Below are 56,346 nucleotides of genomic sequence, written 5' to 3'. Positions count from 1 at the left end.
GGGCCTCGCTCGCCGGGACGGTGATGATGCCGATGCTGATCTCCTTCTCGCGAACCGTCTGTTCGAGCTCGTCCATCGGCTGAACGATCAGCCGGTTCATCGTCGTGCCGATCTTCGACGGATCGGAGTCGAATACCGCGACGATCTTGACGTTCTCCTTCATGTTGTAATTGCAGAGCGCCCTGCCCAGGTTGCCCGTTCCGACCAGAGCGACATGGCGAGGCTCGTCGAGCTGCAGAATCTGGCGGATCTTCTCGATCAGATAGATGACGTTGTAGCCGACGCCCTTGCGGCCGAAGTCGCCGAAGTAGGCCAGATCCTTGCGAATCTGGGCCGGGTTGAGGTCCAGCTTCCTGCCGAGCTCCTGCGAGGATACCGTCAGGATGTCCGTGCTGCTTAGTTCGTTCAAATATCGGAGATATACGGGCAGTCTGCGGACTACCGCTTCGGAGATTTTATCCGGCTTCATGTCGCTTCGCCCTCCTGAGGCTGAACGGGACCCGCAGGCACTGCCTCGGCCATGTCCAGCCATTCCTTCACTCTTCCCGCCAGCCCCGCATTCGGCAGATGCTCCATCTTCGGACCGGGCAGCGAGTATAGAAAATATTTGCCATAGTTCGTGTCGATCACCCGGGTGTCGTAGACGATAACGATTCCTCGGTCGGTCGCGGTGCGGACGAGCCGCCCGAACCCTTGCTTGAAGCGGATAACCGCTTGCGGCAGCGACAGCTTCATGAACGGGTTCTTCTTCTCCGCGGTCAGCCGCTCGGCCTTCGCTTCGTTCACCGGATGGTTCGGCGGCTGGAACGGCAGCCGAACGATCGCGAGGCAGGTGAGCGCATCCCCCGGCAGATCGACGCCTTCCCAGAAGCTGCTCGTTCCAAGCAGGACGGAACTCTTCTGTTCCTGGAACTGCCGGGTCAGCCGGCTGCGGCTGCTGCCGTCGATGCCTTGCCCGAGCACTTCGATCCGCTGCTCCGCGAGCCGTTCCTTCAGCGGCGTGTAGACCGCCTTCAGCATCCGATGCGACGTGAACAGCACAAGCATCCGGCCGCCCGTCACCACGGCGACGCTGGCGATGGATTCGGTCAAGGCCGTGAGGAATTGCGGATCGCCGTCCTTCCCGCGAATGTTCGGGAAGTCCCGCGGAATAAGCACAAGCGCCTGCTCGCGGTACTTGAACGAAGACGGCACCTGAGCGGTCTTCAGGCGCCCCTGCTTCTCGGCATCATCGAGGCCAAGCTGCTCCTTCACGTAATTGAACGTCTTGTCGACGGTCAATGTCGCGGAAGTCAGAACGACACTGGCCTTGCGGTCGAACATGCCTTCCTTGAGCAATGCGCTGACATCGGCCGGAACGCCGTACATGACGACGGACCGCCCGCGATACTGCGTGTTGCCTTCGAGCCAATAGACGAAGTCCTTGTTGCCGAGCGAGACGAACGCCTGCAGATCGGCCCGGATCTGGGCAAGCTCCTTTACGCTTCCCCCGAGGTCGGTCATAAGCGCCTGCACCGTCAGCTCGTCCGTCCTCTCCCGGATGTCGACAATCAGCTTCTCGAGCGGACGAATGACGTCGCTGAGCAGTTGAACGACATTGTTGCCGTCGACCTGCAGGGCATCCCATCCTTCCGGAAGCTCGGCCGTTCGGAACCGATAGGTGAGGCTGCCGCTCTCTTCGACGGAGGAGTGCGCGTACAGCAAGCCGTACAGCCGATCCATCCAGATCTCCCACGCCTCGCGAATCGCGATCAGCTTGGAGCCGGCTTCCTCCAGCTTCTCGGTCCAGGCCGAAGCGTATTCGTCGCCGGAGCTGGCGAGCAGGCTCATCAGATGGACGACCTGGCCGCTGCGCGCGTCCTTCCATAGCCGGAGGAGCGGATTCAGCAGCGTCTGGTAGCCCGTTCGCTGGCCGAGATGATGGCTCGCCACTTCCTCAAGATGATGCGCCTCGTCCACGATCAGCCGATCGTAAGACGGCAGCAGCCGATTCTCGGCTCGCATATCGGTGAAGACAAGCGCATGGTTCGTAATGATCAGATCGGCGCGGTTCGCCTCCTGGCGCGCCCGATGGTAGAAGCACTTGCGGAACCACGGACACTGGCGGTTGAGGCAGGAATCCGCGTCGCTGGCGACCGCGTTCCATTCGTCCTTGGAGCGACCGCCGAGATTCAGCTCCTCCGCTTCCCCGCGCTCCGTCTCGCCGAGCCATACGGTCATCTGACCGCGGGTGACGAGGTCATCCTTGCCGAGCGCAACCTCGGGTACTTGCATCTGCTGCTCGAACTTGCGCAGGCACAGGTAGTTGGAACGTCCCTTGAAGACGGAAGCCTTGAACGGCACCGGCAGCACCTGCTGCAGAAGCGGCAGATCGCGTTGCCGGAGCTGCTCCTGAAGCTGGATCGTATGGGTGCTGACGATGATTTTTTTGTTCTCCTTCAATCCATAATACAGAGAAGGGAGCAAGTAGCCGAGGGACTTGCCGGTTCCCGTGCCGGCCTCGACCATCAAGTGGGAATCTTCATTAAGCGCGCCGAAAACTTCATCGAACATCAGGTCCTGCCCTTGCCTCGACTCGTAGGACGGGAACAGCTCCTTCAGCCGCGTTCGAACGTCCGCCATGAACGCCGGGAACTCCGTTGCGGACAACTGTTCGCTCGTCTCCAGCTCCTGCCGGGCGGCCGCTTCCTTGGCTTCCTCGTCTTCGGTCCAGTCCGTTACGTTAAGCGCGAATTGGCGATAAAACTCATGGCCGCCGTCTCCCAGATGAGGATTCATCTCCCGCCAGACGAGCGTATCATGAACAAGCCATCCGATGTCGTGGCGGTCCGGATCGAACAAGGAAGCCAGCCGCTGCAACGTAAGCAGCGGAAGCGAGCGCAGGCGCTCCACCGCCCTCAGGAACAGCTCCGCGGTCGAGAGGGCGTCGCTGTCCGCCTGATGCGGCCGATCGTGGCCGATGCCGAGGCTCTGCGTCAAGGCCCCGAGACGGTAAGACGGCATCGAGGGGAACATCAGCCGCGACAATGCGACCGTGTCGAGCACTCTTCCGCCGAACGGCAAATAGCCGCTCTTATCCAGGGCGGCCTGCAAGAACGAGACGTCGAAGTCCGCATTATGCGCGACGATGACAGCATCCTGTAGCAGCGGCACGAGAGCGCTCAGCATCTCGTCGACAGCCGGCGCTTCCTTCACCGTCTCGTCGTCGATCCCGGTCAGCTTCGTGATCCATTCCGGGATCGGCTTCGACGGCTTTACATAAGAAGCGAACGGTTCCCCGATCATTCCGGTATCATCGATAAGGGCCAAACCTACTTGTATAATTTCATCTTGCTCGGGAGAAGTTCCCGTCGTCTCAAAATCAAGAACGGCGTATATCATGCCTGCCTTCCTTTCCTGGCGGGGTGTCCGCGCGGCGGATCGGCGCAGGGGGCGTTCGCTTGGGCAGGCGTGTCGATCAAGCTGGCATCGTGCGCCATAGAGGCGATCAGGCGATCAGGTCCTCATGCCTTCACGAGCGTCTGCATCTCCAAGCTTCCGAATTGCAATTGCAATTGGCCGGAACGATTCCTGCACGATTCCAGGTTGCGGCGCGGGTCCTCGAAGCTTGGATCGGCTTCCGCCGCCCTCTGGAAATAACTTTGGGCTTGCACCAGATTGGCGTATACCGCCTGGACGCAGCCGAGGGCATTCCACGCGATCGCCTGCAGCTTCGGCTGCTCCGACACCGCCGCGATCCACTGGAAGTGGCGCTGAGCGTCCTCGAATTCGCCGAGATGCATCCGGCACATCGCAAGGAACAGCCGGGCGGCGTGGAATTCGGGCTCCAGCTTCAGCGTCTCCTCGAATTGGCAAGCCCCTTCGCGGAACATATGCAACTGGAAGTACCCTTGTCCCTTCGAGTAAGGGACCCACATCGGATGATCGGGGTCTGTGCACGCGGCCGGCGCCGCCTTGCCCGCATGAGCCGACGGAGCGGTCTGAGTCGATTGAGCGGCCGACGGAGCCGGCGGGGACGGATGCGGATGCCTCATGTCCCGGTAGATCGCCATCTTGTCCTCGAACTGAAGCCATGATTCAATAATATCATCACTTAAGGCCTTTAACACGTCCCATTGCTGTTCGAGCTCGTTTTTTTGTTCGGGCGAGGCTTCCGGATAACGTCGAATGAGATCGTCCAGGGTGTCGTTTAATGCGGCGAACCATTGCTGGATCATTCGTTAACTCCCCCAATCGCTTCGGCTACTGCTCATTCTGCGTTCCGGGCGGGGGTTTCATACGCTTTTACAAGACGGTCGAATGAGGCTCTTCCGCCAGCAATCTGGCCAACTGGTTACCTTCGTCCATAATCGCGATCTTCGGACGGTGATTCCTTGCCTCTTCTTCCGTAACAAGCGCGTACGCGATAATAATGACGACATCGCCGGGCTGCACCAGCCGGGCTGCGGCGCCGTTCAGGCAGATGACGCCGGACCCTCTGGGCCCCGGAATGACATAAGTCTCCAGGCGGGCGCCATTGTTATTGTTGACAATCTGTACCTTCTCGTCCGGAAGAATATCGACCGCTTCCATCAGATTCTGGTCGATGGTGATGCTGCCTACATAATGCAAATTCGCTTCCGTGACGGTCGCGCGGTGAATCTTGGACTTCATCATCGTGCGGAACATGGTTGCATTCCCCTCTCAAGCCTGAGGCAGCAAAATATTGTCGATGAGCCGGGTCTTGCCGAACCGGACAGCCACCGCAACAAGAACCCGCCCTGCCTTGGCCGCTTCCTTCTCGTCCTCGAGCGGTGCCAAGGACGGATATTCCACCGCTTCCACGTAATCGATGTCGGCGAGAGGCTGCTCCTCGATCGCTTGCCGGACTCGCTCCTTCAGCTCCTTGGCGTTCGCGCCTGCGGCCGCCCACTCCGGCACCCGCTTCAGCGTCCGCGACAGGACAAGCGCCTGGCTCTTCTCTTCCGGCGACAAATATACGTTCCGGGAGCTCATCGCCAGCCCCGACTCCTCGCGCACGATCGGACAGGGCACGATCTCGACCGGAACGTTCAGATCCTCGGCCATCTGCGTGATGACGGCGAGCTGCTGCGCGTCCTTCAGTCCGAAGTAGGCGCGATCCGGACGAACGAGGTTGAACAGCTTCGTGACAACGATGGCGACACCGTCGAAGTGGCCCGGACGCGAAGCGCCGCACAGGCCCTCCGTCACGCCCGTCAGGGAGATCGTCGTGAGCGGGCGCTTCGGGTACATCTCGCTTACGCTCGGCATAAAGATAAGATCCGCTCCCGCTTCCGCCGCGACGGCGCGGTCCCGCTCCTCGTCTCTCGGGTACCGGTCCAGATCTTCGGTCGGCCCGAATTGCAGAGGATTGACGAACACGCTGAGCACCGTGAAGCCGTTCTCGCTTGCGCTTCGGCGCAGCAGGCTGGCGTGCCCCTCGTGCAGGTAGCCCATCGTCGGCACGAGCCCGATCGTTCCTGCCGCAGCGGCGGCGCGGTATTCGTCAAGGCGGGCATGAAGCTCCGCAATAGTGCGCACGACGGTCGGCACGGATAAAGTCGCTCTCATTGAACGCCACCTCCATACAGCTTGCCTTCGAGCAACCGGGCGGAATCTCCGTCGAGAGGGAAGCCGTGCTTCTCCTCGGGGAAGGCGCCGGTCTTGACGTCCTGAACGTATTCGCCGATTGCGGTGCGAATCGCGGCGCCCACATCGGCATAAGTCTTCACGAATCGCTTGTCGCGTATATTTGAACCGTAGCGGATTAAATCATGATAGACGATAACTTGGCCGTCGCAGCCGCGACCGGCTCCGATCCCGATCGTCGGAATGCCGACTGCGCGCGTGATAGCCTCCGCGATCGGCTCCGTCACAAGCTCGAGCACGATGCCGAACGCTCCCGCTGCTTCGAGCGCCTTGGCGTCCGACAGCAGCTTCTCGATCTCCTTCTCGGCCTTGCCCTGTATCTTGTAGCCGCCGATCTGCAGCACCGATTGCGGCGTGAGGCCGAGGTGCCCGAGCACCGGAATGCCGGCTTCCGTCAGCCGCTTGATCTCATCGGACAGCTCGGCGCCGCCTTCCATCTTCACCGCGTGAGCTCCGCCCTCCTGCATAATGCGGGCCGCGTTGCGAAGCGTCTCCTGCGGAGTGAGCCGATAGGTGGCGAACGGCATGTCCGTAACGATCATCGTGCTCGCTGCGCCGCGCATGACGGCTCTCGTGTGGTAGATCATATCGTTTAACGTAACCGGAACGGTCGTGTCGTACCCCAGAACGACGTTGCCGAGCGAATCGCCGACAAGAATGACGTCGACTTCCGCTTCTTCCGACAGCTGCGCCGACGGGTAATCGTACGCCGTCATCATCGCGATTCGGGCCCCTTGCTGCTTCATCGTCTTCAGACGAGGCGGAGTAAGCGCGTGCTTGGTCATGTGAGTATCCTCCTTAGAAAACAGAAAAAACCTTGTTATTCGCCCATGAGCAAACAAAGGTTTCCATTCAGCAGGAGCGCTTCACGTCCTTCTGTCTCGGTCCCTTCGGCTCAGAGCAGAATCCGCCGCGAATCATCACGGTATTCACTTGGATAATCGGATAATCGCTTGAATCGTGATCGTATCATGTCCGCAAGTGCGATTCGTTAACCGATACCGCCTTGCGTTCCTGATTATAGCAGATTATGCCGGACGCGTCCATGGTCTGGCGCTGCCCTTCCCAGAGCGCCGAACTCGGTCAGGTTAACTAACATGAATGTTGTCATTTTCCGCAAATTGTTGTGTTATTCCATCCCTCGCTCTCTGCTCACGCGATTATTCGTTGACTGAAAGAGAACATTCAGTTAGCATGAGGTCATGTTATCTGACGCGAGAGATAGCCCTTTCCAGCTTCCAGCTATGACTTCATGAAGATCGGTGATTCCATGCAGCAACGAACAAGAATCCTGTGGTCTATCCGAACCAAGCTGATCTCCTTGATCCTGTTCTTCGTGTTCATACCCTTCGCCGTCACCGGACTCCTCTGGTACGAACGTTCGACCGAAGAGATCGAATCCAACGCGATCCAATCCAGCGACCGGTTGATCAAACAGATCAACGGGCAGCTCGATTATTATTTCACGACTCTCCAACGATCCACTTATCCGCTGTTGATTCACCCGCTCGTCCAGGACTTCCTTACCCTCGATCCCGCTGATTCCTATTCCCGTTATGAGCTGACGGGCAGGATTCAGAACGAATTGCTGTCGAATATAGCCTTCAGCCGTCCGGACATCTATAGCATCGCCATCGTCTCCTCCAAGAACATCGCCGTCTCCCAGAGCGGCGGGTACAGCATGATCGAATACTACGAGAATTATGTCGATAAGCTTAACGACGAGAATTACAAGATCGTCGGCGTATCCAAAGTCAATACGCTTCCCGTGTTGACTATCCTCAGGCGATTCGTCGACGCCAAATCCTATCGATCCGCCGGTATGCTCGTCTTGCAGCTTCGCATGAACGAGATTAACCAAATATGCGCGAACGTCAATCTGGGCAGCAGCGGCTTCGTCTGGCTCATGGACGAGAACGGAAGGATCGTTTATCATCCGGACCACGACAAGATCGGACAGCAAGCCGACCGCTCCTTGACGAGCAAGTTCAGCGAAGCCACGAACGGCTGGTTCTCGACCGCGGATCATAAGCTCATCATCTATCATCAATCCGATACGACGCGGTGGACGATGGTTTCCGAAGTTCCGCTGCGGGAGCTGACGGAGAATATCACTTGGGTGCGCAACTTCAATGTGTGGATCGGTATCGTCTTGCTCTCGTCCACAACGTTGCTGCTGGTCGGCTTCTCCTTCCAGCTTACCCGCTCCATCAAGCGGCTCCAGCGGCTTATGCGGCTAGCCGAAGAAGGCGATCTGAACGCGAGGGCTCCCGACCGTAACCGGGATGAGATCGGCGACCTGAACCGCAGCTTTAATCTGATGGTCTCCAAGATCAAGAATCTTATGGAAGAGGTCCACACCTCCCGATTGAAGGAGAACGAGTTGGAGATTCGCCGGCAGAACTCGGAGCTGGAGGCTCTTTACTCCCGTATCAACCCGCATTTCCTCTATAACACGCTGGAGATGATGAACTCCCATGCAATTCTGATCGGTTCCGCGATCATCAGCAAGATGTCGACGTCGCTCGCGGACCTATTCCGCTATAGTATCAGCAATCCCAAGGAGCGGGTGACGCTCGAGGACGAGATCCGCAACACCCGCCAATACCTCGATATCCAGAAACAGCGATTCCCGCATTTGATCGTCGAATACGGCTTCGACGAGAAAGGGCTGCAGCGGGTGTTGGCCATCCGGCTGATGGTTCAGCCCCTGATCGAGAATTCGTTCCTGCACGGCTACCAGACCCGCAAGCTCAAGTTGGGATATATCGGCCTATTCGGAAGAGTCGAAGACGAAGCCTACGTTCTCACGATCGTCGATCGGGGCAAGGGGATGGATCCCGCGATCATGGAGAAGTACAACGAAGCATTCTCCGGCACGGAAGACAACCTGCCCATTAGCAAGAAAGACCGAATCGGACTCTGGAACGTCCATCAGAGAATCCGGCTGACCTACGGTCCTCCGTTCGGCCTCGCGATCCGAGATTCGGGAACGAGCGGGACGGAGATCGAGATACTGCTGCCATTATTATCGACAGGAGGGGAATCCGATGCCTAAAGTGCTGATAGCGGACGATGAACATATGATCAAGTTAAGCCTGACCAAGCTGATCGACGATTCGAATAGCGGATTCAAGGTAGTCGGCCTCGCCGACGACGGACAGGAAGCTCTCGAGAGCATCGAGAGCTTGAACCCCGATCTCTTGATTACCGATATCAACATGCCGGTCATGGACGGCTTCGAGCTTATCGCCGAATTGGGGAGAACGCGAAGAGACCTGGACATCGTCGTAATCTCGGGCTATGACGAGTTCGAATATGTGCAAAGCGCGCTTCGGCACGGCGTCTCGGATTACTTGCTCAAGCCCGTTAAGTCCGATCAAGTGCTGCGAATGCTTAACAAGCTAAGCGAGAAACGATCGGCAGAACGCGAATCCCGCCAGCTTAGAAGCAGCAGCATCAAAGACAGCAAATCGCTCGCGGAACGATTGGCCGATTCCTTGTGGAGCGCGCACGAGCCCGAAGTCGCCCAGGCGATTGCAGACGTTCGCGAGCACTCGGCGAGCTTGGAGTCCAGCCAGTACCCTCCTTCTCCCTTCTTCCTTGACCTGCTGGTCTTCTTGAACGATGAGCTTATCCGGCTCAGCGGCGGCTCTATCAGTTCGAAGCAAGCTTTCGAAGAGGAATGGCGAGGAGCGGCCGCTCCGATGACGGATCAACTTGAGCGGCTGGCGAAGGAGCTTATCGAAGCGGTGCGTTCGACGAGGAATTGGGGCTATAAGAAGCAGATCGCCAAGTCGATCGACTTCCTGAACGAGCGCTGCGGCGACGAAGGATTAACGCTTCAGACGGTCGCCGAGCATGTCGGCATGTCTTCCGGCTACTTCAGCCGCATCTTTAAGGACATGATGGGCGAGAGCTTTATTCAATATTTGATCAACCTTCGCTTGGAGCGGGCGAAGGCGTTGCTCGCCGAATCCGACTGCTTGACCTATGAAGCCGCCTATAAGGTCGGCTACTCGGATTATCCTCACTTCGCCAAAGCTTTCAAAAGGAAGTTCTCCCTCTCTCCTTCGGAGTACCGCAAGAATATGAGCCAATAGATCCGATAGATCCGATAAAGAAGAATAGAAACGCAAACAAAGCGGCACCGCTAAGCCTCCCCGAATAACGCAGGGGAACGCTTTGCGGTGCCGTTTCTTCCACCAATCGCCCGATTAGGCTTCCTTAACCGATCTCCCGGCCTTAACGAAGAGCAGGATCAGAGTCCCGGCGAGCGCGCTGATCGCGCATACGAGATACATCAGGTCCGGACCGCCGACTTCGAGCAAATATCCGTTCAGCAGGTTGCCGACGATGCCGCCGAACCCGGAGAACACCATGTTGAACAAGCTTTGACCGGTCGCTTGCATCCCCTTGCCGGAAGAGCCGGCGACGAACTCGACTGCCGCCACATAGAAGAAGCCGAACGAGACCCCGTGCAAGACCTGGACGGCGACGATGACCTCCGGAATCGGGAACAGCCATTGAATGCCCCACCTAAGGACGTATGCGGCCGAAGCGAGCAGCAGCACGTTCTTGATTCCCCACTTCTTCTGCAAGGCGGAGCCGACCAGCATGGCAGGCACGTTCGTGAGCGAGGCGATCAACAGGGCGATGCCGGACAAGCCATAGCTGCCTCCCGCCATCTGAAAGGTCAGAACGAAGTAGGAATTGAACGCCGTTAAAGTCTGATTGATCATGAAGCATCCGATCAGGAAGAAGAGGAACGAGCGATTGCCGAGCAGTCTCCTTAACCCTTCTCCGAAGGCGACGGAACCCGCCTTCCTCTCGGTAGCCGCCGGCAGGGCGCCGATCGAGACAAGCCCGAGAAGACTCAACAGCAGGAACGGAACCCAAAGGGCCGTGATCGAGCAGAACATCAGATACATGCCGGCCAGATAACCTCCGATCGCATTGCCGAAGCTGCCGAAGCTGCGTATCTTGCCGTACGTCGTGTTCGCTTCCTTCGCCGCGCGGACCGCATACGAGTCGGAGATCGGCGCTTGCGTCGCCTGGAATACGGTCGTAACCATATAGACGACCAGAATGGCCGCGAACCACTGCAGATTATAGAAATAAGCCAGGACGGCGGGAATCGCCAGACTGAGCATCAACACGAGTCTAGTCTGCTGGTATCGGTCGACAAGCACGCCCCACAACGGCTGCACGACGATCGAAGCGATTTTGCCTGCCGACATGATGATGCCCACTTGGCTGCTGGCGATGCCCTGATGCACGAACAGATTGGTCAGATAGGGTCCCATCATCCCGCCGGACAACCCCATGATCAGGTACAAGCTTCTAAGATGGAACAGGGTGGACGTTTTACGTACGGCCGTTTGAGTTTGTTCCGCTATCACATGAACATCTCCACTCGGGTAGGAATCGGGACAGACGAACGGTATCCGCCGCAACCGGCAGATACCGTTCTATCCCCCATTAGTTTCAATGACTGGCGTTATACCAAGCCGTCGCTTCTTCGATCAACTTCTCTCCGCCGCGGCTCTTCCAGTCCGCAACGAACTTGTCGAAGTTGTCGATCGACTCCTTGCCCGTAATGACCTTCGCCGCGAATTCAAGCCATAGCCCCTTGAAGCCGAGCTCCGGACGGGATTGCAGCGTCGGCAAGGCCGGCATGCCCGCTCCGTCGTTGACGACGCCTTCTTTGGCCGAGATCTCGAGAGCCTGAACGACCAGTTCGTTGTTCGGCTTGTTCTTCATGAACTCCTCGTTGGTCAAGTAGTTCTGCCCCGTGAACTGGTACCACTCCTGACGAGCCATCTCCTCTTGGATCTCGTCCGCGGTAGACGGGCTCTTATACTCGATGCTGTCGCCGGACACCGTGTAGTTGTCTCCCTCGATGCCGTAAGTCGTGAACTTCTTCCCTTCTTCCGTAAAGAAGAAGTCGAGGAACTTGAGGATGGCTTCCGGGTTCTTGGCGGTCTTCGGAATGACCCATGCCTTGTCGGCGATCGTCGAGCGGATCAGTCCGCCGCTCTTGCCGTCCGGACCGACCGGCGCGGCGACGGGAACGACAACCGCCTCCGGCACGTTCTTCTTCGTCTCGCTCGCCCACAGCTCCGCCTCGGTCGCGGAATGCTGCCAGAAGCCGACCACGTTCTTGCCGCGAATCTTCGCATCCCAATCCTTGCCTTCCTGCACGAACGCTTCGGCGTCGAACAGCTTCTCGTCGTAGAGCATCTTATAGAAAGCCAAAGCATCCTTCATCTGCGGCAAAATCTGGTTCGGGGTCAGCTTGCCGTCCGCCAGCGTCCATCCATCCGGATTGACTCCGAAGGCGCCGAAGAAAATATCGCCGGACTTGAACTCCTTGCGAGCCGTATAGGGAATCTCGTCCGCCTTGCCGTTGCCGTTCGGGTCGTTGTCGCGGAACGCCCTGAGAGTAGTCACGTATTCGTCGAGAGTCTGCGGCACCGGCAAGCCCAACTTGTCCAGCCAATCCTTGCGAATGAAGGAGACGAATCCGTGCGGAGCGGCTTCCAGCGTCGGAATGCCGTAGATAACGCCGTCCTTGCTGATCGTTCCGAACTTCCATTCTTCCTCGGTGAGCGCCTTCTTCATGTTCGGAGCGTATCGATCGATCAGATCGTTAAGCGGCAGCAAGGCTCCCGCCGCGACGGCCGGCTCCACTTGCGAAGTATTAATGCCCTTAGTCTCGATCAGGTCCGGCAAGTTGCCGCCCGCGAAGATCAGTTGAAGCTTCTGATCGAAGTCGGCATGCGGGATCAATTCCACGTCGAGATCGACTCCCGCAGCTTTCTCGAGCTCGGTCATATACTTGTCTTTATTGATATCCGACAGACCCTCGATGTACGGATACCCCCCTGTCCCCTTCGCTACCTTGATGACGACCGGCTCCGCGGAACCCGTTGATGCCGAACCGCCTGAAGCGGCCGGACCAGACGAATCTCCGTTATTGCTTCCGCATGCCGACAGACTAAGACCGACCAATGCCACGCTTGCCGCCGTTAGGGCGGTTTTGTTCCACTTGCTGCTCCCTCTCATCTCCATCTCTCCTCATACCGTCTTTGTCTTTTTTATGCGAATTAACCTTTGACCGCTCCGAGCATCGAGCCCTTCACGAAGTGCTTCTGAATCAAAGGATAAATCAACAATATCGGAAGCGTGGTGAAAATAATGGTGGCCATCCGGATTCCTTCCATCGATTGGAGCGCCGTGCCGGCCGTACGCATGAGCTCGTCGGCGTCGGAGCCGGTCAGTAGTTGCCTGACTTTGACTTGCAGCGGGTACAGCTTGGAATCTTGAATGAACATGATGGCATTATAGTAACCATTCCACAGGGAAACCGCGTAGAAGAGACCGATCGTGCTGAGTGAAGGAATGGAGACCGGAAGAACGATTCTCCACCAGATTCCGTATTCGGAGCTCCCATCGATCTTAGCCGCTTCGATCACCCCTTCCTCCAGGTTACGGAAGAAAGCGATCATGATGATGAGATTATAGGAGCTGATTAACGTCGGGAGGATGATTGACCATAACGTATTCAACAGCCCGAGTCCCTTAATGAGCAGGAAGTTGGGAATGAGCGGAATTTGGAAAATCATCGTGAACACAATAAGCATCATAATCCACCTCTTGCCCCTCAGCTCTTCGCGAGTCAACGCATAGGCCATAAGCGAGGTGAAGATCAAGCTAAGCGCGGTGCCGATAGACGTGACGTAGACCGTAACCCCGAACGACCTCCAGATGGCGGGATCCGTCATGACGGCGCGGTAGTTGTCCAGATTGAAGCCTACGGGCAGGAGATCGACCTCGCCTCTAAGCAAGGCCGTTCCGCTGCTGAAGGATCCGGCAAGCACGTTTAGAAAAGGGAACAGCATCGTCAGAGAGACGAGAGTCAGGAATGCGTAGTTGAATCCGATGAACCATTTGCGCGGCGCGCTAGCTCTTATCACGAGGCCGATCTCTCCTTTGCCACTAATAAATCGAATTGCCGGTCGTTCTTTTGCTCAGTTGGTTGGCGCCGACGACAAGGACGAGACCGATAACCGACTTGAACAGTCCGATGGCCGTCGTATAGCTTAATTGCCCTCCCAGTAGACCCAAACGATAGATAAAGGTATCCAGCACTTCGCCGGTATCGTACACGAGCGGGTTCAGCAGCATGTAGATATGCTCGAAGCCCAAATCCATCATGCTGCCTATCTTCAGCAGGAGCACGACCATGATTGTCGGAAGCAGGCTTGGCAGGGTGATGCTGACGAGCTGCCTAAGCTTGCCGGCTCCGTCGACTTGCGCCGATTCGTACATCTCGGGATTAATGCCCGCCAGGGCGGCCAGGAAGACGATCGTCCCCCACCCGACTTCCTTCCAGACGCCGGAAGTGATGATGATCGAGCGGAAGTACGAAGACTCCTGCATAAAGCTGATCGGTTCCCTTCCGAACCATCCGAGAACCTCGTTCACGAAACCGGTCGACGGAGACAGCAGGCTGATCGTCAATCCGCCTACGATGACCCAGGACAAGAAGTGAGGAAGGTACATCAGCGTCTGGAACGTTCGCTTCAGGAAGCTGTGCCCCACTTCGTTCAGCAGCAAAGCGAGCAAGATCGGCGTCGGGAATTCGAAGATCAACTGGTAGAAACTGATAATCATCGTGTTCTTGAATATCCTCGCGAATTCGGGATATTCGAAGAGCTCCTTGAAGTGGGCGAATCCGACGAACGGGCTGTGAAGAATTCCTTCGTAATAGTTGTAATTCTGGAAGGCAATAACGATCCCCAGCATCGGAAACACCTTGAACAGTAGGAAAAAGACGATTCCCGGAGCAACCATGCTGTAGATCTGCCAGTTCTTCACCAAGTGGTGGCGCTTCTTCTCGTCGGCGATCGGCCTTGCCTCTGCCGGAGGAGAGCTTCGTGTCAATTGAATATCCGTAAGTTCCGCCATGCTGCGCCCCTCCTATGCTTTGCGCTTTGTCCGTAAAATGACTCGATTGACGAGTATTCGATTGCAGAACACGCCTTTCTTATGTCATGTTTTCTCCCTTTGCAATTAGAAGTATAATATCTGCGTGAGGTTCATTGACATGTAGTTTTCGGAGAGAAGTTGTCATTTTCAACAGCGATCTCCGCTGCCGGGTCCCGGCAACGCGCCAAAGCCGCCGCGGATCCGATACCCGATCGAATTCGCGGCGGCTTAACTTGCGTGGATGAGACTATTCGACGATAGCCGCGATATGCAGCTCTCCCCTTCTAACCCGCGTGGGAAGCGCAAGCTCCAGGACCCCGTTGGATCGAGTTTGGAACGGAATCGCTTCGCCGTCCAGTTGCGCTTGATAACGGTAATTCGGATTCATGCAAACGAGCGCCGCGTAGGTTTGTCCGGCCTCACCGTGATAATCGAAGGCGGCTTGGAATTGGGAATGGTCCGCGGAGAAGGCGCCGGAACGGACCCACACATCGAACCCCCAGGTCGCCCTCCCCGGACGGTAATAAGCGGAGAACCAGTTCAGCACCGGAGCGGACAAGGCGCCGAACTGGTGCCAGCCCGCTCCGCGTCCCGAGTCGACGATGAAGTGCTCAAGCGAATGGTAAGTGGCTTCCGCCTCTCTTTTCCACAAGCGAAGTGCCGTATCGGCTATTCTGTACGCCTCGTTCGGCCGACCCAGATCGAGCATCGTCTTCCAGAAGAACCACTGATGGGCCATCCATACGGCTCCGTTCCAGTACCCGTCATTCCGGTAATAGGCCGCCGATTGGTCTACTGCCGTAAGTCCTATCGGACTCCACAACCGCGCTTTATCGAACAGCTTCTCGAGAAGAACGAGGCTTCTGTCTTCGTCTTCGATGCCGGCAACGAGTGGATAGACGCCATCGAAACCGCGGTTCAGGTTGTCGCCGCTCTCATGCTTAAGCAAGCCCGCAGGCTGGCCTTCGGAATCGTGAACGACATACCCGTAATAGCCGCTCTGCTCATCCCAAGCGTAACGGTGGATCGATTCGCTCATGTTGCGGATGTCACGTTCGTAGCCGGCCGCGTCGTCTTCTTTGTCTCCCAACGCCAGAGCGGCCATCCTCAATATTTTGGCGATTCGAATCGCATGGGCCGTAACCGATACCGGGGTTACCCGGTCCTCCATTCCATTCTCGTGAACGTGAACCTGAGGGGGGTAATCGTCCCACCCTCCGGAATTGTAGAAGTAGTCCCACGATTTGAGAAGCCCCGACTTCATCGTCGCCATCGTCGATCCCGGCGTTTGACCGCTCTGGAAGAGATAATATTGCCTTAGCCTCGGGTAGAAATGCTGCAGGAGCTCCTCGGAGCCGCCTTGGTTCCACAGTTCAAGGAACAAATAATGCTGCACCGGAACGGGGCTTCCATGGTGGATGAACGCCGCATGCGCATTACCCGGTTCCGTCACGTAAGCGTTCAAGCAATCAATCGCCCGTTCGCGGTCGATCTCGGCCAGCCCGAGTCCTATGAAGCCCGCATCCCACGTATACAAGGAGTCCCACCACCTCCCCGGAGTGTAGTGACGAATATATTGCCGCTGCGTGTACACCGGGTAAACGACGTTCAGCAGGAGCGTCGACTGCATGATCCGCTGGCTGAATCGGTACGTCTCTCCCTCTGGATGGACCGACGGCATGTAAGTATTCTCCAGCGCCCGCAAGCAAGCCTCCTCGCAGGCGTCCGGCGAAGCGTCCCAATCCTCGATGAACGCCCTGGCTTCCTCTAACGTGCCGGAGCACACGGCCGCGTACACGGTGCGGCTCGACATGGGCTCGATCGGAATAGGACGCAGATAGATGTCGCTGAAGTGGCCTTCCCCTTTGCCCCTAAGAACCTTCTCCGTATGATGGTGAACATTGTGGCGCATCGTCATATCGAGCTCGGCGCTGACGTATTCCCTAAGAACGAATTGCGGGTGCGTCCAAACGATCGCGTAATAGGCAGGGCTATCTTCGAATTTGTAGATAACGCTTCCCTGCCGTGGTCCCTCGATTTGCTCCGGTTCGGGGTTCCTCGTTAAGTCTTCGAAGACGATCTCCCCGGCGAGTCGCGATTCCGAGATAACGAGACCATCCAGCGCGATCTCCCCTTGGCCGATCGATTCCATCGAGAGCCGATGGCTTCCGGCTTCCAATCGCCCCAAGCGAACGGTCGCTGATTCCATCTCTCCGGTTCCCGCCAGCTCGAGCTGCATCTCGATGACGCCCGAGAGCTTAAAGCCGGGACAGGTCCCCCGTTCGGCTCTGTAGCGAACGGTCAACGCGGCGTCGGAATAGTCTCGCTCCAGCTCCGCCGCATAGACTGCCTGATCGCCTCTATCCGCGCCGAATCCTCTGCCGAGCACGGAGCCTCCGACGGAATGATGCTCCCTTGCTTCTCCTCGATACCACCCGTCGTAGACAAGGCCGTCGGTCGGACGCGGCTTCGCGAAGCTCATGCTTACATAATCAAGCGCGTCGATCCAAACAGCCCCGTCCGGCAGCTTCGCCTCGGCGAACGTCAGATTTTCCTTATGCGAACCGATCTGCGGATATTGAATCGATGAGAGGTAATGGAGAATGACATTCTGGCTCAGCTCCGTGCTGTTGACGAACTCGCAACGGATGAGCCTGGAGCTATCGGTCAGACGAGAATACGAGATGTCGGCATAAAGCTTGTCCTTCCACTCCAACTCGTGGCGGAAGCTGTAATAAGTCAAGTCCGGAGCCGCTTCCCAAGGATGATATCCCGATTCCCAGGTAACGTTAGGAACCTCCGTGTTGCGCCGGTACAAGCCCGGCATGACGCTTAGATCGAATCGGATCCCCCGCTTCCGATCGGCGATATGGGAGATTCCGATGTACTTCTTCGTATAAGGACCCCATTCCGGCAGCCTCAAATCATGCGTGTTCTCCAGATGTTTCATCGTCGCTCACTCCTCCCTGCTCTCAGCTTCGGCATCGCGGCGCTGAGCCGTTCCGATTGCCTATGCAACTTGAGTATAAGAGGCGCGGCCATTCGGCGACAGTCTCGCTAAAGCGATCTTTACATTCGATTGTGTGATGTATGTTATAATAGCTCACAACTTTGATTAACGTTCCGGTACGGAGAGGATTGTTGCCGCATGAGATCGATGGGAACGCAGACCCTGCTCAACGAAGAGATCGAATATCTGGATCCGCTTCTATGCCTGCGATTGGAGGAGGAGCTGTATTACCCCTGCGGGAACACGAGGTTCGGGAAGTGGCATTATCATCGGGAGATCGAGATCATCGCCGTTCGGGAAGGTCGCCTCGGCATCGAGACGGCCGAGGCGACCTATGAGTTAAGCGCGGGGGATGTGTGCGTGCTTGGGGCTTCGGAGGTTCATAGAAGCCGCAAGACGGGGGTGGACAATCTGAGGTATTGGGTGCTTCAATTCGATCCGGCTCCCTACTTCGATTCGTCATCGGTCGTCTATCTGGGCGCTTTCACGGATGAGGGTGTGCCTCTTAGCCGGCTTAGTTCCATCTTTGCCGACAACAAGGAATGTGCCTCGGAAGCCTATGGGTTGATCGAACGGTTGAACGAGATCGTCGTTCGCAGAGACAAGGGTTACGGGCTTGCCATTAGCTCGATCGTCAAGCATCTGTTATGGATTCTAATTCGCGAGGATCGAAGCGGAACAATACCGGGCGAAGAAGACCATCCCGGACGCCTTCGCTTGCGGCCCGCGCTGCTCCATATCGAGAATCATTTATCCGAACGGATTGCGGTCGAAGATCTCTCTTCCCTGCTCAACTTCAGCTACCATCACTTCGTGAAGCTGTTTCAGAAGACGATTGGCTTGTCTTTAACGGAGTATTTGCACTATCGCAGAATCAAAGAAGCCGAGAAGCTGCTTCTGACCGAGGATTGGAATCTCGCCCAGATCGGGGAAGCCGTCGGGATTCCCAGCTCGGCCCAATTCCACAAACTGTTCAGAAGAATTCACGGTTGCTCCCCGAAACAATATAAGGACCGCAGGCGCGGTCCCGAGACGATTTAAACTTGGTGTTACGGCGGGAATTACTTCTCCCACGGATTTATCTCCGCCGAGTAGACCGTCTGCATGCTCTCGCCTTCCATCTCGACGATTAAGGCTCCCATCTCGCTGATGCCGCGAGGAATTCCCTCTATGCGGCCGCTCGCCGTCGTGAGAACGGTCGGTTTATTCAGATTGATCGACCGGGCTTCCCATAACAAGCGAATCGTTTCGAAGCCGCTGGCATTGTAGACGGCATAGAGATCCTCGAATTCCTTCAGGATCTCCGCAATCAGCTCCGTCCGATCCAGCATGCGCCCGCACGCCATTCGCAGCGATACCGCCTTGGCCGCAACCTCCTCCGGATAGTCGGAAGCCTCCAGGTTGACGGATACGCCCATCCCGACGACTACATATCGAATGCGCTCGTCCTCCGCGGCCGACTCGAGCAAGATTCCGGTTATTTTCTTCCCATCCACCAACAGATCGTTCGGCCACTTGATCCCGATGTCCAGTCCAGTGACCCGTTCGATGGCGCGATTAAGCGCGACGGCCGCCAGCAAGGTAAGCTGCGGGGTCTGAAGCAGAGGAACGTTGGGCCTTAGCAGCAAGCTCATCCAGATTCCCTTGCCGGCCGGAGACACCCAAGACCGTCCCATCCTGCCTCTTCCTTGGTTCTGCTGCTCGGCGATGACAAGGGTCCCTTCCGGAGCCCCTTCTTCCGCGAGTTCCCGAAGAACGTCCTGCGTGGAGGATACGACCTCGTGCACGCGAACGTTGCGACCGAACGTCCGGGTGGATAATTTAAAGGTAAGCTCGACCGGAGAGATTCGGGAGGGGCGCTCGATAATTCGGTACCCCATGCGGGTAACCGCTTCGATCTTATATCCTTGCGCCTCCAGCTTGCGGATCTGCTTCCAGATCGCCGTGCGGCTCACGCTGAGCTTCTGGCTGATCTCTTCTCCCGAGACGAACTCTCCCGGCTTCTCTTCCAGCAAGGAAAGCAGCGTTGGCGCTCCCACCGTCATGACCTCCCCTCACTCTGTCAACTAACACACACACAATCGCGACCTCGGACCGCCCCTAGCGACCACTTGTATGCTAAAAACCGCATATAATCGCGACTCAACCGCCCCAGACGACCACTTGTGTGCTAAAAACCGCATATAATCGCGACTCAACCGCCCCGGACGACCACTTGTATGCTAAAAACCGCATATAATCGCGACTCAACCGCCTCGGACGACCACTTGTATGCTAAAAACCGCATATAATCGTGCGCAAGCTGCAATGGGCCGGGGCCGGGAGGCGACGCTGCCGAATTCCGGTCTGCCTTCTGCCCGACCGGCCGGCCGCCTCCGACGAAGACGACGCAGATGCGATGGCTTAAGTCTCGTCCCCGTCGGTCGCCCGAGCGCGGAGCGCCTCGCTGCGAAGCGCTTCAGGCTCGTTCGCGAGCCGGCGAAGCGCAACGAGCAGAAGCAATCGCTGCAGCTCGGCGGCGACCCACGGGCCCGCTTCTCTTCCGAGCAGCAGGCACAGCTCGTCTCCCCGAAGCGCCAGTTCCTTCACCGTCGTCGCCGGCATCTCGTCCGTCCAGCGGCGCGCTGCTTCGATCCCATGCCGCTGCCATAGCGGAGCGTCAATCTCGGGGAAGGCGCCCGCCGCTGCCAAGTATCCGGAGGCCGTCTCGTCTCCGAAGCGAAGCGCCGCCTCCGTCCAGCTCTCGCGGGAGACGCCGCCATTCGCTTCTCCCGTACTCGCGCCAGCGGCCGCACCTGCTCCCACTTCCCCTACAGCGTCCAACCTCGCTCCTACTGCCTCGACAGCACCAGCACCCGCGCTCGCTTCCCCGACAGCAGCCAACCTCGCCCCCGTCGCTTCGCCAACATCAGCACCAGTATCCGCGGCCCCGCCAGCCTCCACGCTCGCTCCCGTTGCTTCACCAGCACCCGCTCCCGCCACCGCCGCCTCGCCAGCAGCCAGGCGGGCCAGCTCCGCGCTCAGCGCGACAATCGACGACACCGCCGCCGTTCGCTTCGCGCTGTACTTCAGCGCGCGCATCCAAGCCGCGGCCCGGCGCTCGTCCGCGCCCGCGAGCAGCAGCAGCGCCGCCCAGCGATGCTCGGCGCTCGCCAGCCGCGGCCAGCGCGCCTCCGTCTCCGCGCCAAGCTGCGGCAGCGGAGGCTCCAGCTTCGCCTTCGCGCAGGCCAGCAAGCCGCTGCCGTGCAAGAGCCCGATCGCCCGCGTCGGATGCCGCCCGGCGATCATCTTCTCCAGTTCGACGCCGACCCGCTCCATCGCAATCCGCGCCAGCTTCTCCCGGCTCGCGCCGATCGCCTTCCAGGTGTCGTCCTCCAGCTCGAAGCCGAACTCGGCCGCGAAGCGGATGCCGCGAAGCATGCGCAGCGCATCCTCGCCGAAGCGCTCGTCCGCCTTGCCGACGCAGCGCACGACGCGGCGCGCCAGGTCCTCCTCGCCTCCGAACGGATCGATCCGGCGATCGTCCGTTCCCCATGCGATCGCATTGATCGTGAAGTCGCGGCGCGCCAGGTCCTCCTCCACGTCCCGGACGAACGCGACCTCGTCCGGGTGCCGGCCGTCGCTGTACTGCGCTTCGCGGCGGAACGTCGTCACCTCGAAGCCTTCCCCTGCGACCATGACCGTAACCGTGCCGTGCTGCAGCCCGGTCGGGATCACCTTCGGGAACAGAGCCTGAACCTGCTCCGGAAGCGCGGACGTGGCGATGTCGATATCGCTGATCGCGCGCCCGAGCAGGCGGTCCCGAACGCAGCCGCCGACCAGATACGCCGCGTGGCCGGCCGCCTCCAGGACGGAGGCGAGCCGAAGCCCTTCCCGCCACAGCCGCTCCTGGGCCATCGACTCTTGTTCACGCAGTTGCCCCGGCATCGCACCCGCTCTCCTTTTCCAATCGATAGAGCCTTAAGCTTCGCACACCGGCACCGGAATGTCGGCTTCGATCCCCAGCACCCGGTAATAGATTCTCTCGTATTCCGCCGTGATGCGGTCGTTGCAGAACTCCGTTCGCGCCCGATGCAGGCAATTCTCGCGGAATTCCGCGTACTTCCGCTCGTCGGTCAGAAGCTCCGCCGCGTAGTCGGCCATCCGGTCCGTACACCCGATCGGCGCCAGGTAGCCCGTCTTGCCGTGAACGACGAGCTCCGGAATGCCGCCGGCCTCCGATCCGATCGTCGGCACCCCGCAGGCCATCGCTTCAAGCGCCACAAGGCCGAAGCTCTCCTTCTCCGAAGGGAGCAGCATAAGGTCCGCAAGCGAGACGACCTGGGCGACGTCGTCCTGCTTCCCGAGCAGATGAACGCGGTGGCCAAGCCCCATCGTTTCGATCTTCGCCTGAATCTTCGGCAGGTCCGGCCCTTCTCCGACAAGCAGGAGCCGGCTCGGCACTCTCGCCGCCACCTTGGCGAAGATATCGATGACATCGGGCGTGCGCTTCACCGGCCGGAAGTTCGAGATGTGCATCAGGATCTTCTCGCCGGGCTCCGCGAACTCGGGCCGCAGATCGGAGATGTCGCGCGGATAGTAGATCCGCTTGTCCACGAAATTATATGTCAAGTCGATCGGCTCGCGAATGTCGAGCAGGTCCCGGGTCTCCCGGATGAGATCCTGGCTGACGGCGGTGACCGCGTCGCTGTTGCGAATGCCGAGCCGGATAATGTCCTTCAGCGATTCGTCCTGCGCGAGCACCGTAATATCCGTTCCATGCAGCGTCGTGACGACCTTCAGCCGGTCCCCGGACATTTGCTTCGCAAGAAGCGCGCAGATCGCGTGCGGCACGGCGTAGTGAACGTGAAGAAGATCAAGCTGCTGAAGCTGCGCAACCTGATGCATCTTGCTCGCAAGCGACAGATCGTACGGAGGATACCGGAATACGTAATAATCCGACACCTCGACTTCATGGTAATAAATATTCCGGTGGAACTTGCCGAGCCGGAACGGAATGCTGTGCGTGATAAAATGAATCTCGTGCCCCTTCTCCGCCAGAAGCTTGCCAAGCTCCGTGGCGACGACGCCTGATCCACCAAGAGAGGGGTAGCAGGTAATGCCGATCTTGAGCGGTCTGTTCATTCGCGCTCCTCCTTCCTACATCGTATTCCCCGGTTGCGCTTGCCTTCACCCTCTATTCGACGCAGGAAATTCAGAATCGCTCGACGATTGCCGGTCCCTTCGCCAGGAATCCTTCCGCGTAGGCCAGCTTCCTCGGCTGTCCGAACAACCGGTCCCTCGCTTCCACATTGTCGAGGTAGCCTTGCGTCAGCGGCGTCGCAACCCAGTCGCGTTCGCCTGCCGCCGGCTCGAATTGCGAGCGGTACGCGCGCAGCGCTTCCATCTTCGCGGGCTGATCCTCGCTGATGTCGACAAGCAGTCCCGGCGTATGAACATCATTGATAAAATAATAATAGAGCATGTCCGGCGCCCAGGCCGGCGTCTCCGGCAGGCAGCGCCTGAGCTTGGCGTTGAACATCGCCTCTTCCGCCAGGCGGCTGCAGGCGACGTGGTCCGGATGGCGATCGACGAAGTAAGGGGCGAACACGACCCGCGGGCGAAGCTCCCGGATCGCGAGGACAAGCTTGTCCACTTGTTCGCGCGTTCCCGTCAGCCCCCGGTCCGGAAGGCCGAGATTGCGCCGAACCGCGAGGCCGAGAATGTCCGACGCCTTGGCGGCTTCCCGCTGGCGCGTATCCACGTCTCCGTTCGACGACATCTCCGCATAGGTCAGGTCGATAAGCCCGACCTTCTGCCCGGCCCTCGCCGCCTTGACGATCGTTCCCCCCATGCCGATCTCGGCATCGTCCGGGTGGGCGGCGAAGACGAGCAGATCGAGTCCGTATCCGCTCATTCTTCGATTCCCGGCTTATACTTGTGAACGAGCTCGCGCCATGCGAAGTCGCCGCGTTCCAGACACTTGACGAGCAGCTCCGCGGTCGCGACGTTCGTAGCGACGGGAATACCCTGCACGTCGCACAAGCGAAGCAGCGCGGTGATGTCCGGCTCGTGCGGCTGCGCCATGAGCGGGTCGCGCAGGAAGATGATAAGGTCCATCTCGTTCGTGGCGACAAGCGCGCCGATCTGTTGGTCGCCGCCGAGCGGGCCCGACATGAAGCGGGTTACTTCCAGCGAGGTGTTCTCCATGATGCGAGTTCCGGTCGTGCCCGTTGCATAGAGCTGGTGCGGCTTGAATACGTGCTCGTAAGCAATCGTAAAGTTCACCATCTCGTCTTTTTTTCTATCGTGTGCGATCAACGCTATTTTCAACATAATTCGGTGCTCCCCTCCGCGTCCTCCATTAGTCGAGAAAATGCTCGAACCCGTATACCATTCCCGTCGTTCCCATGACCTTCTTGATGGCCGTGTTCACGCCCGGCATGTAGCCGGCGCGCTCGTAGGAATCGTGGCGGATCTTGAGCGTCTGGCCATGGCCGCCGAAGACGACCTCCTGCTGAGCGAACACGCCCGGCAATCTCACGCTATGTATTCGGAATCCGTTGTACTCGCCGCCGCGGGCGCCCTTGATCACTTCTTCTTCGTTTGGATTGCCCTGGCGAAGCTCCTTCCGGCTCTCGGCGATTAACTCCGCAGTCTTAATCGATGTTCCCGACGGCGCGTCGAGCTTCTGGTCGCCGTGGTATTCGATAATTTCGACATGAGGTAAATATTTCGCGGCCGTTGCGGCAAACTTCATCATAAGGATGGCGCCGATGGAGAAGTTCGGAGCGATCAGCCCGCCGATTCCCCATTCCTTGCACAGCCTGTCCAATTGCTCGATCTGCTCGGGGGTGTAGCCCGTCGTTCCCATGACCGGACGAACGCCGTGCTTGATCGCCAGCTCCGCATGAAGGTACGCCGATTGCGGATTCGTGAAGTCGACGAGCACGTCCGGCTTCGTGCGCGCAAGCGCCTGCTCCAGATCGGCTTCGACGAGGACTCCCGTATACGGCTTGCCGGCAAGAGAGCCCGCGTCGACCGGTCCACAAGATCGGGCGACGGCCGCCGCGAGCTCGAGCTCGGGGTCCTCCAGCACCATCTTGACTACTTCTCGTCCCATGCGGCCGGAGGCGCCCGCCACCGCTACCCTGATTCGTTGCGACATCTGGTATCACCAATCCTTCATCCTATTGTTATGAGAATATTGTTGTTTAAGCAGCAGCCGGCGCTCCAGCCGAATGTCCTTCAGCAACCGCCGCGCCTCTTCGTTGCCCGGCTGGAGGTGAATCAGCTCCTTGATCGTCTCCAGCGCGAGGCGATAGTCGCCCAGGCGGCGATAGGCTTCCCCGAGAAGCAGCCGGGCTTCTCCCGCCAGCGGATCGAGCCGAACCGCCTCCAGCAGGAGCGGAAGCGCCGCCTCGGCATCCGGCGGAGACTGCTCCAGACAGCCCTTCGCCTTGGCCGACAGTTGCCGGCCTTCCAGCATTCGGAGATGCAGCGCGAAGGCCGAATCGTCCGGCGCAAGCTCGACGGCGCGGCGGGCGTAGCCGAGCGCTTCGTACGTCTTCCCGCTTCTGGCCAAAGTGATCGAGGCGCGGTACAGATAGGCCGGTTCGCCCGGCTCCGCTTCGACGGCGCGCCGGAACCATTCCGTCGCTCCTGCGAAGTCGCCGATCAGCAGGCAATGATAAGCTTGCTCCTGGCATTGTTCCCCATTCATGCCGACCATCCTCCTCTCGTGTTCGGGGATGGTACAGCATATGAAGACCGAAGTCAGGGAGTGTCCTTCTTGGTCCAGCGATTCGCGTCGCGGGTATTGAATTTGTTCATGACCCGGTTGTGCGCTTCCGTCAGATCGACGCCGAGCGAGTTCGCGAAGCAGAGCACGATAAACAGGACGTCTCCAAGCTCCATCTCGACGGAATTGTCGGCTTCGTCCGCCTTCTTCGGCTTCTCCCCGTACGAGTGGTTAATCTCGCGGGCGAGCTCTCCAACCTCTTCCGCCATCCGGGCAAGCAAGGCAAGCGGAGAGAAATACCCTTCCTTGAATTGACTTATGTAAGCGTCGACTTCCCGCTGAATATCGGCGAGAGACTTCTCGGCAAGCGGCTTGCCGGCGATCTTCGATTCCGCCAAATTCGCCTTCCTCCCCGATTTGAACTTGTATCATCCCTATGTTAGCTTAAGATTCAGGCAAAGACAAATGCATTTTCGAACGAGGTGGACGGATTTATGCGAACGCTCAGCCTGAGAGACGGCATCGGAAGATGGGCCGGACTGCTTGCGGGAACGGCTCTGTACGCTTTTGGAATCGAATATTTTATTCTTCCCAACACGCTGATGGAAGGCGGAGTAACCGGGGTTGCTGTGCTCCTCCAATACGCGTTCGGCTTCGCGCCGGCGATCTCCTCCCTCGCGCTCAACATCCCGCTCTTCCTCATCGGCTGGAAGCAGCTCGGCAGGGAGTCGATGTTCTATACGATCGCGGGCACCGTTCTGCTCTCCTTCTTCCTGTGGTTCTGGAGCTTCTCGGTGGACCGTGGCTGGGTCGTTCCGTTCGTCTCGGACAACGACTTCATGCTCGTGGTGCTGTATGCCGGAGTGACGCTCGGCGCGGGGCTCGGGCTTGTGTTCCGGGCGGGCGGCACGACGGGCGGGGTCGACATCGTCGCGAGAATCGTGCACCGCTGGCGCGGCTGGAGCATGGGACAGATTATCCTCGGGCTCGATGTCGTCATTCTCGGCACCTCGCTGCTTGTCATCGAGATGGAGAAGGTGCTCTACACGCTTGTCAGCGTGTTTATCTCCTCGAAGGTCATCGACTTCATTCAGGAAGGCGCCTACGCGGCCAAGGCGTTCACCATTCTGTGCTCCGAGCCGGAGAAGCTTGCTTCCGTCATCACGAAGGAGCTCGATCGCGGCGTTACGCTGCTCCCCGCCGTCGGAGCGTATTCGGGTCAGAACCGCATGATGATCTACTGCGTCGTCAGCCGGTTCGAGATTCGCAAATTAAAAAGCCTTGTCCGCCAACATGACAGACAGGCTTTTATCGTGATCAATGACGTGCACGACGTGCTTGGCGAAGGCTTCAAGGAGAACTGAGGCGCGAGGTTCTTGCGGCATCATGGCTCTTGCGGCATTATGGCTCTTTCGGCACTATGGCTCATGCGGCATTATGGCTCTTGCGGTCCCTACCGGAACCAACGATTCGCCGCGTCCGTTCGGTTCCGGCTCGCCTCGCTTCTGCGTCCGGGATGGTCCCGATCGAAGCGGAACCGCCGCCACCCGGCCCAGGACAGAATCGTTATAATGAAGGAACCGATCGTTGCCGTTAGTCCCCAGGTCGGCGGCGCGAGCGGAAGAACATTGGCCGGCGAGCCTTCCGCCTGCGGGAAGAGGCCGGCAACGGCGTCCCGAACCTCTTGGCCAAGCGCGGCGAGCCGCTCCTTCGACGGACTGGCCGAGGCGATCAGCCGCTCCGCATAGCGCAGCACCGAATCGGCCCGCTCGATCGCCGCCGGCTCCGCCTGCAGGGAAGCCGCCGTCCGGATCAGCCGATAATGCGTGGCGACGGCCTCGAGCGCAGCCTTCGGCGAATCCGCCGCCGCGATCGCCTTCGCGAGCGCAGCCGCATCCTGTTCGAGAACCGTCTGGTATTGATGCCACAGCGGCCGGGACGGATGCGCGAGCGCATCGGCAGCCAACCTCAAGGCCCCCGCCGCCTGCTCGATTCGCCCGGTGTCGGGAGAGACCGCCGCCCAGGCGCGCTTCATCTCCGACACATTGGCCGCGAGAGACGCGATCCCCTCCGCCGTCGGAATCCGATCCATGGGAAGGCGGCGCAAGCCCCGCTCCACTTCCTGAAGCGCCTGCGTTCCGGCCAGCCTGTCCCCTTTGCGCACCGCTTCGTACAGCGATTCCGCCGCCGAATAGAAGGCGAGAACCGACGGTTCGTTGGAGATGTCCGTTCGGGATTCCTCTTCCGCCGCGGCGTGCCGATATTGCCCGCCTCCGAGCTGTCCGACGCCGGACACGAACGGTAGCCCGGCGAACAAGAGAGCCAGCGCCGCCGCCAGCGAGCTTGCCCCTCTCCACAATCTTCCCTTGGACGCACTCTTCCGCCGCATCGAAGATCCCCTCCTGCATTAAGCCTATGAGGGGCTGTCCAACGTTAGAACCGCTTGTCCTCCGCAATGCGCAGTCCCCGTTCCCAGGTCGGCCCGAACTTGGCCCAGGTGGCGACGAAGACGCTGAACGCGGTAAGCAGGAACGTGAACCAGGCGATGCCGGTCACATCGTTCTTCAGCTCGTACGGCAGATACGGATACACGTCGAACCCGTAGTCGACGGAATCGTTCAGGAATGTCCAGGCGGCCGCAACCGCGATCGCGATGCCGCCGTAATGGAAGAAGCGGCCGTACAGCACCGCGCATATCGCCATCGCTCCGTGGGAGAACACCAGCATCCAGCTCGACGGCTCGATCGTATCCCCCTGAGCCGCTCCGAGGAAGATGATCGCGCACGCCCAGATGCCGTACTTCAAGCTCGTCACGACGGCCAGCGCTTCGAGAACTCCGCGCACGCCGCGCACGAAGGGATGAACGGACGGTTCCGGGCGGAGCCACAACCAGAGCAGCGCCAAGGCGAAGAACAGCGAAGCGGTCGGACTGTCCGGAACGAACGGGAGCTGCCAGAGCGGATTGCTGTTCCACGTCTCTCTAAGCTGATTCTCGTACCAGTAGTAGCCGTAGATCGTTCCCGGTATGTAGCAAATCATCAGAATAGCCATCAACGATCGGTGTGTCAGCACCTCACGAGAGAGCCATTGTCTCCATGTCATCGACGTTCCTCCCTTATTCTCGACTTGATTAGCCGGAAAGAGCCTGACCGCAATCGGCCAGGCTCTTCCATTATACCTTATTCTTCATCGTTCTTCCTATCTTGCCTTACTCTTCGGCTGCCGCGGCTTTCTGCTCGGACAACCAGGTCGCGATCTGATCGATCTGCTCGGCGGTGAGGTCATCCTTGAAGGAAGGCATCGCTCCGTCCGCCTTGCCGTTCGTGATCGTCTCGACAAGCTCTTCCTTGCTCAGCGTGTCGCCGATTCCGCGCAGCGACGGTGCGTTGGAGCCTTCGAGCTCGGCGCCGTGGCAGGCGATACATTGCGCTTCCTTCATAATGGAGAACGCCGGATCGTCCGCCTTGACGAGCGCTACGACTTCTTCCTTGCCGTAGACGAAGCGGCCCTTGCCCGCTGCGATCTGCTCCTCGGACTTCAGCTCGCGCTCGATATGCTCCGGAATGACTCCATTCTTCTCGAGCTCGCCCGTGTAGTGGTGCCACGATACCCATGTCAGATAGATCGAAGCGACGAGCGAGACGATCATCATCGACGAAGCGATCGGACGACGGTAGAAGCGGCGCTCCTTGCCCGTGTCCAGGAACGGTGCCAGCAGCAGCGCGCCGAAGGCGAGACCCGGAATCCCGATCGTTCCGAGCACGATGTAGTCCTCGGAAGCGTACGGATACTTCAGCAATTGGTAGATGAACAGGAAGTACCAGTCCGGCATCGGGATGAACGATCCGTTAAGCGGGTCCGCCGGATAGCCGAGCGGAGCCGGTTCCGCGATCGTAAGCACGAGGAAGCCGACCAGAATAACGACGCCAGCCATCCATTCCTTCAGCAGGAAGTTCGGAATGAACGCTTCCGACTTGCCCGGGAACGAGGTGTAATCCGGTGGAACGGGCTTGTCTCCGCCCGTCTTGCGAATCCGAGAATCTCCGACGTAGACGATCTTCTCGTCCGATTTATGTCCGTGTGCCATGTACTTGCCACTCCCCTCTCTGTTACAGCGGCCCGGAAATGCCCTGTTTACGAATCATGAAGAAGTGTGCGGCAAGGAGCGTAAGCAGCACGCCCGGCAGGAAGAATACGTGAATCGCGAAGAATCGCGTCAGCGTCTGCGCCCCTACGATGGTGCCTCCCGCCAGTAACTCCTTAATGTAGCTTCCGATCCATGGAACGGAAGCGGCGATCTCCATGCCTACCTTGGTTGCGAAGTACGCCTTGTTATCCCAAGGAAGCAGGTAACCCGTGAAGCCGAGACCGAGCATGACGAAGAAGATCAGCATGCCCACGACCCAGTTCATCTCGCGCGGCGCCTTGTATGATCCGGTGAAGAAGACGCGCAGGGTATGTAAGAACATCATAACGATTACCAAGCTGGCGCCCCAGTGGTGCATGCCGCGAACGATGACGCCGAAGGCCACCTGATGCTGCAAGTAATCGACGCTGTAATAAGCATTGGTAATATCCGGTACGTAATACATCGTCAAGAACATCCCCGAGAGGATCTGGATGACGGTAATGAAGAACGTCAGGCCGCCGAAACAGTAGACAAACGCGGAGAAGTGATGAGCCGGGTTGACGTGCTCGGGAACTTCGTGGTCCGCAATGTCTCTCCACATCGGCGTGACATCGAGACGTTCGTCGATCCAATTGTACATTGATTTGAACATGGGACGAGACGCCCTCCTTCTATACCCGTGTGTTCGCTTCCAAAGGCCCGAGGTAAACCCAGCCATTCTCAATCTTGACCTGATACTCGTCAAGCGGCTTAGGAGCAACCTTCAGGTTCTTGCCGTCCTTCGTGTACCTTGCTCCGTGGCAAGGACAGTGGTACTCGTTCGGCGCTTCTTCGCCGCTCCAGCCGATCGTGCAACCAAGATGCTTGCACACCGGGGACAAAGCGAATACTTTGCCATCTTCGCCCTTGGCGATATATGCTTCCATCTTCGGGTCGCTCTCGTACCATCCGTCTACCTGGTGAACCTTGAAGCCGATCTGCTGCGGTTCCGTGGTCACCTTGGATTCCTCGATAACTTTAACGAAGCCGCCTTCTTCCTTCTTCACCAGAATGGGATCGACGGCGAATCGAAGCATTGGCAATACGACTCCGCCTGCCATGAAAGCCGTTGCACCGCCAAGCGTGTAAGACAGAAACTGTCTTCTCGACATCTCTTTGCGTTTGACGGGCTTGTGCGCCGAGTCTTGCTGTTCGTTGTGGCTCATTCTCTCAACCCCCTCTGCCCACCATGTCGCGTCCTTACGGACTTCATTCACCTTTTGTTCACAAAGACATTAATAATAATAGCCCAGGCACTAAGGACAGTCAACAATTGCCACTGTCTATTCACTTGTTGACGCGAATTGCGGGTCTAAATTGTTCTCAAATTGTCACAATTCCCCTCGATTGCCGCCCGCTTATTGTTGGCAGGAAGCCGTGCCGATTATGCGCGCCTCACGAAGTTCGGAGAGGGCGTTACTTCGCCCCCGCCTCCCGCTTCCAGAGCGCCATGATCGCTTGACGGAGCTTGTCCGGGTCCGGTTCGGCGCCTGCTTCCTCCGGTTTAATCAGAAGGTCGGCATCCTCCGGAACGGCTGCCCAGTCGGCTCTGCCCGAGACGACAACGACGAAGGCGAACCCGAGCCCTCTCATCCGTTCGCACAGGCCGCTTACCCTGCGGATGTCGTCCTCGTTCGTTACGTCAACGTAATGATTGGCTGGCATGGTGACGCTTCTTCCCCGGAAGGCGGCCTCGAGCGGCTGCAGCCAATCTCCCGTTCCCGCGATTCTCTCGGTCGCTTCGTGAGGGGGTTCTTCACCGGTGAGACCCGACACGGGAATCAGACAGGTATCCATATAAGGCAGGAGATCGTACCACTGCTCCGGACTGAATTCGCTGAATTTCAATCGAATGACTTCCTTTGCTTACAATTTATTCTGGAAGAACGCGAGCGTCTTGTCGTCGAAGCGAGGCAGTTGCTCGTGCCCGAAGTCCGGATACACGACGAGCTGCTTCTCGGCCGTAATTTTGTTATACGCGGCGAATTGGGTGGACGGAGGCGTGATCGTGTCCATCAGCCCGACCGCCATCATGACTTCCCCTCGGATGCGCGGGGCCAGATATTGAACGTCAATGTAACCAAGCCGGCGGAAAATATCGTCCTCCCCTTCATGAAGCGGGTCGAACGAACGGAAGTACAGTCGGAGCTCCTCATAGGCGTCCTTCGCTAGGTCCATCTGCCATACTCTCCGGTAGTCGGACAAGAAGGGGTAGACAGGCGCAAGCAGCTTGATTCTCGGCTCGAGCGCCGCGCAGGCGAGAGTCAAGCCGCCCCCTTGCGAGCCGCCCATCGCGGCCACCCGCGTCTCGTCGACTTCCGGCAAGCCCATGACGATGCCCGCGAGCTGAGCCGTATCAAGGAAGATGTGGCGGAACAGCAAATTATCCGGATCGTCGCTTAATCCGCGAATGATCTGTCCCCGCAGCGTGTTGCCCTTGACGCCCCCCGTGTCCTCGGAGCGGCCGCCTTGCCCGCGCACATCCATCGAGACGACCGTGTAGCCGTGCGCGGCAAGCCCGAGCTTGGAGCTCCAATCGCCGGAATGGCCGCTGTAGCCATGGAATTGAACGACGGCCGGATGCGGCCCTTGGACATTCTTCGGTCTTATGTATTTCGCATAGATGCGCGCTCCCCTCACGCCGGTGAAGGTGAGGTGGAAGCAGTCCGCGAACGGAGCCTGGAATTCCGCCGGCTCAATCGTCAATTGCGGGTCCAGCGCTCTCATCTCCTCAAGCGCACGCTCCCAGTATTCGTCGAAGTCCTCCGGTCTCGGGCTGATTCCCTGGTACTCCTTAAGCTTCTCCAATGGCATGTCTACTAATGGCATCGTTAATGTTCCTCCTTGACTGCACTCTCTTTCGGAATATAAGAGATGTGAATTTGTTTCCATGTCCCATCCTACTCCAAATCGCCGCATCGGAAAAGCGTTTTCTTGCCGATTCCCGTCAAAAAAACCGCATGGCCTTCGGCGCTCTCCCGCGCCGCGGTCATGCGGTTGTCTGCTCGTGACAAGAGAGCGGCAAGCCGCTCCCCCGATCATTGAATCGTCTTCAACTCGTCGGTCAGACGACGGAAGCTTTCCGCGTCCCCCTTCGCCAGCGCAACGTCGATAGCCTCGTAAATCTTTTCCGTCCGGTGTTTGCGCAGCGCGTCGTCGAGAACCATTTCGGCCGCCAAACCCAACATTGTCTCATAGGCGACTTTCATGTCCATCCGTTGCACCTCCAAATATCCGGCGTAAAGGGTTCTCAATAAAGCATATTCAGCGATGTCGGCCCCGTTCAGGACACCCGCCCCCATGCCGAGCAATGTACTTCTGCCTATCCGATCCTTGCCATGCCGCTCTCGATTAACCGAAGTCGGCCGATTCCCCCAGCCATGGCGGCCGATCTTCCGCGAAGGCATCCGTCCCGGCCGCGATCCGCTTGCCCAGGGGCGTAAGGCGAATAACGGCCTCTCCGGCCTCCGTCTCGCCGAGCCGCAGCAAGCCCAGATGCACCATATTGCCGATAACCCGCTTGCGGAGCACATCCGATCGGCTGTCGTAGTAGTACTCCTTCACGAACGGACTGAGAATCCGCTCGACGGAATCGACGGTGACCCATTCCGCGGACAGCAGCGCAATCCATTGGGCCAGCACGTGGATGTTCGCGATCGGCCCCTTGTACAGCCGCAGCCAGAAGCGATAGAGCTCGGTCGGATCGGGCGCGAACTCCCCAGCCGCGCAGGCCGCCCCCGCCTCGGTCAGCTCGAGCCGGTCCAGCAGCTCTTGAATCCAGCCCTTGTGACAAGCGAAGTCGTACAGCAGCGAGAACCGGTCGGGATAATCGCGGAATCGTCTTCCGTATCCGAACCGCCATCCGCTTCGCCCCGGAACCTCCTCCGCGACGGCGAGCCTCTCGAGCAACTGCTGAAGCTGCCGCTTGTAGAGGACACTGTCGGAAGTGAGCGGCGTGTCGTTGTCCCGAACGAAGCGAAGCACGACGACCGCGTCATCCGCCGCCAATCCTCTCTCGTCCCGGTAGACGGGAGGTTCGCTTCGCCGCTCGAGCTTCTCGCGGAATTGCCGCGTCAGCGCCTCCTTCAGCCGGCTTCTGACATCTTCCGGAACGTGATAGAGGAAGCGCGTCTGGTGCGAGAAGCCGTTGAACAGCCATCCGAATCGCTTGAATCTAGCGATTGCGCTGCGGGCCGGCCCATCGGGATCGGGCCGCGCGGGCACGGCGGGCTTCTTCGCCTTGGCCCGGCTCCGGGTCTTGGGCGGCGGCGCCTCGTCCTCCTCCGCCTGGGCTTCCGGAGACTCGACGTTCTTCGCTCTCGCCGTCAGCTCTTCCAAGCTGTAGGAGGATCTTTGTTCGAAGAGCAGCGTGTTGAGGAACCGAATGTCGTCCGCGCTCATATCCCCGACTCTGGACTCCAGCACGTCCCGGCGCTGAACCGTCATTAGAATCGATTGGATCAGATCGTTCTTCGAGTGGCTGCTGCATTCGCAGCGATACGTGTCGGCGATTCGGGTCAATTGTTCGATATCGGCGTAACAGAGCATCTCCGCCAGGTTCATCGGCACTCCCCGCTTCCAGGACGATTTACATGTCATTATCGGTGCGGATCGGCCGGTTTAAACGTTGACGATAGGCCCGCCATGCAAAAAAACGCCTGCAGCGGCTGCGGCGTTCCCTGTGCGTATGCGATTATTCGTCTGATCGGATAAGCGTTCGGCTTAACCGAACTCGCCCGTCTGCTTCAGATGCTCCGTGCAATTGTGCAGAATCGGCACCCAACTGTCCGCTTCCCGATCGAGAATCGTCAGCGACAGATTGCCGATGTGATGATCGTCCACGCCGGTCTCCAGCGCCTGAAGCATCTGGGCAATGAAGCTTCCGTGGGTGACGACGAGCCAATTCTCTCCGGCATGCCGCTCCGCGAACTCTTCCACGAAGACCAGCCCGCGAACGCGAACGTGCTCATCCGATTCCAGCCCCGGCACCTTGCTCCGCCAGCTTGTCCCCCAGCGCGCAAGCCGTTCCTCTTCCGTCGTTCCTTCCGCTTCCCCGAAGCCTCTCTCCCGCAGGCGTTCGTCCGTCAGCAGCGGAATGTTTAACCTCTCGGCCAGAATTCGCCCCGTCTTCTCCGCACGCTCAAGGTCGCTGCTCACGACTCCGTGCCAGACGCGGCTCTCGTTCGACAGACGGTACGCCAGCCGATGGGCTTGCATCTTCCCTTCCGAGCTGAGCGGAATATCGGTCGTCCCTTGAATCTTCCCGGCCCGGTTCCAGGAGGTGACGCCGTGCCGCACCCAGCCCATTCTCATGTATGCGCTCATGTCCGCACCCTCGCGAACCAGTTCATCGTCAGCACGGACATCAGAACGCCGAGCAGAGCGAAGGCGATCCAGTACTCCGGAATCGCGGGATCTACGTGAAGCACGATCGGATCGCTCAGGCTGGCCACCGGAACGTCCACGATCATCCCGCCAGGCGCCGAGTCGCCGGCCCCCGCCGCGCTCGCCATCTCCATAACGCCGGTATAAGGCGCTTCCGGACGCTGAAGCTTCGCATACACGGCATAGAGGAGACCGACAACGAACAGCGTCAGCATCGTCCCGAGCAGGCTGCCCATCCTTCTGCGGAAGCGCCCGCTGAAGGCGTACAGACGGCGCGAAGCCGGAGTGAACCAGTTCTGCTCGGCGTAGATGCGGTTCATGACATTGCGATTGATCTCTTCCACCGTCCGGGAGTCGACGTCGGGAACGTCGCTGAGCTGGATCTCGCGAATGAGCGCGGCGCTCTCTTCCCAGAAGCGATATTCTTCCTTGCACGAAGCGCAAGAAGACAGATGCAGCTCGAACTTGATCCGTTCATGAGAGGACAACGCATCGTCCCAATAATCGCTGAATCTCCTCTGCTGCACGTCGCAATCGCTTCTCATCGGTACTTCAACTCCTCGTAATCCTGTATGGTGGCTGGCTCGTTGTAGTAGGATTCCATCTGCGTCTTCACGCTGGCTCTCGCCCGGAACAGAAGCGACTTGACGGCGCTGACGGTCTGTCCAAGAATATTCGCAATCTCCTGGTAGTCCATACCGTCGTATTCGCGAAGGATCAAGGCGGACCTCTGCTTCTCCGGAAGGTTGTTGATCGCCTCCCGCACCATGGTCACCTTCTCGTTCCGCAGCAGCGTCTGTTCGGGCGCCGCCTCGGCCGGAGCCGCCGGTATGTACGTCGTGTCGTCGAGCGACAACTGCGTCGCCTTGTTCTTGCGAAGCTCGCTGAGCACCGTATTCCGCGCGATCGTGTACAGCCACGTCGAGAACGAGGCGTCGACTTCGCGGAACGAATGCAAGCTCCGGTAGGCTTTGTAGAACGTCTCGGAACAGAGATCTTCCGCGAGCAGCTCCAGCTTGGCGCTTCTAAGCATCTGATATATGAAGGACAGAATCTTCTTCTGATATCTCGACATTAAAGTTGAATACAAATCGACGTTGCCGTCTTTGATTTCCCGTATCAATTGGGAATCGGTCATCGGATCCGCGATCCTCCCCCCTAGCCAGGGTGATCGTTCGAGGTCGGATATAGAAGTATATACCGACCATAAACGCAAAAGTTGCGCCGCTTGGCGCATTCTTATCAGGCGTGCCCAGTATTTTACAAACTATTCGTATTGTAACATAGGACAGGGCTCCAATATCTTAAAAAATATTAAAATTAACGAAGCCAATGATATCCAGTCGCCGACTCAGCTCGGCCTGACAACCAACAAATACGATATTTCACATTTATCCACTTGCATTCCGCCTGAATCGAAGCAATCTAAATGATTTATAACACACAATCAGCCGTCCCCGCCCCAAAAAGCCCGATGAATACGGATTTTTGCGCACAATCCTCTAATCCGTCCGCCGCCGAGCAACATGAACACGCATTTTCGCACAGATCCCGCCTAACTTGCGCTACCTCGCCCATTGGCCCATTGGCCTCGCCGCTCCTGCCAGCTCGCCACTCGCGCACGATTCCCCTTTTGTCTTCCGCATCAGGCTATTCCCCCTCTGGTCCGGCGGCTTTTGCGATTTATGTGGTTTTTCACATTCGCGGGCTTGGATTGAAGGGAATCGAGGTGTTTTATGTGATTTTTAGCATATATACGGTAATTAAATCCGGAATTTCCTTCATGAATGCGATTTTTCGCATAAAATCGTCCAAACTGCCCGCTATCGAGCGGTGCCAATGTGGTTTTTCACATAAAATGCTGGCCCCCAACGGCTTCCGCGACTTCGACGACTCCCATGGCTCCAACAACTTCGACGGCTCTGACGACTTCAGCGATTCTGATGACTTCAGCGATTCTGACGACTTCGGCGATTCTGATGACTTCAGCGATTCTGACGACTTCAGCGATTCTGACGACTTCAGCGATTCTGATGACTTCGGCGATTCTGATGACTTCAGCGATTCTGATGACTTCGGCGATTCTGATGACTTTGGAGACTTCTGCGGCTTTGGCAGCTTCGGTGGCTTCTGCGGTTCTGGCGACTTCGGAGACTTCGATGACTGTGAACGACTTCTGCAGTTGCCGCGACTTCGGAGGCTTCGGCGATTTTATCGGCGGTTCCCGGCCCGCAATAGGGCGATAATCTTATGTGCTGATAAGAAGAAAACGCCTAACGGCGTCCTTTGAGTGCGAGCGTATCCGTTTATGCGAGCCTATTCACCAGTCACGGGAATCCACCACGTGACTTCCATCGACTCCAGCGTCATGCAGCAAGGCGCTATCCCCCTTGCGCGTTTATGCCTATTCTCCCCACGGCTCCTTTTGTCACGGGGCTTCAACCTTAGGATTTCTCCGCCAGCTGCCTGTCAGCTGCGAGGCGACTTGGCTCTTACCTCGACCGGACTTGCACCGGCTAGTTGTGCCTAGCTTGGCTAGACGCGCTATGATCAAATAAAAAAAACCGTCCCGGAGGGCGGCCGCACAAAGTGCAAGTATTGGATAGGAGTGGAGAGAAACCATACTGTACTTTTATTATATGTATCCGCTTCCACATTGTCAATAAGCGCTTACAAAAAAATGATAGCGTTTGCGAACTTTTTTCTTTGTTTGAACAGTTACCCGCATACGGACGAGAGAAAGGCTTCATCGCTTCTCCGATTCGAATCGGAGAAGCGATGAAGCCTTTATTGACTTAAATGACGTTAGAAGTAGACCTTGTACTGCATCCCCCGGATCAGCGCGACCGCTTGCTCCAGGTCTGCCGCCTCCTTGAAGGACAGGCGCAGCGTACCCGGAACGTCCTCGCGGCTCTCGACGATATGCAGGTTGCTCAGGTTGATTCGGGCCTGGCCGAGCTCGGTAGCGATCCGGCCGATCACGCCGGGATGGTCGGGAACGTCGACGTAGCATTCGTGCAGCGAGTGGATCATTCCCTTGCGACGCTCCGGCAATTGCTTGCGGAAGCCGTTCGCTTGGCGGAATTGCTCGGAGATGCCTTCCCCGTCCTCCCTCTCCAGCAGCTCGGCAAATCGCTCCATCTCCATTTTCCAATCGGCCAGCAGTGTCAGCAGTACGTCCTTGTTGTTGACCAGGATGTCGCGCCAGACGATCGGGTCGCTCGAAGCGATCCGCGTGATGTCGCGGAAGCCTCCCGCGGCAAGGCTGCGGTACAGGTCGTTCGATTCGTTGTAGCGGGCGATCTGGTTCACCAGGCCGACCGCGATCAAGTGCGGCAGATGGCTGATGGCCCCGACGATGCTGTCGTGAAGCACGGAATCGGTCACGACGACCTTCGCCCGCGTCCAGCGAAGCAGCTCCTGCATCCTCTCGAGGGCGTTCGGCGGCGTGTCGCCCGTGGGCGTCAGCACGTAGAACGCATTCTCGAACAGATCGATCGTCGCCGCCTCCACGCCGGAGCGCTCCGAGCCCGCCATCGGGTGGCCACCGAGGAAGACCGCTTCCCCGAGATCGATAGTGTTCGCGTGGGCGACAACGGAAGCTTTGGTGCTGCCGACGTCGGTAATGATGCAGCCGGCCTTCAGCGGCAGTCGGGCCAGCTCGTCGAGATAGTCGTTCAAGCGGCCTACAGGTACGCACAGGAAGATGAAGTCGGCGTTCACGGCTGCCTCCGCAATCGAGGTCGTGCCTTCGTCGACGACCCCGAGGGAGAGATACTTGGCGACGGACGACGGGTTGACCGAATGGCCGACGATCGTCATGCCCGGCTTGCCCTTCCAGCATAGCGCAAGCGAGCCTCCGATCAGGCCGACGCCGAAGATGGCGATTCGAATGTCCGCGGGACGATCTCCCGCAGATGGCTTAAAGTCGCTGTTGTCTACGGTCATTCCCTCACACCTGTACCGGAATTTCTTGGAGGACGGCCTCCAGAGCGGCGATGACCTTCGCATTCTGCTCGGCGCTGCCGACGGTGATGCGGATGTGGGTCGGATAGAACTTATGCCCGGCGCGAACGATGATGCCCTTGCGGAGCAGCCCGTCGAACACTTCGCCTGCCGGCCGCTTCACGTCCACCATGATGAAGTTGCCGTAAGCGGGGAACGCGGGCAGTCCGAGACGATCGAAGGCGGCGCGCAGCGTCTTGATTCCTTCCGCGTTCGCCTGTCGGCAGTAGTCGATGAATGCCTGATCCTCAAGAGCTGCCAGAGCGGCGGCCTGGCCCATCCGGGACGTGTTGAACGGCTCGCGCACCTGGTTGATGGAGCGAATCAGCTCCGCGCGGCCGATGCCGTATCCGATGCGCAGCGAAGCAAGGCCGTAGATCTTCGAGAACGTGCGAAGCAGCACGAGGTTCGGATATTGCTTGAGCAGCGCGAGACCGTCCGGGAACGACGGATCGTCGATATATTCGCAGTACGCCTCGTCGAGCACAACCATAACGGAAGACGGAACCTTCTCCATGAAGCGAACAACTTCGTCATGGGTGACGATCGTTCCCGTCGGGTTGTTCGGGTTGCAGATCCAGACGATCTTCGTTCGCGGGCCGACCTTCGCCAGCATTCCTTCAAGATCGTGCGTGCCGTCCTTCAGCGGAACTTCGATGACGACGCCGTTCTCGATCTCGATGTTATGGCGGTATTGCGGGAACGTCTGATCGGCCGTAATATTCTCGTCGCCCGGCAGCAGGAAGGCGCGGGCGATCATCAGAATGACTTCGTCGGAGCCCGCTCCGAAGATGATCTGGTCGGGGTTCACGCCCAATTGCTTGGCCAGCGCGTTCGTCAGGTCGACCGCGGCTCCGTCCGGATAGATGCTGATGTTCTCGAGCTCCTGCTTGGCCGCTTCGATCGCCTTCGGCGAGCTGCCGAACGGATTCTCGTTCGAGGCCAGCTTGATGACTTCGGCGAGCCCCAGCTCGCGCTTGACGTCGGAGACGGGCTTGCCCGGCTGATAGACCGGAAGATGGACGATATTCGGTTTCGGTTGCATGGAATAACCTCCTGATATGGACGCGGAAGCGGTTGCTTTCGGCGAATGCAAACGGAGCGCAGACTCACGCTCCGTTCGGATTGTTATGTTCTATTGTGACATAAGGACGGGAAGCTGTACAGTTCAAAATACGGACAATCCGGTCAGACAGCCGGCCGAAGCGGGCGGAGAACGGAGGTTAGGCGCGCACCGCGCGCGGCTTCAGGTCGGCGATGAACGCTTGCACGGCCGCCAGTCCTTCGCTTCTTCGCGCTTCGTCCTCGTCCTGCAGCAGCGGCAGCGACTCTTCGACCTTGCGCACGATGGCGCTGCCGACGATAACGCCGTCGCACTTGTCCGCAAGCGATTCCGCCTGCTCCCGCGACGAGACGCCGAAGCCGACGCAGATCGGCACGCTCGCGGCCCTGCGCACCGTGGCCAGGAACGCGTCCAGCCCCTCGTGGAAGCTGCTGCGCACGCCCGTAACGCCGAGCGAGGAGACGCAATAGACGAAGCCGCGCGCCCGCGAAGCGATTCTCTCCACGCGCGCTTCCGAGGTCGGAGCGACGAGCGGAATGAGATGAATGCCCGTTCTCTCCGCGATGTCTCTGACCTCTCCGTCCTCTTCGAGCGGCAGATCGGGAATGATCGCACCGCTGAAGTCGTGCTGCTTCATCAGCTCGAAGAACGTCTCGAGGCCGAGCTGGAGCACCGGATTGAAGTACGTGAACAGAATAAACGGAAGCTTGACTCCCTGCTTCCGCGCCTCCGGCGCGACCTTCATGCAGTCGAGCAGAGAGATCCGGTTGCGCAGCGCCCGCTCGGACGCGCGCTGGATGACCGGGCCGTCCGCGAGCGGGTCGGAATAAGGGACGCCGAGCTCGATCATGCTCGCCCCCGCCGCTTCGGCCGCCTTGACCAGCTCAACGGATGCGGCGAGGTCGGGGTCGCCCATCGTCATGAACGGAATAAGAGCGGTCTCGCCCTTCGCCTTCAGCTCCGCGAAGACGGCATCGATCAGATTCTGTCGGTTGTCGCTCATTGCGCATCCCCTTCGAAGTACGGCATAATCGCTTCGACATCCTTGTCGCCGCGTCCGGACAGGCTGATGACGAGCAGCGTATCCTTCGGCAGCGTCGGCGCCAGCTTGATCGCGTGAGCGATCGCGTGCGACGATTCCAGCGCCGGAATGATGCCTTCCTGGACGGACAGCAGCTTGAGCGCGTCAAGAGCTTCCCGGTCGGTGGCCGGCACGTATTCCGCGCGCTTCGTGTCCTTCAGGTAAGAGTGCTCCGGTCCGATGCCCGGGTAGTCCAGACCGGCCGAGATCGAATGGGCTTCGAGCACCTGGCCGCCCTCGTCCTGCAGCACATAGCTCATCGACCCTTGGAATACGCCGGGGCGTCCCTTCGTCATCGTCGCCGCATGCTGCTCGGTATCGACGCCGCGGCCGGCCGCTTCGACGCCGATCAGCCTGACCGAGGCGTCCGGGATGAAGTCGTGGAAGATGCCCATCGCGTTGCTTCCCCCGCCGACAGCCGCCACGATGACGTCCGGCAAGCGGCCTTCCGCTTCGAGAATCTGCTCCTTCGTCTCGACGCCGATAATCCGCTGGAAGTCGCGAACCATCATCGGATACGGATGCGGTCCCGTCACGGAGCCGAGGATGTAATACGTGTCGTCGACGTGACTGACCCAGTAGCGCAGCGTCTCGTTGCACGCATCCTTCAGCGTCCGCGAGCCCGACGTAACCGGGATGACCTCAGAGCCGAGCAGCTTCATGCGGAAGACGTTAAGCTGCTGGCGCTTCGTATCCTCCTCGCCCATGAACACCTTGCATTCGAGGCCGAGCAGCGCCGCGACCGTCGCGCTGGCGACGCCGTGCTGGCCGGCGCCGGTCTCCGCGATCACCTTCGTCTTGCCCATGCGCTTCGCCAGCACGGCTTGGCCGATGGCGTTGTTGATTTTGTGCGAACCGGTGTGATTGAGGTCCTCGCGCTTCAGGTAAATCTTCGCGCCGCCGAGATGCTTCGTCAGCCTCTCCGCGTAATAGAGCGGCGACGGCCGGCCGGCGTATTGCTTTAGAAGATAACGGATCTCCGCCAGGAAGTCCGGGTCGTCCTTGTATCGATTGTAGGCCTCTTCAAGCTCGAGCAGAGCGTTCATCAGCGTCTCGGGGACGTAGCGTCCGCCGAACGGTCCGAACCTGCCGTACGAATCGGGAACCTGAGATTGTATCGATTGTGTCATGAATGTCTCCTCACCTTTTCCGCGAATGCGGCGATCTTGGCGATATCCTTCACGCCATCGGTCTCCACTCCGCTTGAGATATCGACGCCGCCCGGGGCGTATTGCCCGACCAGGCTGTCTACATTGTCGGGGCTCAGCCCCCCGGCCACGAACAGCGCGAGGCCATTCGCTGCGGCCGCCGCGCGGTAGCGCGGGATGACGTCCCAGCGGAACGTCTTGCCCGTTCCCCCGCCCGCCGTATCGATCAGGATCGCTTCCGCGATCCCGCGATACGCGGCCAGCCTTGCCGGTCCGGCCAGAGCCGAACCGCCCGCGATGGCGCCCTTGCCCGGAACCGGAAGAGCCCGCCACACCTTCACGCCGAGCCGCTCGGCCGCCTGACGCGCGAATTCCGGCGTCTCCTCGCCGTGAAGCTGCACGACGTCCAGCTTCACGGCCGCCAGCACGCGTTCCAGCTCCGCCAGCGTCGGGTTCACGAACACTCCGACCGTCTTCGGAGGAACTCCGCCCGCCATCGGCGTCCGCCGGGAAGCCGCGAGCAGCTCGGCCGCGCGCTCCGGCGCAACCTGCCGCTTGCTCTTCGCGAAGACGAATCCGATATAGTCGACCGGAAGTCCCTTCATCCCGTCAATCGTCGCTTCTTCCTTGATGCCGCAGATCTTGACCTTAACGGAAGCCCCGCTCATCGTCCCGCGCCTTCTCTCCCGTCTTCTCCCCCAGCTTCTCTCCCGCTTGCCGCCGGCCCCAGAAGCGCATGAACCGCTTCGCCGACATCGGGCTGGCGCATGAACTGCTCGCCGACGAGCACCGCCTGCGCACCCGCCCGGCGCACGAAGTCGATGTCCGCAGGCGACGAGATCGCGCTCTCGCTTACCGTCGTCACGCCGGCGGGAAGCAGGGAGATCAGCTCCTCCGTTACCGCGAGGTTCGTCTCGAACGTGTGCAGGTTCCGGTTGTTGACGCCGATCAGCTTCGCCTTGCCGACGTCCAGCACCGTGTCCAGCTCCTCGCGGTTATGAACCTCGACAAGCACGTCCAATCCGAGGCTGCGCGCCAGATCGTGATACTTCGCCAGTTGCTCCTTCGTCAGAATGGCGGCGATGAGCAGAACCGCATCCGCTCCGATCAAGCGGGCTTCATAGATCTGATATTCGTCGATCGTGAAGTCCTTGCGCAGCAGCGGCACGTTCACCGCTGCGCGCACCGCCGTCAGGTACTCGTTCGAACCCTGGAAGTAATCCCGGTCGGTCAGCACCGAGATGCAGTCCGTTCCCGCCGCTTCGTAAGCCTCGGCCAAGCGCACCGGATCGAAGTCCGCCCGAATCAATCCCTTGGACGGGCTCGCCTTCTTCACCTCCGCGATCAGGCCGACCGGGCGCTTCCGGCGCCCGTCCGCAAGCGCGCTCTCGAAGCCGCGGCACTCCGGCATGACGGAGATCGTCCGCTCCGCATCCGCGAGCACAAGCGTCTCCTTCAGCCGCGCGACTTCCGCTCTCTTCGTCTCTACTATCCGATCAAGAAACATGGCTCACTTCTCCTGTCGTCGCAATCCATTGCGCTAGTTTGTCCGCCGCCTTGCCCGAGTCGATCGTCTGTGCGGCCAGCTCGACGCCTTCGCGAAGAGTAGCGGCGCGGTCCGCCACGTACAGGCACGCTCCCGCGTTGGCCAGCACGATATCCCGGTACGCGCTGCGCTCCCCGGCAAGAACCCGGCGAATGATCGCCGCGTTCTCCGCCGCATCGCCGCCCTTGACCTCGCCCAGCGGGAGCGTCGCCAGCCCCAGCTCCTCGGGCGTGATATCGTAGGTCGAGACCGCGCCGTCCTTCAGCTCCGACACCCGCGTCGGAGCGGAGATGCTGATCTCGTCGAGGCCGTCGTGGCTGCCGACGACAAGCGCGCGCCTCAGCCCCAGGTTCCCGAGCACCTTCGCCACCGTCTCGGTCCGCGTGCGATCATAGAGTCCCATCATTTGACGGTCGGCATTCGCCGGATTCGCGAGCGGGCCGAGCAGATTGAAGATCGTCCGGACGCCGAGCTCCCTGCGCGGGACGGCCGCGTGCTTCAGCGCAGGGTGATAGAGCTGTGCGAACATGAAGCAGATGCCGGTGCGCGACAAGCATTCCGCCGCCTGCTCGGCCGTGATCGAGATCCCCACGCCAAGCGCCTCGAGCACGTCCGCGCTGCCGGACTTGCCGGACATCGCCCGGTTGCCGTGCTTCGCCACGCGGGCGCCCGCCGCCGCCGCGATGACCGCCGATGTCGTCGAGATGTTGAACTTGTGGATGCCGGAGCCTCCCGTTCCGCACGTATCGAGCAAGTCGCGATTCTCCGTCTTCACCTGCCCGGCGAACGAACGCATCGCCTCGGCGAAGCCGGTAATCTCGTCGACCGTCTCCCCCTTCATGCGCAGCGCCACGAGCAAGCCCGCGATCTGCGACGGAGTCGCTTCTCCCGTCATGATCAGCCGCATGACCGCCCTCGCCTGCTCGATCGTCAGATCCTTCCCTGCCGATATGAGCGCAATCGCCTGCGGCATCGTCGTTTCCGCATTCCCGTTCGTCATCCCGTTCGTCATCCCCGTTCATCCCTCCTGAATTAGTAGTCCAGATTCGTCCGGCGTTCTCCCGCAAGCGAATGCTCGGGCCGCTTGGCCGGGAACACCGCCTCGGCGGCACGGATGGCCTTGAGCAGCGCCTTCGCCTTGTTCCGGGTCTCTTCGTATTCCAGCTCCGGGACGGAATCGGCGACGATGCCCGCACCGGCCTGCACATAAGCGCGGCCGTTCTTGAAGATGATCGTGCGAATCGTAATGCACGTGTCCAGATTGCCCGAGAAGCCCAGGTAGCCGATCGCTCCCGCGTATGCTCCTCTCGCTTCCTTCTCCAACTCGGCAATGATCGCCATGGCCCGCAGCTTCGGAGCTCCCGACACCGTGCCGGCCGGCAGGCAGGAGAGGAAGGCGTCGAAGAAGTCCTTGTCCTCCCGCAGCTTGCCCGACACGTTCGAGACGATGTGCATGACGTGCGAATAACGCTCGATCTCCATGTAGGAATCGCACTTCACCGAGCCGTACTCCGACACGCGCCCCAGATCGTTGCGGCCCAGGTCGACGAGCATGACGTGCTCGGCCCGCTCCTTCTTGTCGGCCAGCAGGTCCCGCTCCAACTGCAGATCCTCCTCGGGAGATTTGCCGCGCGGCCGGGTGCCGGCGATCGGCCTCGTCTCCACCCGATCCCCGTCGACCTTGACGAGCAGCTCCGGCGACGTGCCGACGATCACTTCTTCTCCAAGCTTCAGCACGTACATGTACGGCGACGGGTTCATCGTTCTCAGCACGCGGTAGACGAGCAGCGGGTCGACTTCGGTCTCGATGTGGAACCGTTGGGACAACACCACTTGGAAAATATCGCCAGACCGAATATACTCCTTGGCCTGCTCCACGTTCGCGAGGAATTGTTCCTTCGAGACGTTCGACTCGACGAGGCCGAGGTCCGGGTCCTGCGGCGGGGCCCCCTTCGCCGCTGTCGCAGGCTGCGCGGCCGGCTGCTGCAGACGCCGGATCAGCTTCTCGATTCGGCTGCACGTCTTAAGGTAAGCCAGCTCGATGCCGCTCTCCGCCTCGCCTTCCTTCACGTGCACATTGCCGATCACAAGCACCTGCTGCTTCAGGTGGTCGAACACGATCACCTGGTCGCAGAACATGAACTGCATGTCGTCCATCACCAGGTCGTCGACCGGATGGGCCGGCAGCTTGCGCTCGTAGTATTGGAGCAGATCGTAGCCGAAGAAGCCGATCGCGCCGCCGGTGAACGGCGGCAGCTCCGCGAGCTGCGGGCTGCGATAGCCGCTCAGCTTCTCGCGCAGCAGCTTCAGAGGATCATTCGCCTGATACGAGCGGACGACTCCGCCTTCCTCGAGCGTGACTTTGTTCTTCTTCAGCTTCAGCGTCAAGAACGGGTCCGTTCCGATGAACGAATATCTCGCCCACTTGATGCCTCCCTCCACGCTCTCCAACAAGAACGCCCGGCTGTCCCGGCTCAATTGCTGGAATACCCGAATCGGGGTCTCCGTATCCGCCATCAGCTTGCGGACGACCGGAATGACGTTATAGCTCCCCGCCAGACGAATCACTTCTTGAAGCTCCTGCTCACGATTCTGCTCCATGTACATCTTCTCGCTCCCCTCCGAGCCGCCGTCTGCCGGCGGCTCGCCAATCCGCTCTCCGTTCCCGCTGTCGGGCGGAGCCGCGGTATTGCCCACTTGCCCATTCACCGAATCACCGATTCACCGAGCCGATGCGTCCGAGACAATAAAAAAAGCATCCCCGAAATTCCGGAGATGCTTGCGCGGTTAAAGGTCAAGGCTCGGCCCGATGCGCACGGAATTGCTTCTCCCTCGTGCGAACGCCGTCCTTACGCCGACTATTCTTCCGCCCCGCAACGGGACATCGGAATTCGGCTCCTCGCCTCTACTCGTCTCATCTCTTCGGAATGTCTCCGAACTCAGTCGCTCGTCGACCCTCGCGTAAGTTGTCGTCCCTCCGGCCGACCGTTCCGCTCCAAGTCATGCCATCACTATACCACCCTTAGGAACGCCGCGTCAACGGGCCGCCGACAAATCCGGGCGAAGCTTCACCGCTTCCCCCAGGTAGACGTGCCGCATGTCCGCCTGAGCCAGCTCGGTGTTGGCCAGCACCATGAAGCGGATGCACCGCTCCAGGCTTCCCTCGACCGCGATCTCGAGCGAGCACATCAGCGGCACGAACTCCCAGCCTTCGAGCTGGCGAATCGACTTCGCCGGGAACGCCGCGTCAAGGTCCTGCGTCACCGTAATCATGATTCCCGCGATATCCTCGGGCTGGATGCCGTTCACTTCCACGATCGCGTTCAGCAGCGTTACCGACGCATCCAGAATTTGCTGACTGTCATTGGCTTCAACCGTAATGGCGCCGCGTATTCCCCTTACGCTCATACCCCGTTCTCCTCCTTAAGCCCTTCCACGATGCTGCGAACCCATTCCGTGGGAACGTCGCCGCGAATCTCGACCTCTCCGATCGCCTTCGGGACAACGAATACCATCTTGCCTTCCGAGAACTTCTTGTCGTGCATCATCGCCGCCATGATCGCGTCGGTCGAATACCCGCCCGGGATGCGAACCGGCAGGCCGAACTTGCGGAAGAGGCGCTCCGTCTCCGCGGCGATGTCCGCACCGTAGCCGAACTTCTCCGCGAGCCGGGCGGAGCCGACCATGCCGATCGCGATCGCTTCGCCGTGCAGCAGCTCGCCGTAGCCCGCCACCGCTTCGAGCGCATGTCCGATCGTATGGCCGAGGTTCAGAATCGCCCTCAGATCGTTCTCCCTCTCGTCGCGGGAGACGACGATCGCCTTCACCTTGCAGCCCTCGTAGAGAGCGTGGCCGAGCGAATCGGGGTCGAGCGCGAGCAGCCGCTCGGCACGCTCGTCGCAATAATTGACGAAGTCCGCGTCCCAGATCAGCCCGTGCTTGATCACTTCCGAATACCCGGACCGCACATCCCGCATCGGCAGGCTCTTCAGCGTGTCGAGATCGTAGAGCACGAACTCCGGCTGGTGGAACGCGCCGATAATGTTCTTCGCGAGCCGATGATTGACCGCCACCTTGCCCCCGACGCTGCTGTCGTGGGCCAGAATCGTCGTCGGCACCTGCACGAAGCGGACGCCGCGCATGTACGAGGCGGCGACGAAGCCGGCGAGATCGCCGACAACGCCGCCTCCGAGCGCGATGACCGTCGACTTGCGGTCAAGGCCCGCTTCGAGCGCAGCCGTAATCAATTCGTCGAACATCTCGAGCGACTTCGACTGCTCTCCCGACGGGACAACCGCTCTCGTTACCGTGTAGCCCGCTTGCCGCAGCGATGCCTCGAGCGTCGGCGCGTACCGCGCTTCCACCGCCGCATCGGCGACGAGCAGGATCGGCGCCTTCAGCGGGAAGCCCTTCTCGCGGAACAGGTTCCCCGCCTCCGCAAGCAGCCCGGGTCCGATGAGAATCGGATAGGATCTCTCGCCGAGATCGACCTGCAGTTCTCTCCGCTTAGTGGAATCCGCCATCAGTATTCCGCCGCCTGTCTCAAGTAGTTGTCGTAGTTCCGGCGAATCTCCTCGATGGAGTCGCCGCCGAACTTCTCGAGGAACGCCTTCGCGACCTCCCAGGCGACAACGCTCTCCATGACGACGCTCGCCGCGGGAACGGCGCAGGCGTCCGAACGCTCGACTTGGGCCGTGAACTCTTCCCTCGTATCGATATCGACGCTGCGAAGCGGCTTATAGAGCGTCGGGATCGGCTTCATGACGCCGCGCACGATGATCGGCTCGCCGTTCGTCATGCCGCCCTCGAAGCCGCCGAGCCGGTTGCTTGCGCGGTGGTAGCCCTTCTCCGGCGTGTACAGAATCTCGTCGTGCACCTGCGAGCCCGGAAGATCGGCCGCTTCGAAGCCGATGCCGAATTCGACGCCCTTGAACGCGTTGATCGAGACGACCGCTTGCGCGATGCGTCCGTCCAGCTTGCGGTCCCATTGCACGTGGCTGCCGAGGCCGATCGGCAGGCCGGTCACGATGCACTCGACGACGCCGCCGATCGAATCGCCGTCGGCCTTCGTCTGGTCGATCAGCGCCGTCATCGCCGCTTCCGTCTCCGGATCGGTGACGCGCACCGGAGATTCCTCCGTACGGGCGATCAGCTCGTCGATCGGCAGATTCGGCGCCGGCGCCTTGATGCCGCCGATCTTGACGACGTGGCCGGCGACGCGAATGCCGAACGCGGCGAGCAATTGCCTCGCCACCGCGCCGACCGCGACTCTCGCCGCCGTCTCGCGGGCGCTCGAGCGCTCGAGCACGTTGCGCAGGTCCTTATGGTTGTACTTGATTCCGCCGTTCAGGTCCGCGTGGCCCGGACGGGGCCGGTGAATCCGGCGCTTCGTCTCGTCGCTGCCTTCGATCGGCTCGATGTTCATGACCGACGTCCAATGCTTCCAGTCGTTGTTCGCCACGACGAGCGCGACGGGAGCCCCGGTCGTGCGGCCGTGACGGACGCCTCCGAGAATCTGTGCCGTATCCTTCTCGATCTGCATGCGGCGGCCGCGGCCGTGGCCCTTCTGGCGGCGCAGCAGTTGGAAGTTCAATGCCTCGAAGTCAAGTTCGAGATTGCTAGGCAATCCTTCGATAATAGCGGTAAGCTGTGGGCCATGGGTCTCCCCGGCCGTTAAGTAACGTAAGCTCAACTGATGGTCCTCCCTTGTCTCGTTCCAGGACGCTTTAATGCTTCAACCCGATAACGTCTTTGCTCATTATAGCTCAGCCTCGATGACTTTGACAAGAAAACAGCCCGTCAGCTTCTGACGGACTGTTGCCTTGCAGCCGGCTTGGAATCGATCGCCGCATCGCGTACGAAGAGCAGCAGATCGACGTTGTCGAGACCCAGGATCTGCGCGCATTCCCGGGTCGAGATCAACCCGCGCCGGTATGCGGCAACCACTTTGCGCTTGTCCATAAAGATCCTCCGCTATGGAATCGATAGGTCTAGTATCGCGCCGCCATGCGAATCTCATACCGTTCGCCGATAGAAAAAAGTATCCGCCGTCTCAAGTCCGTATTGTCCCGGAGAGAAGATCTGCTCGGTGCTGCCGACGAACAGCAGGCCGCCCGGCTTCAGCGCCTTCGCGAACTTGCCGTACAGCAGATGCTTCGCGTCCTCCGTGAAGTAGATCATCACATTCCGGCACACAATCAGGTCGAACTTGTCCGCGAACGGGTCGACCAGAAGGTTCTGCTTCTGGAACCGAATCGCCCGCTTCAGCTTCTCCGACACGAGGAACGCGCCGTCCTGCTCCGCGAAGTAGTCTTGCCGGAAGCTTCGCGGAACATCGCGCAGCGACCTCTCCAGATAGGAGCCGATCTTCGCCTTCGCCAGCACGCCGTCGTCGATGTCCGTCGCCAGAATCTTGGACGAGGGCAGGACGCCCAGCTTGTCCAGAATCATCGCGATCGTATACGGCTCTTCCCCCGTCGAGCAAGCGGCGCTCCACACGTTAAGCGAAGGAGTCTGCTTGATCATCAGCGGGAAGAACTTGTCCATCAGCAGTTGCCAGCGGTTCGGATTGCGCCAGAATTCGGATACGTTGATCGTCATCCGATCGAGGAATTCGTTCTTCAGCCGCGGTTCCGCCGACATCGCCTCGAAGTACTTCGCGAAGCTCGGGAATCCGTGCTTCGTCCGCAGCGTCGTCAGCCGCCGCCGCATCTGCGTCTCTTTGTATTGGGACAGATCGATGGCCGTCGTTCGCTTGATGTCCGCAACGAATCTGGCGAAATCCTCGTCCTCCGAACGTCCCGCCGCGTAGTTAAACCCGAGCTCCGTCATCCCCGGCCCACTCCCCCATGTTGCCTCGCCTTATGATTTAGATCCACGCCTGAATCAGCTTCTCGTAGGAGACCAATTCCGATGGTTGGAAAAAAATCCCGATCTCCCGTTCGGCGCTCGCGACCGAATCGGAGCCGTGGATCAAGTTGTAGCGCGTATGCAGCGTGTAGTCGCCGCGAATGGTGCCCGGCGCGGCTTCGAGTCCGTTCGTCTTGCCGATAAGCTGTCTGGCGGCCGCTACCGCTTGGTCGCCTTGCCACACCATCGCGAATACGGGACCGGAAGTGATGAACGACAGCAGGAGGTCGTAGAAGTCCTTGCCCGCATGCTCCGCATAATGGCGCGCCGCTTGCTCACCCGTCACCTGCATGAGCTTCGCGCCGACGAGAGTAAGCCCTTTGCGTTCGAGGCGGCCGACGATCTCCCCGATCAGCCCGCGCTGAACCCCGTCCGGCTTGACCATCAAATATGTCCGTTCCATTCCAAGACCTCCTTTTATTCCCGTAATGATGTTATCTTACCATAATCAATAGCTTCTCTGCGCCACAAACTTGGCGATCTCGCCCAGATTCTTCCGCGCCGGGATATTCGGCAGCTTGTCGAGCTCGGCAAGCGCCTTGGCGATGTAGCGGTCCGCCAGCTTCTCCGCCGCCGCGATGCCTTCGCTCGAGCGAACAAGCTTCACCGCCGCCGCGGAATCGCCCTCTCCATCCGCTCCGCGGATAAGGGCGATCTCCTTCAGCAGCGGCTCCCGCAGCCCCGCCTCGCGTAGCGCGAACAGCACCGGCAGCGTAATATTGCCCTGGCGCAGATCGCTTCCCGGCGGCTTGCCGATCGCCTTCTCCGTGCCGCACAGATCAAGCAGGTCGTCGGTAATCTGGAACGCCATGCCGACCTGATAGCCGAACCGGTACAGCGCCGCGCTTACCCGGTCCGGAGCCCCGGCGGCGATCGCGCCGAGCTGGCAGCTTATCGCGATGAGGAGCGCCGTCTTGCGGCGAATGCGCAGCAGGTAGTTGCGCGTGCTCTGCTCCGTGTTGAAGAAGTCGCGGATCTGCTCCATTTCGCCGATGCACATCTGCACGATGGCCCCGGACAGAATGCGGTGGATGCGCGGATCCTCCAACTGGCCGGCGACGACAAGCGCTTTGCCGTGTATGTAGTCCCCCGTGAACATGGCGATCCGGTTGTCCCACTTCGCCTTCACGGTCGGTTGGCCGCGCCTTACGTCCGCGTCGTCGATAACGTCGTCGTGGACAAGCGAGGCCATATGGATCAGCTCCAGCGGAACCGCCACCTTCTTGAGTCTGTCCAGATCGTATTCGCCGAACTTGCCCGCCAGCAGCACGAACACGGGCCGAAGCCGCTTGCCCCCCGCCTTGAGCAGATGCTTGGCCGATTCGTCCAGCAGTTTAAGCTCCGAAGAGACGCTGGCCTCGAGCGTATCTTCGATCGCTTGCAGCTCGGACTTCAAGGATGCATATAGCTTGATTAGTTTCATAGAGTCACCTTCGGATGCTAGGATAACGCGCTGACGCGCTAGGCGTGAACGGATTCGGGCCATTGCTCAAGGCGAACCGGGCCTTCCAGCAAGCCCAGTTCCCTTGCGTATTGGAAGTACAACTGCAAGCCGGCCTGCTCGCGGCTTCCGAAGTCGTGGCTTAAGCCGTCGAAGTAGCCGTTCCAGTAGTCGGACGTGCCTCCGATCCGGCGGACCGCCTCGCGAACGATCGGCTCGCGGTCCGCCAGATTGCGCCGCTTGCAGGCGAGAAGCTCGCGATAGATCGACGCGACCGCCTCCGGCTGCCGTCTTGCGGCTTCGCGGCGCACGGCCCAGACGGCGAACGTCATGCCAAGGCCCGTCCACGTTCGCCAGATCTCGCCCAGGTCGAGCACCTGGCAGCCCCGGTTCTCCCACGAGGCCCGAATCGCATGGTCGCCGATGAGCAGCGCGGCGTCCGCCGTCTCGAGCATCGCCTCCAGGTTCGGCTCGGCCGCTTCGTAGACGGGCTTGCCCCCATAGAACTTCTCCATGACGATCTTGAGCAGGTTCACTGTCGTCGCCGATGTCGACGACATCATGATCTTGCCGAAGCGAACCTTCTCAAGCGGAGACTTCAGGAAGAGCAGCAGCGACTTGACGGCTCCGTCCGCGCTGACCGACAGGTTCGGCAGCAGCAGGTAATCTTCACCGTTCAGCCCGTAGGCGAAGGAGGAGATGGCCGCGAGGTCGATCTCCCCTTCCCTCAGCTTGCGGTTCAATTCGGCCGGCATTCCGTAGACGACTTCGGCTTCGCAGTCGAGCCTCTTCTCGTCGAAGCCGTGGAACACCGGCCATACGTTCGCGTAATCGATTCTCCCGATTCGAATCAGACGGGAATGCTCAGATGTTGTCATGCGTCTCTCCCCATCTTCTGAATAATCGGTGAGGAACATTCATGCCGTCCAGCACCTTGCCGACGACGAAGTCGACGGCGTCCTCGAGCGTCTGCGGCCCGTGATAGAACGCGGGCATCGCCGGAACGATTCGGACGCCGAGCCGCGCCAGCTTCAGCATGTTCTCCAGATGGATTGCATGCAGCGGCGTCTCGCGGGGAACGAGCAGCAGCGGCCGTCCTTCCTTCAGCGCCACGTCCGCCGAGCGGGTCAGCAGATTGTCCGCCGAGCCGTGGGCGATGGCCGACAGCGTCCCCATCGAACAAGGGACGACAACCATTCCTTCGCACAGGAACGAGCCGCTGGCGATGGCCGCTCCGATATCGCCGAACGGGTAAAACTTCAGCGCCGAGCTCTCGTCAAGCCCGAGCCCTTCGGCCAGCGCTTCCTTCCTTCTCGCCGCATCCCAGCCGAGCTCTTCCTTCAGCACGCGCCAGCCGGCGTCGCTGACGACCAGATGCACCTCGATGCCGGCCGCGAGCAATTCCTTGCACAGCTTGACGCCGTAGACGGCTCCGCTCGCCCCGGTCCAGCCGACGACCCACCGCCGCGGCCGGTCTGCGGCAACGCTTCCCGAGCTTACCATGACCTCACCAGCACGAGATCGACGAAGGTGAAGACGAACACGACCGAGCTCAGAACCCCGTTCATCGTGAAGAACGCCGCCTGCAGCTTGCTGAGGTCCTCCGGCGTGACAAGACGATGCTCGTAGAAGAGCAAGGCGGCCGAGATGACCGTCCCGATCAGGTACCACCAGCTAAGGTCGGTCAGCGCCAGCAAGGCGACGAAGCCGACGATCGTAAGCAGATGGAAGGCGCGGGCGATCTTCAGCGCGCCCGCGATGCCGAAGCGGGACGGGATCGAATGCAGCCCTTCCTTGCGGTCGATCTCGATGTCCTGGCAGGAATAGATCACATCGAAGCCGGCCGTCCACAGCGCGACCGTCGCGAACAGCACAAGCGCGGGAAGCGTAATCGTGCCCGTCACCGCGACCCAGCCGCCGAGAGGAGCAAGCCCGAGGGTAATGCCGAGCACGACGTGGCACAGCCAGGTGAATCGTTTGGTATAAGAGTAGATGACCGTGAAGAATACCGCGACGGGAAGCAGCTTGACCGCCAGGCTGCTAAGCTGCGAGGCCGCCCAGAACAGAATCGCGAAGGAGATAACGATAAAGAGAACGACCTCTCCCGCCTTCAGCAGGCCGGCAGGAATCGCTCTCTTCTCCGTGCGGGGATTGCGGGCGTCGATGTATCGGTCGATGACGCGGTTCAGGCCCATGGCGGCGCTTCTCGCGCCGACCATCGCGAGCAGAATCCATCCGCACTCCGCCCAGCTCGGCAACGCGTGATTCTCGGTTACGGCGCCCAGAATCGTTCCTACGTAAGCGAACGGAAGCGCGAAGATCGTGTGCTCGAACTTGATCATTTCCAGGAAAATCTTGATTTTGCGAATCATGAGTCCTTAGTCCCTTTCGTTCCGATATGCAGCGCCGCCACGCCTCCCGTGAGAGGATACGCGCGGACGTCCCGCAGTCCCGCTTCCCGGAACATCTCGGCGAGACGAGGCAGGTCGGGGAAGCTCGCCAGCGATTCCGGCAGCCAGCGGTACTGCTCGTAGCTCTTCACGAACCACTTGCCCAGCAGCGGCATGATTCTCTGGAAGTACAGATTAAAGAAGAACTTGAACGGCTGCCAGCCGGGCTTCGAGCACTCGAGGCAGACGACTTGCCCGCCCGGCTTCGTCACCCGCTCCATCTCGCTGAGCACCTGCTTGATATCCGGCACGTTGCGCAGGCCGAAGCCGATCGTTACGCAATCGAACGTGTTGTCCGCGAACGGCAGCGCCATCGCGTTGCCCTGCACGAGTTCGATGCGTCCGTCCAGCTCCAGCTTCGCGATCTTGCTTCTTCCGATCTCCAGCATGTTATGGCTGAAGTCGAGGCCGACCGTGCGGCCGCTCCCGCTCGCCTTCGCGATGTCGATCGTCCAGTCGCACGTGCCGCAGCACAGGTCGAGCGCGCTCTCCCCCGGCTTCATGTCCATCTTGCGCATGGTGAACCTCCGCCACGCCTTATGCCTGCGGAAGCTGATAATATCGTTCATCATATCGTACTTCGGCGCGATGCTCTCGAAGACGGAATGAACGTGACTCTTGTCTGAACTGCTCGTCATCTTCGGCTCACCCCAATTCCTTAATCCCTGCGGCGGGCATCGGCCCGATCCGTCTCAGGAACGGCTCGATGAGCAGTTGAAGCTCCTTCGCCAGCTTGTCCGAAGGCAGTCTTGCGATCAACTGCTGAAGCTGGCCGACCGTCTGGAGCAGTTGGGCGACAAGCTTATCCGCGACCGAATACTTGCTCATGAGCAGTTCCTTCGCATTCGGGTCCGCTCCGTCGTCCGCGATCGTCCGCCGATCCTCTTCGCTGCCTTCCTGCAGGATGTGCCATACGCCCCAGCCATGCGGCGACGCCCCGTGCTCCTCTGCCCGGTTCAGCTCCTGGACGAGCAGCTCGCATCTCGTGAAGCGTTCGATCATCTCCGGCCAGAGCCGTTCGTACAGCCCGCTCATCAGATGCGTGAAGGACAGGAACAGGCCCGACTTGATCTCGGAGCCGTGCCGGAGATAATCTTCCGCATTCAGCTTCATCTGCTTCATCTTCGAGTAGAACAGCACCTTCACCCGGTTCAACTCGCAGATGGCATCCCCCATCCGCCGGATCATATCGATCTGGCCGGCCTGAGCGAGCAGATTGTAGAAGCGTCCGCTGAAGTAATCGCCGGCGAGCACCTTAAGCTGCCGGGAGCGCATGCCCCTGATCCCGCCGCCCGAGGCGCCGGCTTCATTGTCTACCTGATCGTGAATATCAAGGCCCATCTGGACAAGCGAGGTGACGACGGCCAGCAGATCCTTATGGGTCACGGCCGAAGGCTGGTGGGAGAGAACCGCATGAAGCAGACGGATTCTTCCTTCCGGCAGCTCCGGAACGTCCGTATGCAGCGCGATCATATCGTAGTCCATGTACTTCTGGGCCATTTGCGTCAAATGGTTACGTGTCATTATTCAGCCTCCGAGCAATAAACGAGAGCAGCAGGTCCGTTTGCATGGCAACAATTATACCATATCCATCCGGCGTCCGCATAAATGTCGTATTCTTTTCACGAATTCGCAACCGATCTTCTCCAGCCCTCTCCGGCTCTCGTCCAATCGGGCCTGATCTTCGGCGCCCACGCCGGCTCCGCGCCTCCGCCCGGCGTCCGCAAGCCGGCAAGCTCGGGGGCGGTCCAGTCGGCCGCCCGCGTATCGGCGGAGA

General features: G+C 59.8%; 57 protein-coding genes (2 of these 57 only partly in view). 5 read left to right on the top strand and 52 right to left on the bottom strand.

Annotation, left to right across the window (positions count from 1 at the left end; genetic code table 11):
• The 6 genes from E6C55_RS14510 to panB all read right to left on the bottom strand — a co-directional run.
• Nucleotides 1-469, bottom strand: partial view of a redox-sensing transcriptional repressor Rex gene (locus E6C55_RS14510; protein ID WP_136370511.1) — the 5' portion only. 161 nt of this gene lie to the left of the window's left edge; 469 of the gene's 630 nt are visible here — the first part of the coding sequence; it begins with the start codon at nt 467-469; its stop codon lies off the left edge, out of view.
• Nucleotides 466-3,381 carry an ATP-dependent DNA helicase DinG gene (gene dinG / locus E6C55_RS14505; RefSeq protein WP_136370510.1) on the bottom strand — a complete coding sequence of 972 codons (2,916 nt, stop codon included), beginning with the start codon at nt 3,379-3,381 and terminating at the stop codon, nt 466-468. The genes E6C55_RS14510 and dinG overlap by 4 nt, the downstream gene beginning before the upstream one ends.
• Nucleotides 3,382-3,503: 122 nt before the next feature.
• The gene (locus E6C55_RS14500) at nt 3,504-4,217 is read right to left on the bottom strand and encodes a hypothetical protein (RefSeq protein ID WP_136370509.1); all 714 of its coding nucleotides are present in this window, start codon (nt 4,215-4,217) and stop codon (nt 3,504-3,506) included.
• 67 nt (nt 4,218-4,284) lie between these two features.
• On the bottom strand, nt 4,285-4,668 hold the full coding sequence (gene panD / locus E6C55_RS14495) for an aspartate 1-decarboxylase (RefSeq protein WP_136370508.1): 384 nt from the start codon (nt 4,666-4,668) through the stop codon (nt 4,285-4,287).
• Nucleotides 4,669-4,683: 15 nt separating this feature from the next.
• Nucleotides 4,684-5,571 carry a pantoate--beta-alanine ligase gene (gene panC, locus E6C55_RS14490; protein ID WP_136370507.1) on the bottom strand — a complete coding sequence of 296 codons (888 nt, stop codon included), beginning with the start codon at nt 5,569-5,571 and terminating at the stop codon, nt 4,684-4,686.
• Nucleotides 5,568-6,434 (bottom strand): 3-methyl-2-oxobutanoate hydroxymethyltransferase, encoded by an 867-nt coding sequence (gene panB / locus E6C55_RS14485; protein ID WP_136370506.1) that lies wholly within the window; start codon nt 6,432-6,434, stop codon nt 5,568-5,570. The genes panC and panB overlap by 4 nt, the downstream gene beginning before the upstream one ends.
• 485 nt (nt 6,435-6,919) lie before the next feature.
• Here panB and E6C55_RS14480 point away from each other — a divergent pair, with 485 nt between their 5' ends.
• Entirely contained in the window at nt 6,920-8,707 is a 1,788-nt protein-coding gene (locus E6C55_RS14480) for a sensor histidine kinase (RefSeq protein WP_168735642.1), read from the top strand.
• Nucleotides 8,700-9,752, top strand: a complete 1,053-nt coding sequence (locus E6C55_RS14475; protein WP_136370504.1) for a response regulator transcription factor — start codon at nt 8,700-8,702, stop codon at nt 9,750-9,752. The genes E6C55_RS14480 and E6C55_RS14475 overlap by 8 nt, the downstream gene beginning before the upstream one ends.
• A 114-nt stretch (nt 9,753-9,866) precedes the next feature.
• Here E6C55_RS14475 and E6C55_RS14470 read toward each other — a convergent pair whose 3' ends face one another.
• The 5 genes from E6C55_RS14470 to E6C55_RS14450 all read right to left on the bottom strand — a co-directional run bounded on the left by E6C55_RS14470 (nt 9,867) and on the right by E6C55_RS14450 (nt 17,593).
• Nucleotides 9,867-11,051, bottom strand: coding sequence for an MFS transporter (locus tag E6C55_RS14470; RefSeq protein WP_230986687.1), 1,185 nt, complete (start codon nt 11,049-11,051; stop codon nt 9,867-9,869).
• Between the two features lie 85 nt (nt 11,052-11,136).
• Nucleotides 11,137-12,717 (bottom strand): extracellular solute-binding protein, encoded by a 1,581-nt coding sequence (locus E6C55_RS14465; protein WP_168735641.1) that lies wholly within the window; start codon nt 12,715-12,717, stop codon nt 11,137-11,139.
• Between the two features lie 41 nt (nt 12,718-12,758).
• A complete protein-coding gene (locus tag E6C55_RS14460; RefSeq protein ID WP_230986686.1) occupies nt 12,759-13,628 on the bottom strand; it encodes a carbohydrate ABC transporter permease in 870 nt (289 codons plus the stop codon).
• A gap of 22 nt (nt 13,629-13,650) precedes the next feature.
• A complete protein-coding gene (locus E6C55_RS14455) occupies nt 13,651-14,622 on the bottom strand; it encodes an ABC transporter permease (protein WP_230986685.1) in 972 nt (323 codons plus the stop codon).
• Between the two features lie 268 nt (nt 14,623-14,890).
• Nucleotides 14,891-17,593 (bottom strand): MGH1-like glycoside hydrolase domain-containing protein, encoded by a 2,703-nt coding sequence (locus E6C55_RS14450; protein WP_136370502.1) that lies wholly within the window; start codon nt 17,591-17,593, stop codon nt 14,891-14,893.
• A 198-nt stretch (nt 17,594-17,791) separates the two neighbouring features.
• Between E6C55_RS14450 and E6C55_RS14445 the strand changes: the two genes are divergently transcribed.
• Nucleotides 17,792-18,694: an AraC family transcriptional regulator gene (locus E6C55_RS14445; protein WP_136370501.1), complete on the top strand. Its 903-nt coding sequence runs from the start codon at nt 17,792-17,794 to the stop codon at nt 18,692-18,694.
• A 20-nt stretch (nt 18,695-18,714) separates the two neighbouring features.
• Here the strand turns inward: E6C55_RS14445 and E6C55_RS14440 are convergent, their stop codons facing one another.
• The 8 genes from E6C55_RS14440 to E6C55_RS14405 all read right to left on the bottom strand — a co-directional run bounded on the left by E6C55_RS14440 (nt 18,715) and on the right by E6C55_RS14405 (nt 25,771).
• Nucleotides 18,715-19,698: a biotin--[acetyl-CoA-carboxylase] ligase gene (locus E6C55_RS14440; RefSeq protein WP_136370500.1), complete on the bottom strand. Its 984-nt coding sequence runs from the start codon at nt 19,696-19,698 to the stop codon at nt 18,715-18,717.
• Nucleotides 19,699-20,056: 358 nt separating this feature from the next.
• On the bottom strand, nt 20,057-21,580 hold the full coding sequence (locus tag E6C55_RS14435; protein ID WP_136370499.1) for a CCA tRNA nucleotidyltransferase: 1,524 nt from the start codon (nt 21,578-21,580) through the stop codon (nt 20,057-20,059).
• 33 nt (nt 21,581-21,613) lie between these two features.
• A complete protein-coding gene (gene bshA / locus E6C55_RS14430) occupies nt 21,614-22,777 on the bottom strand; it encodes an N-acetyl-alpha-D-glucosaminyl L-malate synthase BshA (RefSeq protein ID WP_136370498.1) in 1,164 nt (387 codons plus the stop codon).
• A gap of 70 nt (nt 22,778-22,847) precedes the next feature.
• Nucleotides 22,848-23,549, bottom strand: coding sequence for a bacillithiol biosynthesis deacetylase BshB1 (gene bshB1 / locus E6C55_RS14425; protein WP_136370497.1), 702 nt, complete (start codon nt 23,547-23,549; stop codon nt 22,848-22,850).
• Nucleotides 23,546-23,968, bottom strand: coding sequence for a methylglyoxal synthase (mgsA, locus tag E6C55_RS14420; RefSeq protein WP_136370496.1), 423 nt, complete (start codon nt 23,966-23,968; stop codon nt 23,546-23,548). Before mgsA ends, bshB1 begins: the two co-directional genes overlap by 4 nt.
• A 28-nt stretch (nt 23,969-23,996) precedes the next feature.
• Nucleotides 23,997-24,800, bottom strand: coding sequence for a 4-hydroxy-tetrahydrodipicolinate reductase (gene dapB, locus E6C55_RS14415; protein ID WP_136370495.1), 804 nt, complete (start codon nt 24,798-24,800; stop codon nt 23,997-23,999).
• A gap of 6 nt (nt 24,801-24,806) precedes the next feature.
• A complete protein-coding gene (locus tag E6C55_RS14410; protein WP_168735640.1) occupies nt 24,807-25,355 on the bottom strand; it encodes a tetratricopeptide repeat protein in 549 nt (182 codons plus the stop codon).
• Between the two features lie 53 nt (nt 25,356-25,408).
• Entirely contained in the window at nt 25,409-25,771 is a 363-nt protein-coding gene (locus tag E6C55_RS14405) for a nucleotide pyrophosphohydrolase (RefSeq protein WP_136370493.1), read from the bottom strand.
• Nucleotides 25,772-25,867: 96 nt separating this feature from the next.
• Between E6C55_RS14405 and E6C55_RS14400 the strand changes: the two genes are divergently transcribed.
• Nucleotides 25,868-26,737: a YitT family protein gene (locus E6C55_RS14400; RefSeq protein ID WP_136370492.1), complete on the top strand. Its 870-nt coding sequence runs from the start codon at nt 25,868-25,870 to the stop codon at nt 26,735-26,737.
• Between the two features lie 89 nt (nt 26,738-26,826).
• On the opposite strand, the gene E6C55_RS14395 is transcribed toward E6C55_RS14400, so the two are convergent.
• From E6C55_RS14395 to E6C55_RS14335, 12 genes are all read right to left on the bottom strand, one after another.
• A complete protein-coding gene (locus E6C55_RS14395; protein WP_136370491.1) occupies nt 26,827-27,762 on the bottom strand; it encodes a sporulation protein YpjB in 936 nt (311 codons plus the stop codon).
• Nucleotides 27,763-27,806: 44 nt separating this feature from the next.
• The gene (locus E6C55_RS14390; protein ID WP_136370490.1) at nt 27,807-28,475 is read right to left on the bottom strand and encodes a DUF1405 domain-containing protein; all 669 of its coding nucleotides are present in this window, start codon (nt 28,473-28,475) and stop codon (nt 27,807-27,809) included.
• Nucleotides 28,476-28,581: 106 nt separating this feature from the next.
• On the bottom strand, nt 28,582-29,460 hold the full coding sequence (locus E6C55_RS14385; RefSeq protein WP_136370489.1) for a menaquinol-cytochrome c reductase cytochrome b/c subunit: 879 nt from the start codon (nt 29,458-29,460) through the stop codon (nt 28,582-28,584).
• A gap of 22 nt (nt 29,461-29,482) precedes the next feature.
• On the bottom strand, nt 29,483-30,154 hold the full coding sequence (gene qcrB / locus E6C55_RS14380; RefSeq protein ID WP_136370488.1) for a menaquinol-cytochrome c reductase cytochrome b subunit: 672 nt from the start codon (nt 30,152-30,154) through the stop codon (nt 29,483-29,485).
• Between the two features lie 19 nt (nt 30,155-30,173).
• Nucleotides 30,174-30,707 carry a ubiquinol-cytochrome c reductase iron-sulfur subunit gene (locus E6C55_RS14375; protein ID WP_136370487.1) on the bottom strand — a complete coding sequence of 178 codons (534 nt, stop codon included), beginning with the start codon at nt 30,705-30,707 and terminating at the stop codon, nt 30,174-30,176.
• Nucleotides 30,708-30,957: 250 nt separating this feature from the next.
• The gene (locus E6C55_RS14370) at nt 30,958-31,389 is read right to left on the bottom strand and encodes a DUF2487 family protein (RefSeq protein WP_136370486.1); all 432 of its coding nucleotides are present in this window, start codon (nt 31,387-31,389) and stop codon (nt 30,958-30,960) included.
• 18 nt (nt 31,390-31,407) lie between these two features.
• On the bottom strand, nt 31,408-32,370 hold the full coding sequence (locus E6C55_RS14365) for an alpha/beta fold hydrolase (RefSeq protein ID WP_136370485.1): 963 nt from the start codon (nt 32,368-32,370) through the stop codon (nt 31,408-31,410).
• A 209-nt stretch (nt 32,371-32,579) separates the two neighbouring features.
• The gene (locus tag E6C55_RS14360; protein ID WP_126958224.1) at nt 32,580-32,756 is read right to left on the bottom strand and encodes an IDEAL domain-containing protein; all 177 of its coding nucleotides are present in this window, start codon (nt 32,754-32,756) and stop codon (nt 32,580-32,582) included.
• Between the two features lie 136 nt (nt 32,757-32,892).
• Nucleotides 32,893-34,104 (bottom strand): hypothetical protein, encoded by a 1,212-nt coding sequence (locus E6C55_RS14350; RefSeq protein ID WP_136370576.1) that lies wholly within the window; start codon nt 34,102-34,104, stop codon nt 32,893-32,895.
• Between the two features lie 159 nt (nt 34,105-34,263).
• On the bottom strand, nt 34,264-34,866 hold the full coding sequence (locus E6C55_RS14345) for a histidine phosphatase family protein (protein WP_136370484.1): 603 nt from the start codon (nt 34,864-34,866) through the stop codon (nt 34,264-34,266).
• Nucleotides 34,863-35,471 (bottom strand): anti-sigma factor family protein, encoded by a 609-nt coding sequence (locus E6C55_RS14340; RefSeq protein WP_136370483.1) that lies wholly within the window; start codon nt 35,469-35,471, stop codon nt 34,863-34,865. The genes E6C55_RS14345 and E6C55_RS14340 overlap by 4 nt, the downstream gene beginning before the upstream one ends.
• Entirely contained in the window at nt 35,468-36,064 is a 597-nt protein-coding gene (locus tag E6C55_RS14335) for an RNA polymerase sigma factor (protein ID WP_136370482.1), read from the bottom strand. Before E6C55_RS14335 ends, E6C55_RS14340 begins: the two co-directional genes overlap by 4 nt.
• Before the next feature lie 291 nt (nt 36,065-36,355).
• Between E6C55_RS14335 and E6C55_RS14330 the strand changes: the two genes are divergently transcribed.
• Nucleotides 36,356-37,216, top strand: coding sequence for a hypothetical protein (locus E6C55_RS14330; protein WP_136370481.1), 861 nt, complete (start codon nt 36,356-36,358; stop codon nt 37,214-37,216).
• Between the two features lie 515 nt (nt 37,217-37,731).
• On the opposite strand, the gene E6C55_RS14325 is transcribed toward E6C55_RS14330, so the two are convergent.
• The 21 genes from E6C55_RS14325 to E6C55_RS14230 form a co-directional block, all read right to left on the bottom strand.
• Nucleotides 37,732-38,874 carry a prephenate dehydrogenase gene (locus E6C55_RS14325; RefSeq protein ID WP_136370480.1) on the bottom strand — a complete coding sequence of 381 codons (1,143 nt, stop codon included), beginning with the start codon at nt 38,872-38,874 and terminating at the stop codon, nt 37,732-37,734.
• Nucleotides 38,875-38,878: 4 nt separating this feature from the next.
• Complete coding sequence (hisC, locus tag E6C55_RS14320; RefSeq protein WP_136370479.1) at nt 38,879-39,976, bottom strand: histidinol-phosphate transaminase; 1,098 nt, start codon at nt 39,974-39,976, stop codon at nt 38,879-38,881.
• 178 nt (nt 39,977-40,154) lie between these two features.
• Nucleotides 40,155-40,997 carry a tryptophan synthase subunit alpha gene (gene trpA / locus E6C55_RS14315; protein ID WP_136370478.1) on the bottom strand — a complete coding sequence of 281 codons (843 nt, stop codon included), beginning with the start codon at nt 40,995-40,997 and terminating at the stop codon, nt 40,155-40,157.
• Complete coding sequence (gene trpB / locus E6C55_RS14310; protein ID WP_136370477.1) at nt 40,994-42,205, bottom strand: tryptophan synthase subunit beta; 1,212 nt, start codon at nt 42,203-42,205, stop codon at nt 40,994-40,996. Before trpB ends, trpA begins: the two co-directional genes overlap by 4 nt.
• Nucleotides 42,202-42,891, bottom strand: coding sequence for a phosphoribosylanthranilate isomerase (locus tag E6C55_RS14305; RefSeq protein WP_136370476.1), 690 nt, complete (start codon nt 42,889-42,891; stop codon nt 42,202-42,204). The genes trpB and E6C55_RS14305 overlap by 4 nt, the downstream gene beginning before the upstream one ends.
• Nucleotides 42,888-43,730 carry an indole-3-glycerol phosphate synthase TrpC gene (gene trpC, locus E6C55_RS14300; RefSeq protein WP_136370475.1) on the bottom strand — a complete coding sequence of 281 codons (843 nt, stop codon included), beginning with the start codon at nt 43,728-43,730 and terminating at the stop codon, nt 42,888-42,890. Before trpC ends, E6C55_RS14305 begins: the two co-directional genes overlap by 4 nt.
• Nucleotides 43,720-44,742: an anthranilate phosphoribosyltransferase gene (gene trpD / locus E6C55_RS14295; protein ID WP_407923735.1), complete on the bottom strand. Its 1,023-nt coding sequence runs from the start codon at nt 44,740-44,742 to the stop codon at nt 43,720-43,722. The genes trpC and trpD overlap by 11 nt, the downstream gene beginning before the upstream one ends.
• 59 nt (nt 44,743-44,801) lie before the next feature.
• Entirely contained in the window at nt 44,802-46,370 is a 1,569-nt protein-coding gene (gene trpE / locus E6C55_RS14290; protein ID WP_136370574.1) for an anthranilate synthase component I, read from the bottom strand.
• 435 nt (nt 46,371-46,805) lie between these two features.
• Complete coding sequence (aroH, locus tag E6C55_RS14285; RefSeq protein ID WP_136370474.1) at nt 46,806-47,177, bottom strand: chorismate mutase; 372 nt, start codon at nt 47,175-47,177, stop codon at nt 46,806-46,808.
• The gene (aroB, locus tag E6C55_RS14280) at nt 47,174-48,292 is read right to left on the bottom strand and encodes a 3-dehydroquinate synthase (RefSeq protein ID WP_211093582.1); all 1,119 of its coding nucleotides are present in this window, start codon (nt 48,290-48,292) and stop codon (nt 47,174-47,176) included. The genes aroH and aroB overlap by 4 nt, the downstream gene beginning before the upstream one ends.
• Entirely contained in the window at nt 48,292-49,461 is a 1,170-nt protein-coding gene (gene aroC, locus E6C55_RS14275; RefSeq protein ID WP_136370472.1) for a chorismate synthase, read from the bottom strand. The genes aroB and aroC overlap by 1 nt, the downstream gene beginning before the upstream one ends.
• A gap of 107 nt (nt 49,462-49,568) precedes the next feature.
• Complete coding sequence (locus E6C55_RS33825; RefSeq protein ID WP_168735639.1) at nt 49,569-49,730, bottom strand: hypothetical protein; 162 nt, start codon at nt 49,728-49,730, stop codon at nt 49,569-49,571.
• A 54-nt stretch (nt 49,731-49,784) separates the two neighbouring features.
• Entirely contained in the window at nt 49,785-50,600 is an 816-nt protein-coding gene (locus tag E6C55_RS14270; protein WP_136370471.1) for a CheR family methyltransferase, read from the bottom strand.
• A 37-nt stretch (nt 50,601-50,637) separates the two neighbouring features.
• On the bottom strand, nt 50,638-51,081 hold the full coding sequence (gene ndk, locus E6C55_RS14265) for a nucleoside-diphosphate kinase (RefSeq protein WP_136370470.1): 444 nt from the start codon (nt 51,079-51,081) through the stop codon (nt 50,638-50,640).
• A gap of 45 nt (nt 51,082-51,126) precedes the next feature.
• Complete coding sequence (locus E6C55_RS14260) at nt 51,127-52,101, bottom strand: polyprenyl synthetase family protein (protein WP_136370469.1); 975 nt, start codon at nt 52,099-52,101, stop codon at nt 51,127-51,129.
• Between the two features lie 38 nt (nt 52,102-52,139).
• Nucleotides 52,140-52,997 carry a menaquinone biosynthetic enzyme MqnA/MqnD family protein gene (locus tag E6C55_RS14255; RefSeq protein WP_136370468.1) on the bottom strand — a complete coding sequence of 286 codons (858 nt, stop codon included), beginning with the start codon at nt 52,995-52,997 and terminating at the stop codon, nt 52,140-52,142.
• Nucleotides 52,984-53,622, bottom strand: a complete 639-nt coding sequence (locus tag E6C55_RS14250) for a UbiX family flavin prenyltransferase (RefSeq protein ID WP_136370467.1) — start codon at nt 53,620-53,622, stop codon at nt 52,984-52,986. The genes E6C55_RS14255 and E6C55_RS14250 overlap by 14 nt, the downstream gene beginning before the upstream one ends.
• The gene (locus E6C55_RS14245) at nt 53,616-54,491 is read right to left on the bottom strand and encodes a UbiA-like polyprenyltransferase (RefSeq protein WP_136370466.1); all 876 of its coding nucleotides are present in this window, start codon (nt 54,489-54,491) and stop codon (nt 53,616-53,618) included. Before E6C55_RS14245 ends, E6C55_RS14250 begins: the two co-directional genes overlap by 7 nt.
• Nucleotides 54,488-55,207: a demethylmenaquinone methyltransferase gene (locus tag E6C55_RS14240; protein WP_136370465.1), complete on the bottom strand. Its 720-nt coding sequence runs from the start codon at nt 55,205-55,207 to the stop codon at nt 54,488-54,490. Before E6C55_RS14240 ends, E6C55_RS14245 begins: the two co-directional genes overlap by 4 nt.
• 7 nt (nt 55,208-55,214) lie before the next feature.
• Nucleotides 55,215-56,093 (bottom strand): heptaprenyl diphosphate synthase component 1, encoded by an 879-nt coding sequence (locus tag E6C55_RS14235; protein ID WP_136370464.1) that lies wholly within the window; start codon nt 56,091-56,093, stop codon nt 55,215-55,217.
• A 98-nt stretch (nt 56,094-56,191) separates the two neighbouring features.
• A protein-coding gene (locus E6C55_RS14230; RefSeq protein ID WP_136370463.1) for a hypothetical protein crosses the window boundary here: on the bottom strand, nt 56,192-56,346 show its end. 388 nt of this gene lie beyond the right edge of the window; 155 of the gene's 543 nt are visible here — the last part of the coding sequence; its start codon lies beyond the right edge, outside the window — the gene reads right to left on this strand; the stop codon is at nt 56,192-56,194.

Origin of the sequence: Cohnella fermenti, assembly GCF_004801405.1 — a bacterium.
Taxonomy (GTDB): domain Bacteria; phylum Bacillota; class Bacilli; order Paenibacillales; family Paenibacillaceae; genus Cohnella; species Cohnella fermenti.
The sequence above is the reverse complement of the archived record's forward strand: the minus strand, read 5'-3'. Positions and strand labels throughout refer to the sequence as shown.

Excerpts from the sequence above, each read along its gene's own strand:
- dinG (WP_136370510.1), bottom strand. The coding sequence starts at position 3,381 with ATGATATACGCCGTTCTTGATTTTGAGACGACGGGAACTTCTCCCGAG.
- E6C55_RS14500 (WP_136370509.1), bottom strand. The coding sequence starts at position 4,217 with ATGATCCAGCAATGGTTCGCCGCATTAAACGACACCCTGGACGATCTC.
- panD (WP_136370508.1), bottom strand. The coding sequence starts at position 4,668 with ATGTTCCGCACGATGATGAAGTCCAAGATTCACCGCGCGACCGTCACG.
- panC (WP_136370507.1), bottom strand. The coding sequence starts at position 5,571 with ATGAGAGCGACTTTATCCGTGCCGACCGTCGTGCGCACTATTGCGGAG.
- panB (WP_136370506.1), bottom strand. The coding sequence starts at position 6,434 with ATGACCAAGCACGCGCTTACTCCGCCTCGTCTGAAGACGATGAAGCAG.
- E6C55_RS14480 (WP_168735642.1), top strand. The coding sequence starts at position 6,920 with ATGCAGCAACGAACAAGAATCCTGTGGTCTATCCGAACCAAGCTGATC.
- E6C55_RS14475 (WP_136370504.1), top strand. The coding sequence starts at position 8,700 with ATGCCTAAAGTGCTGATAGCGGACGATGAACATATGATCAAGTTAAGC.
- E6C55_RS14465 (WP_168735641.1), bottom strand. The coding sequence starts at position 12,717 with ATGAGAGGGAGCAGCAAGTGGAACAAAACCGCCCTAACGGCGGCAAGC.
- E6C55_RS14455 (WP_230986685.1), bottom strand. The coding sequence starts at position 14,622 with ATGGCGGAACTTACGGATATTCAATTGACACGAAGCTCTCCTCCGGCA.
- E6C55_RS14450 (WP_136370502.1), bottom strand. The coding sequence starts at position 17,593 with ATGAAACATCTGGAGAACACGCATGATTTGAGGCTGCCGGAATGGGGT.
- E6C55_RS14445 (WP_136370501.1), top strand. The coding sequence starts at position 17,792 with ATGAGATCGATGGGAACGCAGACCCTGCTCAACGAAGAGATCGAATAT.
- E6C55_RS14440 (WP_136370500.1), bottom strand. The coding sequence starts at position 19,698 with ATGACGGTGGGAGCGCCAACGCTGCTTTCCTTGCTGGAAGAGAAGCCG.
- E6C55_RS14435 (WP_136370499.1), bottom strand. The coding sequence starts at position 21,580 with ATGCCGGGGCAACTGCGTGAACAAGAGTCGATGGCCCAGGAGCGGCTG.
- bshA (WP_136370498.1), bottom strand. The coding sequence starts at position 22,777 with ATGAACAGACCGCTCAAGATCGGCATTACCTGCTACCCCTCTCTTGGT.
- bshB1 (WP_136370497.1), bottom strand. The coding sequence starts at position 23,549 with ATGAGCGGATACGGACTCGATCTGCTCGTCTTCGCCGCCCACCCGGAC.
- mgsA (WP_136370496.1), bottom strand. The coding sequence starts at position 23,968 with ATGTTGAAAATAGCGTTGATCGCACACGATAGAAAAAAAGACGAGATG.
- dapB (WP_136370495.1), bottom strand. The coding sequence starts at position 24,800 with ATGTCGCAACGAATCAGGGTAGCGGTGGCGGGCGCCTCCGGCCGCATG.
- E6C55_RS14410 (WP_168735640.1), bottom strand. The coding sequence starts at position 25,355 with ATGAATGGGGAACAATGCCAGGAGCAAGCTTATCATTGCCTGCTGATC.
- E6C55_RS14400 (WP_136370492.1), top strand. The coding sequence starts at position 25,868 with ATGCGAACGCTCAGCCTGAGAGACGGCATCGGAAGATGGGCCGGACTG.
- E6C55_RS14395 (WP_136370491.1), bottom strand. The coding sequence starts at position 27,762 with ATGCGGCGGAAGAGTGCGTCCAAGGGAAGATTGTGGAGAGGGGCAAGC.
- E6C55_RS14390 (WP_136370490.1), bottom strand. The coding sequence starts at position 28,475 with ATGACATGGAGACAATGGCTCTCTCGTGAGGTGCTGACACACCGATCG.
- E6C55_RS14385 (WP_136370489.1), bottom strand. The coding sequence starts at position 29,460 with ATGGCACACGGACATAAATCGGACGAGAAGATCGTCTACGTCGGAGAT.
- qcrB (WP_136370488.1), bottom strand. The coding sequence starts at position 30,154 with ATGTTCAAATCAATGTACAATTGGATCGACGAACGTCTCGATGTCACG.
- E6C55_RS14375 (WP_136370487.1), bottom strand. The coding sequence starts at position 30,707 with ATGAGCCACAACGAACAGCAAGACTCGGCGCACAAGCCCGTCAAACGC.
- E6C55_RS14365 (WP_136370485.1), bottom strand. The coding sequence starts at position 32,370 with ATGCCATTAGTAGACATGCCATTGGAGAAGCTTAAGGAGTACCAGGGA.
- E6C55_RS14360 (WP_126958224.1), bottom strand. The coding sequence starts at position 32,756 with ATGGACATGAAAGTCGCCTATGAGACAATGTTGGGTTTGGCGGCCGAA.
- E6C55_RS14350 (WP_136370576.1), bottom strand. The coding sequence starts at position 34,104 with ATGAACCTGGCGGAGATGCTCTGTTACGCCGATATCGAACAATTGACC.
- E6C55_RS14345 (WP_136370484.1), bottom strand. The coding sequence starts at position 34,866 with ATGAGCGCATACATGAGAATGGGCTGGGTGCGGCACGGCGTCACCTCC.
- E6C55_RS14340 (WP_136370483.1), bottom strand. The coding sequence starts at position 35,471 with ATGAGAAGCGATTGCGACGTGCAGCAGAGGAGATTCAGCGATTATTGG.
- E6C55_RS14335 (WP_136370482.1), bottom strand. The coding sequence starts at position 36,064 with ATGACCGATTCCCAATTGATACGGGAAATCAAAGACGGCAACGTCGAT.
- E6C55_RS14330 (WP_136370481.1), top strand. The coding sequence starts at position 36,356 with ATGATTTATAACACACAATCAGCCGTCCCCGCCCCAAAAAGCCCGATG.
- E6C55_RS14325 (WP_136370480.1), bottom strand. The coding sequence starts at position 38,874 with ATGACCGTAGACAACAGCGACTTTAAGCCATCTGCGGGAGATCGTCCC.
- hisC (WP_136370479.1), bottom strand. The coding sequence starts at position 39,976 with ATGCAACCGAAACCGAATATCGTCCATCTTCCGGTCTATCAGCCGGGC.
- trpA (WP_136370478.1), bottom strand. The coding sequence starts at position 40,997 with ATGAGCGACAACCGACAGAATCTGATCGATGCCGTCTTCGCGGAGCTG.
- trpB (WP_136370477.1), bottom strand. The coding sequence starts at position 42,205 with ATGACACAATCGATACAATCTCAGGTTCCCGATTCGTACGGCAGGTTC.
- E6C55_RS14305 (WP_136370476.1), bottom strand. The coding sequence starts at position 42,891 with ATGAGCGGGGCTTCCGTTAAGGTCAAGATCTGCGGCATCAAGGAAGAA.
- trpC (WP_136370475.1), bottom strand. The coding sequence starts at position 43,730 with ATGTTTCTTGATCGGATAGTAGAGACGAAGAGAGCGGAAGTCGCGCGG.
- trpD (WP_407923735.1), bottom strand. The coding sequence starts at position 44,742 with ATGCCGCAGGCGATTGCGCTCATATCGGCAGGGAAGGATCTGACGATC.
- trpE (WP_136370574.1), bottom strand. The coding sequence starts at position 46,370 with ATGGAGCAGAATCGTGAGCAGGAGCTTCAAGAAGTGATTCGTCTGGCG.
- aroH (WP_136370474.1), bottom strand. The coding sequence starts at position 47,177 with ATGAGCGTAAGGGGAATACGCGGCGCCATTACGGTTGAAGCCAATGAC.
- aroB (WP_211093582.1), bottom strand. The coding sequence starts at position 48,292 with ATGGCGGATTCCACTAAGCGGAGAGAACTGCAGGTCGATCTCGGCGAG.
- E6C55_RS33825 (WP_168735639.1), bottom strand. The coding sequence starts at position 49,730 with ATGGACAAGCGCAAAGTGGTTGCCGCATACCGGCGCGGGTTGATCTCG.
- E6C55_RS14270 (WP_136370471.1), bottom strand. The coding sequence starts at position 50,600 with ATGACGGAGCTCGGGTTTAACTACGCGGCGGGACGTTCGGAGGACGAG.
- ndk (WP_136370470.1), bottom strand. The coding sequence starts at position 51,081 with ATGGAACGGACATATTTGATGGTCAAGCCGGACGGGGTTCAGCGCGGG.
- E6C55_RS14260 (WP_136370469.1), bottom strand. The coding sequence starts at position 52,101 with ATGAAACTAATCAAGCTATATGCATCCTTGAAGTCCGAGCTGCAAGCG.
- E6C55_RS14255 (WP_136370468.1), bottom strand. The coding sequence starts at position 52,997 with ATGACAACATCTGAGCATTCCCGTCTGATTCGAATCGGGAGAATCGAT.
- E6C55_RS14250 (WP_136370467.1), bottom strand. The coding sequence starts at position 53,622 with ATGGTAAGCTCGGGAAGCGTTGCCGCAGACCGGCCGCGGCGGTGGGTC.
- E6C55_RS14245 (WP_136370466.1), bottom strand. The coding sequence starts at position 54,491 with ATGATTCGCAAAATCAAGATTTTCCTGGAAATGATCAAGTTCGAGCAC.
- E6C55_RS14240 (WP_136370465.1), bottom strand. The coding sequence starts at position 55,207 with ATGACGAGCAGTTCAGACAAGAGTCACGTTCATTCCGTCTTCGAGAGC.
- E6C55_RS14235 (WP_136370464.1), bottom strand. The coding sequence starts at position 56,093 with ATGACACGTAACCATTTGACGCAAATGGCCCAGAAGTACATGGACTAC.